Consider the following 55,903-nt stretch of genomic DNA (forward strand, 5'->3'; position numbering starts at 1 on the left):
GGCCGCCGCCGCGTCGAAGCCCGGGCTGCCCTGGAGTTGGGGCTACGCCTGGGCGACATGTTGCTACTGCCAGGCATGGCAGTGCTTTCCCATATCGTGTTGTATGGAGCAGCTGCGCCGGACTCCTCCCAGCGAATCGTGTTTGGCGCGGTGATTCTCAGCGCCATCGTGTGTTTCTCCGTGGCGCCGCTGTATCGGAACTGGCGCATCCGGGGGCTGCTCGCTGACCTCTGGCTGCTGTTGCTGGCGTGGTCTGCCACCTTTGCGCTGTTTTCGCTCTACGTCGTGCTGGTTGGGCTTGCCGACGTGGTGCCCTCGACATGGCTGATTGGCTGGTACGCCTTTGGTCTGGCATCGATGGCGGCGCTGCGCGTATTGCTGAGAGTGCAGTTGCATCGCCTGCGCTCGCGCGGAATGGACCACGAGCGCATCTTGCTGGTTGGGCTAAGGGCTCCCGCTTTGAGGTTGCATCGCCTGCTGCGCGGGAAGCCAGAGCTTGGCAAGGACGTCATCGGCTACTTTGCCAGTGCGGGCGATATCGCCACCCGCCGCGGAGGGGACGCGCCGTGCAGGCTGGGGCGACTGGAAGACGTCCCGCAGTACATGGATCAGCACCGCGGCGAATTCGATCAGGTATGGGTGTCTCTGCCGATGGGGCATGCTGGCGCCATCAAGGACATGCTTAAGCAGATCGAGCGTTTTCCGGTGCCTGTGCGTCTGATTCCTGATACCACGGGCCTTGGGGCGCTGAACCCTGGTGTGCACCAGGTGGGTGATGTGCCGATGATCGGTGTACGCCAAGGCTTGGTTGATCATCGATTCCGCTTGTTCAAGCGCGTCGAGGACATCATGGTTGCAGGCGTGGCAGTAATCCTGCTGGCGCCTTTGTTTGCCGTGTTGGCCATTGGTGTGAAGCTGAGTTCTCCGGGGCCGGTGCTGTTCCGCCAGAAGCGCCATGGACTGGGCGGAAAGGAATTCTGGATGCTCAAGTTCCGCTCCATGCGCGTACATGCAGAGGGCGCCGGGCAGATCACCCAGGCGACGCGCGGTGATCCGCGAGTGACCCGGTTCGGTGCGTTCCTGCGTCGCAGCAGCCTGGATGAGCTGCCACAGTTCTTCAATGTGCTGGGCGGTAACATGTCGGTGGTTGGGCCGCGACCGCACGCGATTCAGCATAACAATCACTACGAGCGTGTGATCGAGCGCTACATGCATCGCCACTATGTGAAGCCGGGGATTACCGGCTGGGCGCAGGTCCACGGATTGCGTGGTGAGACACCGGAGTTGCGCTCGATGAAGAAGCGGGTCCAGTACGACATTGATTACATCCGGCGCTGGAGTCCGACGCTGGACGTACGGATCATTTTGATGACGGCCTTCAAAGTGCTGGGCCAGAAATCGGCATACTAGGCGAGGCTGCTGCCGGCATGTGGCGGCACGCTCGGATGGAAGTGCCCGGTCTGTAGGGGCGGCCAGGTGTTGCGTGCCATGTATTGAAGAATTGATGGAAGCCGTTGTCCGTGTTCAAGAATATTCTGGTTGTGTGTGTCGGCAACATCTGCCGTAGTCCGTCGGCGGAAGTGATGCTGCGTGAGGCTGTGAGCGGCAGGGGCATCACGGTGTCCTCGGCCGGGCTGGGGGCCCTGGTCAATCATGGTGTGGATGCCACCGCGCAGGCGCTGTTGACCGAGCATGGCCTGGATGGCAGCAGCCATCGTGCGCGGCAGATCGACCGCGGCATCCTGGCAGCTTCGGATCTGGTGCTGGTGATGGAGCGCAAGCATGTCCATCGCATCATCGAAATCGCGCCGGAGGCGTCGGGCAAGACCTTCCTGCTGGGAAAGTGGCAGTCCGATCGCGAGATTCCCGATCCCTATCGCCAGCAGCGTGCTGCATTCGAGCACGTCTACACGCTGATGGATGAGGGGGTGAAGAGCTGGGTGCGTTACCTTTGATTGCACAAGCTCTTTGAAGTTGCGCTGCAGACGAATGGCCGGGAGCCGCCAGGCTCCCGGCTTTTGTCATTCCCCGACGTTACGCAGATTGTCGTAGAAGAAGCGCTCGTCGCGATCACCAGTCATGCCGTACAGGCCGTACTTGCGGCCGAGCATGGCGCCACCATCGCGGATCAGCGGGTTCCAATTGAAGGCCGCACGGCCACGCGTGGAGCGTGGCAGGAATCCATCGAGCGGAATGCTGAAGTAGATACCCTTGTCGAAGCTGCCCTCACCAAAGTCGCGCGCCGAGACATTGGTCTTGGTCGCATACGCGCCCATTGTCACGCCGTTGTCGAATACGCGGGCCAGGTCCAGAGTGGCGCCCTTGTCGCCGGCCAGATACTGGCCGACCGATAGCGAGCCGATGATGCGTTCACGGGCGTCGAAGGCGTAATAGAACGTGGCGTGGCCGGTGGTGACGCGGTAGTCACGAAGGCCCCAGTGCTGGTCATAGTCGCGCTGTTGCACCCGGTTGAGATTTGCGCCAACCGCCCAGCGCTCGCCGCTTGGGCGATACAGCAGTTCGCCGCCGACGCCAGCATACATCCACTCCAGGTAGCCTGCGTAGGCGATGCCATACAGGTCCGGTGCCAGCCGCCCGGCGATGTTGGCCTGCAGGTTGGGCAGCATGATGTCGGAGGTGGTCAGGTACTGGCGGATGTCGGTACGTACGCGCGGCAGGCGGCTTGGGGCGTTGTACTTGAACTTGTGGTAATTGTTGGTGACATCGGCACTGATGGTGCCGGTCAGCCAGATGTTGTCGCGCAGGAACAGGCTGCCCGTATAGTTGGCTGCGACCTGGTACAGAATGAAGCCATCGGGGCCGCCAAGGTTCTGCCGGTAGCCGATGTTGAAGCCGCCGCCGAACGGGTTGCGCTTGGGTGTGTAAAGCGTTTCGCGCGCGCGCGCGTCAGGCGCCTGCAGTTCCGTGCTCCGTCGCAGTACGTCTTCGCTGACCGTGCCATCCAGGTATCCCGCGAACGCTTCGCGGTTGATCGACTGATCGGCGATCGGCATGCCCACGCGGGTGGTACGCAGGGTGAACCAGTTGTAGTCATCGCCGGTCGCGTTGGCAAGAATGCGCGTGGCGCGTCCGAGGCCCTTGGCGGCATGCAGGTAGCGGGTCTGGTAACCGTCGACATACAGTTCGTCGCCGCGGCGCGAAATGCGTTCGACACGGAAGCCGGCATTGCGCTGCAGCTCGGTGCTGATCGCTGCCCAATCGGTGCTGGTGCCAGGTGCGGCACCAGAAGCGTCGCTGTTGGCAACTGATGCGCGCTGATCGACGGCGGCCGTCTCGGGCAGCAGTCGCTGCGGTGGCGGGTCGAACGGCTTCGGTGCAGCAGGCGCATTGCCCGGGTTGCCACGCAGGGTGAGCGAGAACATCGCCGCGTCGCCGCGCTCCCAGGCTGCAGTCAGCTCTACGTTGCGGTTTGGCACATAGACCAGGCCCACGTTGACGGGCGTGCGCTGGCGCAGGTTGTTGTTGCGGGGTTCGCGGCGGTAGTCGTTGCCGTCGTATTCGACTTTGAGCAGCAGCTCATCCATGGGCGTCTGGTAGGTGATGCCGCCAAAAACGCCAACTGGCCCCTTGAACATGTTGCTCAGGCCGAACTTGCCGGACTGGGTGATGTCACTGTTGGCAATGGAGCGGCGGTCCTTGAAGCGATCATCGATAGCGCCGAGTGGATTGGAGAAGTCGCCGCGGTTGCCAATGTAGCCGGTGGCAAGTCCGATCGACGCATCGATCGGACCGAAATTCTTGTTGGCAACCAGGTATTCGCTGGAAAAGAATCCAGTGCCACCCAGATCGCGCACACCAAAGGCCAGCTCCGGCAGCAGGCGTGATTCCTGCCATAGGCGCAGTTTGAAGTCGATCGACTTGTCCTTGTAATGCTGATCGCCTGCAACGCTGGGCCCGTACAGTAAGTTATTGACATTGATGTAGCGGAATGACGCCTCCAGCCATGGGAATGGCTGCATGGTCAGGTTATAGCGGGCGTACGGAGCGTTGTATGACGCCGTAAAGCTCAGGTCTCCGTCGCTTGCCATGCGCGCGGTAGGCGTCTGCAACAGGCCGATCCCGCCCCATTCGTTGGCGGTGGGTGGCGGCGCCTCCTGTGCATGCAGCGCGCAGGACAGCGACAAGGCGAGCGCGCTCAGTGCGAAACGGGCGGGGCGCACCGGGGGCGCGCGCAGGCAGGGCTGGGTCATCACGGATTGATGGGCTGGGTGGCGATGAACGTGGCGAAATCGCTGTTGAACAGCGGGTCGATATGCTTGATGAGGGACGCACGTACGGGCACGAAGACCGTACCTCCAGGCGCGACAGCCTGGGGATCTGCGCGGTTCCACAGGCCGATACCCAGCTGCTGGATTCGCCCGTCGGGTTGGATCACGTAAATATCGTTGCGGTCAGCAAGAGGACTGGGATGACAGTCACCCATATAGTCGCGCGCATCGCGCTGCGGGACGTGCGGCAGCTCGCATTCCTGCTCCACTGCGCCCATGACGGTGATCGTGCGTGGCTGCAGTGGGAACCGCAGCCTATCGCCTGTGACTAGTATCGGGTTGTTCGCGGGCTGGACCTGGATCAGTCGTGCGGGTCCGGCGATGGGCGTCCGGCCGGTGGCCGGATGTGTCTCCAGCCAGGTCTGCAATGCCTGCGCTAGCGTCACTACCTGTGCGTCGGCAGACTCTGCCAGCTGCCCGACGCCATACTGCAGCCCCGCGCGCAGCCGCACTTGGGCCTGCAGGGCATGTGGGCGTTCGAGGCTTGTCCCCAGTAGGTAGGCGTCGGTGTTTGGGCGGGCTAGCAGTAGCCCGTCGGCCAGACGGGCGCCAGCGCTCAGCTCGTACTCCCCGGCTGCTTCGACGGCACCTTCAATATGTATCTGCGCGGCCTGGACGCCAGTGGCAGCAAACAGCGCGGCAAGGATTGCCGGGTTGAGAAATCTGAACGTCATGGCTCAATCCTTGGCCGTGCGATAGGGTTTGAGCTGGGTCAGTTCTGCGACGCGGCCGGGTGCCAGATGTTGTCGGCTTTTCCAGATGAAGCCCGTGACCGGATCTGCCCAGTAGACATTGCGGCCACTCATTCCGCCGCCCTGTAGCCGCTCGTCGAACCGCTGCAGGGTTCGACGCGAACCCAGTATGTCTACCTGCTCCAGTGCACCCCTGCTCAGTGTGCCGGTCACGGCGACGTCGACCTGGTAGGCGGGAACCCAGTCATAGCGGCGTTGCACCGTAACGGGCGCGGTCACTGTACGCAGGTCCTCGAACGGCGAAGGGCCGTCGATACGCGCATGCCATTGCTGCCCCAGGCCGCTGCCACCCAGCAGCAGGCCGTGAGCGTCCATTTCGAACACCGCATGTGAGCCTGCGAACCACTGCTGGCGGCCTCCATCGATGTAGCCCAACACCGCCACTGCGGTGAGGTCAGGAGTTTCTACCTGCATCTGCGGGAAGCGGTTGTTGGCCACGCCTTCTGCGGTCGCCTGTGCCGGGCGATGGGTGATCAGCCGGAAGGTGTCCACTGTGGAACGGCTGCCGGTGGTGCACCCGGTGAGCAGCAGGGCGGCGACGATGACCAGCAACACCGCGCCACGGGCCCGATGTGCTGGGCAGTGGCAAGCCGCATCCATGCGAGCCATGTCAGTTGTCCTTGATTTCGGTTCCAGTACGCGCCGCGTTGTACAGGATATTGGTAAAGGGCAGCAGCTGATTTACGAAGCGATTCCAACGGCTGACGCCGGCTGCGCCGACAAATACCACGTCGCCCGGCTGTAGATGGAACTGGCTGCCGGCAGCAAATGCGGTCGGCGAGCGCGCCTCCAGCTGATAGACCATCGACGGCTCCTGCTGCAGGTCCGTGCTGCCGCGGATGACATACACGGCGTTGCCGTTTGCGGTCTGTTGAAGCAGGCCGCGAGCACGGCCCAGTGCCTGGTTCAACGAGACATCGCCCGTGCGGAAGCTGTAGGCGCCGGGCTGATTGACTTCGCCCACCACGAAGATCTCTTTGCGATCCAGATAAGGAACGAAGATGGAGTCGCCATCCTTGAGGAGCAATTGGCGGCCGCCGAACTCGCGGGCCAGGGTTTCCAGATTGATCGTGTAAGTGGTGCCTTCCCGGCTGAGCTGGATGCCGGACAAGTCGGCCTGCTGGTTGTCCAGTCCGGACTGGCTGATCGCATCCGCCAGCGTCAGCGGCGAGGTGCCCAGAGCAATCGGCGAGGATCGCTGGGCAGCGCCTGTCACCCAGACCCGCTGGCTGCCATAGGTGAGGACGGATACGTCCACTTGGGGCGATTCCACGTACTTGGCCAGGCGGGTGCTGATCTCCTCGCGGAGCTGCATCGGCGTCTTGCCTGAAGCTGTGACCTTGCCGATGTATGGGTAGAACATCGTGCCGTCACTCTGCACAAGGCGCCCTGCCAAAGCGCCTTGCTGCTGGGGACCGGCCGGCACGGTCAGTTCCGGGTGATCCCATACGGTGACATAGAGAATGTCGCCGGCGCCGACCGTGTACGGTGCAGGCTGGTAATCGAACAATGCAGCCGGCAGTGAATTCTGCGTACGCGCGGCGTTTTCCTGCGCGATCAGCTTCGGCGTGATGGTGACGATTTCCAGCTGACCATCGCCGCTCTTGCGGTCAACGGCGACGTCGCTGCGGCGCAGGTGCTGTCCCGGCGCAAGCGCGCAGCTGGACAGTGCCAGTGCGGTCAACGCAGCGGCAAGAAGGCGAGGGGTGATGTTGTTCATGGGAATGAGAGTCTGGCAGGCATAAAAAACCCCCGCCGGGCCGCGCCCGGCGAGGGCCTGAGTGGTGCGCGGTGCGCTGATCAGCCGCCGGTGCCGCCCGTACCGCCGGTGCCGCCCGTACCGCCGGTGCCACCCGTACCAGGGCCGCCCGGACCCGGGCCGCCCGGATCAGTGCCGCTGCCGCCGTCATTGCTGCCGCTCGTGCTGTCGCCGCCGATGCTGTAGGCAACGGCAGCGGCGGCCACGCCGATTACGGTGGTGCCCACGACTGCAGCGGTCGAGACGCCAGCAGCTTCTGCGCCGGCAACTTCAGCCGCAGTAGCCTCCGTGCCGGCCGTAGCCTGCGCTTCCTGCGCGAAACTCATCATCGGGGAGGCGGACAGGGCCGCCAGTGCCACAACTGCGATCGTCTTCTTGAACATGGGAGGCCTGCTCCGTCAGGGGAAATTCCTTTCACATATTCTGCGGATGAACCCTTGCTGTCAAGATTTGTGGAAACTTCGTGCCTAATGATGGCTTCTGCCTAGCGACGAATTGCCGCGTAGATTCTGGCGCTCGAATGCCTGCGTGCGGCCGGACAGTGTCTTCGCAGCGGCCTTCACGAGGTCATGAGTGTGTAAATCTGCGAGCAATATCGGCGTGGTCATGGCGGCGGCAATGGTCAGCAACGCGGCGCGGCCATGCACCGCCAGGATGTTGCCCAGCGTCTGCCCGTGACGCAGCACCCAAGCCGACGCAGCCAGGCCGAGGCTGAGTCCTATGATGATCTCGGAGGGGGAATGGGCCCGCAAAGGCAGTCGAGAGTATCCGATCGCGACTGCAAGCCCCGCGCCAGCGACGGCCCAGGCCCGCAAGTGTCGGCTGCGGCCGCTGGCCAGCAGCCATAAGGTCACGGGATAGAGCACGCTGGACATGGCGGCATGCCCGGAGATGCCGGTGAAATCCAGATGCTCCAACCCGAAACCCCAGCCCATGAAGGCGATCTTGCTGGCCAGAGTGGTCGCGGCGACCACAGTGATGGCCACGGCCCAGCGCCACAGCAGGTGGCGGTGAGAGGTTGGCAGGAACAAGGCGAGTACAGTGGCAAGCGGAAACAAGGCGCGGCTGTCGCCGAGCGCAGACAGGCTCTCCCAGAAGGTCATCATGCGGCGACGGTATAAGTGCAGGGGGTGGATGTGCGCAGAATACTGGTGCTGGACGTCCTGCAGAACGCCCCGCGCTTGGTCCATTCAGCCAGACGCGGTATCCTTCCCCGCTGCCAATGGCCCCGTAGCTCAGCTGGATAGAGCGTCCCCCTCCTAAGGGGAAGGTCGCCCGTTCGAATCGGGCCGGGGTCACCACCCGCCACACTGCGCGGCAACCGCTCGCCGGGCTTCTACAACAGCCCCAGCCCACCCAACACCACCGCCACTTCCTCGCGCTCGCCGTCCCGCAGCCCCTGCAGCGGCAGTGGCAGGCAGTCTTCGCCGCACAGCCCCAGCAGGGCCGCTGCGCAGGCCGTGACGCGAATCCCGCCAAACCGGTCATACAACGACCACAGCGGCGCCAGTCGTGCCGAGAGGGCCATGGCGCCCTCGGCATCGCTGTTTCCCACGGCCCGCACGATCTGCAGCGCAACCTCGGGGAACAGTCCGGCAGTTACCGAATACCAGCCATCGCACCCCGCCAGCAGTCCACGCACCGCCGAGGCGTCACCACTGACGCCCAGCGTCACATGCGCAGGAACGCACGCACGGAGTGCCGCAACGCGCGCGGCCGCCTCGGCCGGATCGTCAGCAAGGCGCGGAATCTTGATCGAGGCGATGTTGGGCAGCGCGGCGATGCGGCCATGCAACGCATCGGAGAAGCGGAAGTGCGTGGCGCCGGGATTGTCATAGACGCAGATCGGTGTGCGCACCGCAGCGCATACGGTTTCGAACAGCGCTTGCACCTCATGATCCTTCAGGGGCTGGTAGGACACCGGAGCTAGCAGCAGGCCAGCAGCACCCGCATCCTCCGCATCCAGCGCTAGTTCCAGCACATCCCGGGTACGCAGTGCACCGATGCCGGCGATCACCGGTACGCCCCCGGCATGCGCGAGTGCTTCGCGCAGCACCCGCTTGCGCTCGGGCTTTTCAAGATAGGCGTAGCTGCCCGTAGAGCCCAGGACGCCCATTGAATCAACACCGGAATCAGCCAGGCGCTCGATCAGGTGCGCAAATGCCCGAAAGTCGATGCCGGCTTCAGAGAGCAGGGTCAGGGGAAACGCGCTGAGGCCATTGAACATGGGATCTCCCGGAACTGGGATGGGTTGGGTGCCACCGCGCCTGGGGCGTGACGACTGGACGTCTGGAATTGTTTATTGTCCTATGACAAAACTCAAGTGCGGCCATGCAGCGTGTCTATCCGGTGCAAATGGCGCACCATGAATGTCATGGAACCCAACCTTCGCCCCGTCCAGCCTTCGAACTACGCCACCGTCGCCAGCTGGCCCGAATCCGCCGGGGCCACCCAGCGCTGGGCAGGCCCGGGTGTACCGTTTCCACTGCCGCCGGAGCGGTTCGCGCAGGTGCTTGAGCTCGAGGTGCGCCCGGGCTGGGCGCTGCTGGACGAGCAAGATCTTTGCGTAGGCTTTGGCCAGTACTGGATGACCGGCTCCGGCACCGCGCACCTGGGCCGCATCATTGTTTCCCCGTTGGCACGCGGGCGCGGCCTTGGCCGGCTGCTCATGCAGGCCTTGAGTGCACAGGCGCTGCGTGAAGACGGTATCCAACGCCTCACCCTGCGCGTCTATCGTGATAATACGGCCGCCGTGGCCCTGTACCGCGATCTCGGTTTCCTGCAGGTTGAAGCGTCCTCGACGCCGGAACTTCTGTTCATGCAGCGCACGTCGGGCTGAATCCTGTTCAAGCAGGTGTGGCGGCCTGCAGGGCACACCATTGCTCGCGGGTGATGCGGCTGATGTGCTCGGTACGGTAGTCGCCAAGGAAGCTGTTGAACTTGTTCACTTCGGTATGGTGATGCTGGAAACCGCATTTGCGCTGCGCGGTGAGCGATTGCAGGTTGTCAGCGAAGTAACCGCACCACAGCGCTTCCAGCTCCAGCTGCAGGAATGCATGCCGCATCACTTCGCGCACCGCTTCGGGGACCAGCCCGCGGCCCCAGTACGGTACGCCGATCCAGTAGGCGATCTCGCCTTCGCGGTCGCTGATCTCGAAGTTGCTGTCAGCGCCGATCAGGATGCCGACACAGCCGATGGCGCGGCCGTCTTCGCGGTTCTGCAGTGCGTAGACCTCTGGCTGGTTGAAGACGGTGCGGATGATTTCGGTACTTTCCTCGACACTGGTGTGCACCGGCCAACCGGCGATCGGACCCACGCGCGGGTCGCGGGCGTACTCGTACAGATCGGCGGCGTCGGTGTCTCGCCAGTGGCGAAGGATCAAGCGTTCGGTGTGCAGCTGCATGTCGATTCCAAGGAGACAAAGAGAGTGCACAGGCTAGGTCGCCAGGCGCGACCGGCCCAGAACGGGACCTTGATGGTTTCGGTACTTTTCACAACTGATGGTCGAGCCCGAGTATGCTGGGGCCCGGAATACAGCCGGATCGGCCCATGGACCGCGTACCCCAGCTTCTGGACCAGGACGAATCCATGCGGCTGGAGGTCAGTACGCTGGCCGAAGGACAGAGCGTCCCGTTGTCGTTCGGTCACGCCTATCTGGTGGTACTGGTATGCGTCTCGGGGTGCGCGCGCTTTGCACTGAATTTCCGCGAAGTAGCGGTGCAGCGTCATGATGTGCTGGTGCTGGCAGAGGACACGCTGGCGCTGCTGCGGCATCGCTCGCGCGGCTTCCTGGCGATGGTCTGCCTGATGCCCAAAGCGCTGGCATCGGAGGTGGCCTATGTGTTGCCCAATGCGCTGTTCCAGTTCCTGCACGAACAGCCGCACTGCCGGCCGTCACCGTTGGATGTGCCGTTGCTGCAGGGATGGTTGCAGCTGATGATGGACGCGCAACACAACGGTGGACGGCATCGCCACGTGATGCTGCGCAATCTACTGCAGAGTTTCTTCCTGAAGATGGCCACGTTGCTGCCGAAGCAGAAGCGGGCGCCCGCGCAGGTCAGCCGACGCGAGCGCCTGGCCTGGAGCTTCTGGGAGCTGGTCGGGCAGCGCAGCACGCGCCAACGTGACGTGCAGTCCTACGCCGAGGCGCTGTGCATCACCCCGTTCTATCTTTCGCAGCTGACCCGCGAGTGCTTCGACGAGACGCCGAAGGCATTGATCGACCGTCAGGTGGTGCTGGAGATCAAGGCACTGCTCACCTACAGCGAATTGCCGATCGGTCGCATCGCCGAGCGCCTGTGTTTCGAGGATGCGTCCTACCTGTGTCGCTACTTCCGGCGGCATACCGGTCAATCCCTGACCGGCTACCGCCGGTCGGGGCAGGGCGGCACTAATGTGATACGAACAGCGGCGTCGGTACTTCGGCGAGCAGATCCTCGGTGACTCCGCCGAGCACGCGCTCGATCACCCGGCTGCGGCTGTAAGGGCCCAGCACCAGCAGGTCGGCGTCGGCATCGAGTACGTGCTGGCGGATGGTTGCGGCAACGCCGCCCTGGCTCGAACTGATCGTCTGGATCTCCACTTCAACGCCATGCCGCGATAGATGCTGGGCCATCTCTGCGCCGGGTGTGGCCTCGGCCTTGGGCGTGTCGACCATCAGCAGGTGCACCGCTTGTGCACGCGCGAGCAGGGGCAGCGCATCGGCCACCGCGCGACGTGCCTGCTTGCTGGCATTCCAGGCCACCACAATGCGATGGCCGACCTGATCGCCTTGCCAATGCGGCGGCACCAGCAGCATCGGCACGCCGGTCTGGCGCAGGGTGCCCAGCGGGTGCCAGCCAGAAGGGGCGCCGGGAGTACGCGGATAGCCGGCGATGATCAGGTCGCAGTACAGCGACTGCAGGGCCAGGTCGGCGCCGCCCAGATAGTCCGAGACGATGCGCAGTTCGGTGCTGATCTGCAGCGGCTCGGACACGGCTCGCAGGTTCTGCATCAGCTGTGCGGTGCAGGCGGCATCCGCGCGCGCCTCATGGTCGAGCGCGGCGGCGATGCCGGCGCCGCGCGCGAAGCCGTTGGCGATGTCGGTGGGATGCTGGGCGGTGGAGACTGCGACCAGATGCGCCTGCTGCGCCTGCGCCAGATCGGCGGCGATGTTGAGAACGCGATTCCCGGTGTCGCTGGCGTCGAACAGCACAGCGATATCGCGTAGTGGATGCAGCATGGCGTTCTCTCCTTCGATGCCTGTGACGCGTTCCCTGTCGTGCACCCACCCGGGTGCACCGGACGCACACCCGTTTTAGCGCATTGGTGATTCGGATGAATCATCCGTGATTCAGTTTATTAATTGATGATTCATGCTAGCGTGAGGGCGAACCCATACCTCAGCGTTTTCATGCGACCTGCCGCAGCACGCACCCGCCGCGACCTCCACCACGCCCTGGCAGCCACCCTGGTCAGCCATCCCCGCTGCACGCTCAGCGAACTGGCGCAGGGGGCAGGCATCAGCCGGGCCACGCTGTATCGGTTTGCATCGACACGTGAAGCGATAGACGAAGCACTGTTCGCCGCAGGCTTCGAGCGTCTGGAAGCGGCGGCGGTCTGGTTCGACCAGGGCGGTGATGCACGCCACGTGCTGGAGCGGGTCACCGCCACGCTGCTGGCGGACTGGGAACTGGTGACGCTGCTGTTCGCGCGGATGATGGAAGAGCAGCAGCGCCAGGGCGACCTGCATCTGCTGCCGGAGCGCTGGGCGCCGATCGGCGAGCGCTTCGAGGCGTTTTTCCTGCGTGGTCAGGCGGCCGGAGAGTTCAACGTCGGTTTCACCGCAGTGTGGCTCGCGGACTTCTATTGGACCTGTTTCTACGGCATCACCTGGTCACTCGCACGTGGTCGGCTGGCGCCGGCCGCGGCCGCCTCCACGCTGCTGGCGTCGTTCCAGCGGGGGGCGATGAAGGGATGACCGCAGGGGCTTGCTGCCGGGGCGCCGTGGCTTACGCTTGCTTCAGCAGCTGCACCAGCTGGCGCAGCCGATACGGCTTGGGCAGGAACTCCACCTGTTCCGGCAGCGGCGGCAGCTGCGAACGGGCATAGCCGGACGACAGGATCATCCGCGCCTGCGGTTGTTCGCGCGCCACATGCTCGCTCAGCTCGATGCCGGACATGCCGTTGGGCATGCTGACGTCGCTGAACACCACGTCGAAACGTGCTTCGCTCTTCAGCAGGGCGGCGGCCTCATGCGCGTCAGCGGTCGTGGCCACATCGATGCCAAGGTCGCGCAGGGCCAGGCCGATCATTTCACGCAGATCGGTCTGGTCTTCCACCATCAATACGCGGATCGGGTCATCGGTCATCGGCAGGGTCCTCCATTGCGGGGAGCAGCAGGCTGACCGTGGTGCCGACACCGGGCGTGGTGGACACGTCGACGAAGCCGCCGCTCTGGGTAGTGAATCCGAACACCTGGCTCAGGCCCAGGCCGCTGCCCTTGCCGATGTCCTTGGTGGTGAAGAAGGGCTCGGTGGCCCGTTCGGCGATGTCGGCCGCCATTCCGTGGCCATCATCGCAGACGCTGAGCGTGACATAGCCCCGTTGCAGCGTGGAGTCCGCATCCGGGTCGAGCCGATGCTCCAATGCGGTGCCGATCAGGATGCGGCCGCCTTCGAGGGTGGCATCGGCGGCATTGGCCACCAGGTTGGCCAGCGCAGCCTGCAACTGCATCGCATCGGTGTTCACCAGGGGCAGGCCGGGTGTGAGCCGTAACTCCAGCAGCACCGCAGGCGGACAGGCGCGCTGCAGGTCCGGCAGCCATTGCAGTACCAGGGCATTGATGTCCAGTGGCTCGCGGATCAGGGTCTGGCCGGTGCTGAACGCCAGCAACTGGCGGGTCAACAGCGCGCCGCGGTCGGTGGCTGCCTGTGCAGCATCCAGCAGCTCGGCGGCACGCGCATCGTCACCGCTTACACGCAGTGAGAGCAGGTCCAGCGCGTTGCCGATGGTGGTCAGCAGGTTGTTGAATTCGTGCGAAAGGCCGCGGCTGAGGCGGCCGACGGTTTCGAACTGCTGGGTGTTGCGCAGCGCACGCTGGGCGTCGCGCAGCAGTCGTTGTGCCTGCCACTGCTCGGTGATGTCGCGGGTGATCTTGACGAAGCCGAGCAGCTCGCCTGCCTCGACGACCGGCTCGATGACCACGCTGGCACGGAACGAGGAGCCATCGCGACGTACCCGCCACCCTTCACTGGCAACGTGGCCATGTTGAGCTGCATGGCGGAGCAGGCGCTGCGGTTCCCCCGCCTCGCGATCGGCAGCCAGATAGAAACGGCCAAAGTGCGTGCCTACCACTTCATCGGCTGAATAGCCCTTGATGCGCTCCGCGCCCGGGTTCCAGCTGCAGACCATGCCATCAGGATCAAGCAGGTACAGCGCATGGTCGCGCACGCTGTCGATCAGCAGTCGCAGTTGGCGTGAAGGGTCCGTCAGCACGGACGTCGTAGAGGCGGCAGCGTCCACGTGGAAATGAGCATTACCCCTGGGAGGGACGTGAAGCTAGGCAGTGCAGTGTGAAGAGTGTGTAGAGGCATGGCACGTGCCATTCGTACTGTGCGGCTGAATACGACACGGGGTACCATCTCCCACCTTTGTTTGCTGGAACCGACCTGCATGCGTCCTGGTGCGACCACGCGTGACCGCTGGATCTGGATGACCTCCGCCGTGCTGCTGGGGGCGACCATCGCCCTGGAGCTGGTGGTTCCACTGGGCTATGCCGTCTGGCTCGCCTATTTCCTGGCGGTGGGCGTCATGGTGTTCCAGCGTAGTGCACGCGCGCCGTTCATCGTGGCTGTGCTCGCCTGCGTCCTGCTGGTCATCGGGTTCAACATCGCCCCGGCCAGCTCGAATTCGGCGTTCTCGCTGGTCAACCGAAGCATCGGCGGCTGTGCGTTCCTGATGATCGCGTTGATCGTCTCCCGCGCCATCCAGGCGCGGCGCGAAGCGATGCGGGCGCTGTGGCTGCAGGAAGCCGAGAACGCGGTGGCGATGAGCCTGCGCGGTGACCTGGGTCCCGAGCAGATCGCCGAGGCCGCGGCAACCAGCCTGGGGGCCCAGCTGCAGGCGGATGTCGCCGCCGTCTACCGCCTGGAAGGGGGGCGACTGCAGCTGACCGGTGGCCTGGCATTGCCGTCCGGCATGCCGGCGTCGCTGGCATTGCAGGAGGGCGTGGCCGGGCAGGTGGCGCGGGACGAACGCATCCGCCACCTGCACGGGGGTGACGATTCGGTGCTTGAGCTGCAGACCAGCCTGGGGCGCTTGCCGGTGCGCGAGCGCATCCTGGCGCCGATCAGCAGCGATGGTGCGGTCGTGGGCATCGTTGAACTGGGACGCACCCGCGCCGGCGAACAGGATCGACTCGATGTCGAGCTGCTGGAGCGCTGTGCAGAGACCATCGGCATGGCGCTGCGCGCATCACTGCTGCGTGCACAGTTGGTGGTGCTGCTGGAGGAATCCCAGCGCCAGGGCGAGGAGCTGCAGGCTCAGCAGGAAGAGCTGCGCGTGGCCAATGAGGAACTGGAAGAGCAGAGCCGCAGCCTGCTGCAGTCGCAGAGCCATCTGGAAGAACAGCAGGCCGAGCTGGAACAGAGCAACGTCCAGCTGGAAGAGCGCACCCACGAGCTGGAGGCGCAGAAGCAGGCGCTGCTGGTCGCGCAGAGCCAGCTGGTGCGCAACAGCAACGAACTGGCCGCCACCTCGCGCTACAAGTCCGAGTTCCTGGCCAACATGTCGCATGAACTGCGTACGCCGCTGAACAGCTCGCTGATCCTGGCCAAGCTGCTGGCCGACAACAAGGACGGCACGCTCACCGAAGAACAGGTGAAGTATGCGCGCGCGATCCTGTCGTCCAACAACGACCTGCTGTCGCTGATCAATGACATCCTGGACCTGTCGCGCATCGAGGCCGGCCACGTCGAGCTGGCCGATGAAGTGGTGGTGACGGACAGCGTGCTGCAGCGCCTGCGCGAGACCTTCGAGCCGATGGCGCGGCAGAAGGGCCTGGCCCTGCAGATCGAGGCCGATGCGCTGGCGCCGAGCCAGCTGGTGGTCGACAGCCAGCGCCTGCAGCAGATCCTGAAGAACCTGCTGGCCAATGCGGTGAAGTTCACCGAGCATGGAAAGGTCAGCCTGCACGTGCGTGCGGGCGGCCAGGGCCGCATCCGGTTCGAGGTCTGCGACAGCGGTATCGGCATTGCTCGCGAGCAGTTGCAGGTCATCTTCGAGGCGTTCCGCCAGGCCGATGGCAGCACCCGCCGCCGCTACGGTGGCACCGGCCTGGGGCTGTCGATCTCGCGCGATCTGGCCGAGCGCATGGGCGGCAGCATCCAGGTCGACAGTGAACCGGGCCGCGGCAGCTGCTTCATCCTGGAACTGCCGTTGCAGGGTGCGCCCGCATCGAACGCCACTGACATCTCTGCGGCGCCCGTGGCGGCGCCCGCCACGGCGACTGTGCCGGCGATGCCGGTACCTGCAGCGGCCGCGGTGGCGCCGACCACGACGGTGCCCAGCGTGGCCGATGACCGCGGTCGTCGCCAACGCGCTGGCCGCTTGATCCTGGCCGTTGAGGACGACGCCACGTTCGCCGAGGCACTGGTGGCCCTGGCCCATGACCTGGACTTTGACTGCGTGGTGGCCGGGACCGCCGAAGAGGCGCTGACCCTGGCCAGCGAACTGCGCCCGAACGGCATCCTGCTCGATATCGGCCTGCCGGACGTGTCCGGCCTGAGCGTACTGGAGCGCCTGAAGCGCAACCCCGATACCCGGCATATCCCGGTGCACGTGGTCTCGGCGATGGACCGCAGCCAGGTGGCGCGCGAGCTGGGCGCGATTGGTTTCGCGATCAAGCCAACCACGCGCGAGCGTCTGGTGTCGGCCATCGAGCAGCTGGAGCAGACCAGCCAGCGCGACGTGCGGCGTCTGCTGATCGTCGAGGACGACAGTGAGCTGCGCCACAACCTGGAACTGCTGCTGGGCCGTGATCAGCTGCAGATTGTCGCGGTGGGCACTCTGGCCGGTGCGCTGGAGCAGCTGAGCACGGTCACGTTCGACTGCATGGTGATGGATCTGTCGCTGCCCGACGGCAGTGGTTACGACCTGCTCGAGCACATGGCCGGCAACGATGATGTCGGCTTCCCGCCAGTGATCGTCTACACCGGCCGTGCGCTCAACCGCGAGGAAGAGCAGCGCCTGCGCCGCTACTCCAAGAGCATCATCATCAAGGGCGCGCGCTCGCCCGAGCGCCTGCTGGATGAAGTGACCCTGTTCCTGCACAGCGTGGAGGCCAGCCTGCCGACCGACCAGCAGCGCCTGCTGCGCGAGGCACGCCGCCGTGACACCGTGCTCGATGGACGCACCGTGCTGCTGGCCGAGGATGACGTGCGCAACATCTTCGCGCTGTCCAGCGTGCTCGAGCCGCTGGGCGTGACGCTGGAGATCGCGCGCAACGGCCAGGAAGCGGTGGATCGCCTGGCCGAGCGCGACGTCGACCTGGTGCTGATGGACATCATGATGCCGGAGAAGGATGGCCTGGCCGCGATGCGCGAGATCCGCGCGCAGCGTCACCTGCAGGACCTGCCGATCATCGCGTTGACTGCCAAGGCGATGCCCGATGATCGTGAGCGCTGCCTGCAGGCCGGTGCCAACGACTACATCGCCAAGCCCATCGACGTCGACAAGCTGGTCTCGCTGTGCCGGGTCTGGTGCTCGCGGCAATGAACGAACAGGCCCTGTTCGACCTGGAACTGAAGGTCCTGCTGGAGGCGCTGTACCAGCGTTACCACTACGATTTCCGCAGCTATGCGGTGTCATCGCTGCGCCGGCGCATGCGCCAGGCGATGCAGCGCTACGAGTGCGAACGGCTGGTCGACCTGCAGTACCGGCTGCTGCACGAGCCGGAACTGTTCGCCCAGGCCATGCAGTTCTTCACCGTGCAGGTCTCGGAGATGTTCCGTGACCCCGCGTACTTCCGTGAGCTGCGTGAGCAGGTGGTGCCGGTACTGCGTACCTATCCCTCGGTGAAGTTGTGGGTGGCCGGTTGCAGCACCGGTGAGGAAGTGTGGTCGCTGGCGATCCTGCTGCACGAAGAGGGCCTGCTTGATCGCAGCATCGTCTATGCCACCGACATCAATCCGGCCGCGCTGGCCACCGCCGAGGCGGGTGCCTATGGCATCGACCGGATGGCCCAGTTCAGCCGCAACTACCTGGCCGCCGGCGGCAGGGCGTCGCTGTCCGACTACTACGCCACCGCCTACGATGGTGCGGTGTTCGACCGCCAGCTGCGTCGCAACGTGGTGTTCGCCGACCACAGCCTGGCTACCGATACCGTGTTCTCCGAGGTGCACCTGGTCTCGTGCCGCAACGTGCTGATCTATTTCAACCGCGATCTGCAGGACCGCGCCGTCGGCCTGTTCCGCGAAGCGCTGGTGCACCGTGGCTTCCTTGGCCTGGGCAGCAAGGAGTCGCTGCAGTTCGGGTGCCACCATGACGCCTTCGATGTCTGTTCGCGCGAGCATCGCCTGTACCGGAAGGTGGCCTGATGGCGTCGCCGGCGCGTCCAGCCGTGCTGGTGATCGGCGCGTCCGCCGGTGGCGTAGCCGCCCTGCAGGCGGTACTTGGTGCACTGCCGGGTACGCTGCCGGTACCGGTACTGGCCGTGCTGCACCTGCCGCGTGACCGTACCAGCCGCATCGCCGAGGTGCTGGCGCCGTACTGCGCGTTGCCGGTGCGCGAAGCCGAAGACAAGCAGCCGTTGCAGCCGGGTACGGTGACGTTCGCGCCGCCGGATTACCACCTGCTGGTGGAGGACGAGGGATCGGTGGCGTTGTCGGTGGATGCGCCGGTGCTGTTTCCCCGTCCGGCCATCGATCCACTGTTCGACTCCGCTGCTGCAGTGTTCGGCGGGCAGGTATTGGCCCTGCTGCTGACCGGTGCCAGCAGCGACGGCAGTGAAGGCGTGGCTGCGGTGCGCGCCGCCGGTGGCCGTGCCTGGCTGCAATGTCCCGAGGAGGCCGAGGCGTCGATGATGCCGGCTTCCGCCCTGCAGCATGCCGGCGCCGATGCCGTGCTGCCCCTTGAACTGATGTGTCGCCGCCTGAAGGAGTTGTTTGCATGAACCTGTTGCCACCGGATCCTGCGCAGCCGCAGACCCCGGTCAACCTGCTGATCGTCGATGACGTGCCGCAGAACCTGGTAGCCATGCAGGCCCTGCTGCAGCGAGAAGGGGTCAACCTGCTGCTGGCCGGCTCGGGTGCGCAGGCGCTGGAGTTGCTGCTCGAGCACGAGGTGGCATTGGCCCTGCTTGACGTGCACATGCCGGAGATCGATGGCTTCACCCTGGCCGAACTGATGCGCGGTTCGCATCGCAGCCGCGACGTGCCGATCATCTTCCTGACCGCCTCCCCGGATGATCCCCTGCGCGTGTTCAAGGGCTACGAGAGCGGCGCGGTCGATTTCCTGCACAAGCCGGTGGCGCCGCAGGTGATCCTGAGCAAGGTCAATGTCTTCATCGAGCTGTACCAGCAGCGGCAGCTGCTGAAGGCGCGCAACGAGGCGCTGGAACGCGCGCTCAAGCTCAACGAAACGATGGCCGCGGTACTGACCCACGACCTGCGCACGCCGCTGTCGGCCATCCTGCTGTGTGCCGACAAGCTGGCGCTGGATCTTCCCGAAGACAACACTGGCGCGCAGCAGACGCTGCAGTACCTGGAGGCCAGCACCCTGCGCATGGCACGCATGGTCGAGCAGTTGCTGGACTTCTCGCGGATCCGCAGCGGCGGCCTGCGCCTGCAGGCCAGTGCCTGCGACCTGGCCGACGTGACCCGCGCAGTGGTGGCTGAGGCGGGCAGTGCGCATGGGGCAGGCCGGATCCATCTGGACATGCACGGTGATACGCGGCTGCAGGGCGATCTGGACCGTCTCGGCCAGGTTGCCGCCAACCTGGTCGGTAATGCGCTGACCCATGGCAGCGAGGCGAGGGTGGAGGTGGACGGGCGCGACCCCCGCAGCGTGCTGTTGCGTGTGAGCAACGCCGGCCAGATCGACGACGCGCTGCTGCCGCGGTTGTTCGAGCCGTTCAAGGCCAGCTTCCACCAGAGCAAGGGCCTGGGGCTGGGTCTGTACATCGTCGATCAGTTCGTGCGCGCGCATGGGGGGCGTATCGCCGCGCGCAACGAGGCCGGGCAGGTGGTCTTCGAAGCCCTGCTGCCGAGGCGCGTCGAGGGGCTGCCTGCAGCAGCAACCTGAATTCTTCAGGAAACGCCCGCGGGTGTTGAGACGGACTCCTCCGCAACTGCTACCGTGGGTGTACATCTTGTCAAGGAAGCACCATGCCACTGCGTGCCATCGCCTATGTCAGCCAAGCGCTGCCGGATCTTTCCGCTGAACGGTTGCGGGCGCTGGTCGACGATGCAGCCCGCTTCAACAAGATGGCGGGCGTGACCGGTGTGCTGCTGCATGACGGCGGGCGATTCCTGCAGTACATCGAGGGGCCGCCGGACGGTATCGATTCGGTCTATGAGCGCATCCTGCAGGCCGGCAGCCATGTCGACATCATCGAACTGGCGCGCGGCCGCCTCGGCCAGCGCCAGTTTCCGTACTGGTCGATGCGCGCGTTGCCGGTGGAAGAGGCGCTGCTGCGCCAGCTGTCATCCAGCGACTGGTCGGGTTTTACCCGTGCCCTCCAGGGCGATCGTTCCGCGCCGACGCCGGTGGATCTGCTCGACAACGTCGTGCAGCCAGTCCTGCACGCCGGCTGAGCGTCAACGCGAGGTGCCGCCGCAGTAGGCGGCATGCAGCGCCTGCAGCACGCCCAGTGCGGGCCCTTCAATCACGCGGTAGTGGATCGCCTGCGCTTCGCGCCGGGTCGCGACGATGTCCAGTCCGCGCAGCACCGCCAGATGTTGTGACAGCGCTGATGCGCTGAGTCCGGTCAGTGCCTGCAGTTCCGGCACCGGCGCCTCACCTTCGACCAAGCGGCATAACACACGCAGCCGCGCAGGATGGGCCAGGCTCTTGAGCAGGGCTGCAGCCTGCGAGGCGTGCTCGGCCATGGCGGCGCTGTCGAGCGGGGTGCTGGCCATGGTTGACCTGTTGATTTAGAAAAAGCTAATTTAGAAAAATATAAATCAAAAGGCAAGCGAATGTACGGAATGGGCGGAGGCAGGTCATGACCCTGCCGTGGGCCGCGGTGGCGGGGGGCGCGTTGATCGGTGCGGCGGCGGTGGTGCTGCTGGCAACCACGGGCCGGGTGGCCGGCATCAGTGGCATCGCTGCTGGCAGTGTGCGTGCCGCGCCAGGTGAGCGAGGTTGGCGCTGGGCGTTCCTGCTCGGCCTGCTTGCCGCTGCAGGGCTGGTGCTGTGGTGGCAGGCCGCGCCAGGGCAAGCGCCCCGCGTCCTGCTGCGTGACGCTTTGTCTGCGTGGCAGTTGGTCGGCGCCGGCCTGCTGGTCGGCTTCGGTTCGCGGTTGGGTAATGGTTGCACCAGCGGACACGGCGTCTGCGGCCTGGCCCGCGGCTCAAAGCGGTCGCTGCTGGCGGTGCTGGTGTTCATGGCCTGCGCGATGCTGACCACGTTCCTGATCCGTCACGGCGGAGGCTTGGCATGAGCCGCGCGATGGTGGCCGCCGGTGCGGCAGGCGCGCTTTTCGGCGCAGGCCTGGCGTTGGCCGGCATGACCGATCCTCGCCGCATCCTTGGTTTCCTCGACATCGCCGGCGATTTTGACCCCACTTTGGCCTGGGTGCTGGCCGCTGCGCTGCTGGTCAGCGCGGTTGGCCAGCGCTGGGTGCTGCGGCGCGCGCGTCCGTTGTGCGCAACGCGCTTCCAGTTGCCCGCTGCGCGCGGTATCGATCTGCGCCTGGTGCTGGGCGCGGCGTTGTTCGGCATCGGCTGGGGATGGGCAGGCTATTGCCCGGGCCCTGCCATTGCCGGGCTGGCGGTGGGATCGCGCGAGGCGCTGTGGTTCGTGCCGGCGATGCTTGCGGGTTTCTGGCTGCACGATCGCGTGCTTCGCTGAGGCTTCACCGCTGTGTCACCCTGCATGGGGTCATATCCATGGATCACGGGGAAAGGAGCGCAACGACATGGCACGGATGAAGTGGAAGGAAAAGGCACTGCTTGCGGTCGCATTGGCCGCCGCAGCAGCACCAGCGCTGGCCTGCACGCGTGCGGTGTACCTGGGCGACAACGGCGATGTGATCACCGCGCGCTCGATGGACTGGAAGGTCGATGTGGCGACCAACCTCTACATACTGCCGCGCGGCATTGCCCGCACCGGTCAGGCCGGCCCGAAGTCGTTGGCCTGGACCGCGCGCTACGGTTCGGTGGTGGCCACCGGCTACGACGTGTCGACCACCGATGGCATGAACGAAAAGGGCCTGGTGGCCAACCTGCTGTGGCTGGTCGAATCGGAGTATCCACAGCAGCGTGGCAACAAACCGGGCCTGGCGATTTCGTTGTGGGCACAGTACGTGCTGGACAACTTCGCTACGGTGGAGGAGGCAGTGGCAGCGCTGAAGCGTGAGCCGTACTCCATCGTCACCGACAAGGTGCCCGGCGAGGATCGGCAGGCAACACTGCATCTTTCACTGTCCGATGCCAGCGGCGACAGCGCCATCGTCGAGTACATCGGCGGTCGCCAGGTGATACACCATGACCGGCGCTACCAGGTGATGACCAACTCGCCGATCTTCGAGCAGCAGCTGGCCCTCAACAGTTACTGGCAGCAGATCGGCGGCACGGTGATGCTGCCGGGTACCAACCGCTCCGCTGACCGCTTCGCGCGCGCCTCGTTCTACATCAACGCCATTCCCAAGGCCGAGGATCCGGTGGTGGCGCTGGCCAGTGTGTTCAGCGTGATCCGCAACACCTCGGTGCCGTACGGCATCACCACGCCGGGCGAGCCGAACATCTCATCCACACGCTGGCGCACCGTGGCTGACCACAAGCGGCGGCTGTACTTCTTCGAATCGGCGCTGACCCCGAACACCTTCTGGGTCGATCTGAACAAGGTCGATTTCGGCGGCAAGGTGCTCAAGCTCGATCTCGGCCCGGACCAGCGCAACACCTTCGCTGGCGATGCACTGGGTCACTTCGTGCCCAGCGCACCGTTCACCTTCCTCGGCGTCGACGGTTAGTTCGACGCCTGGCTGGAGGCCGGGTAGACCGCCTGGATCGCGCAGCTACCGCGGGTGTACTGCGGCAGCGGGGCGATGCTCTCACTGCGCAGATCGTCTGTCTCGAACTCGGCAGCCATGATCCGATCGCCAGGATTGCCGCAGATCAAGCCATTCTGCAGGCCCGAGTGGAAGCTCAGCTGCGGCGCGCGGTCGAGCTGGCGGCAGTGGCTGCCGAGTTCGACCCGGTAGTAGCGATGGCCACCATTTCGGTGCGGATTGGTCTCCACCAGCATGCCCTGCGGGTCGGAGGACTAGGCGCGCACGTTGCGCGTGGCAAAGCAGTAGGACGGTGAGCCGCCGAAGCAGCGGCGTACCTCCTTGCGTTCGCGGATGGTCACGGCGGGCAGGGTGGCCGTGCGCAGGCGGTCGCTGTCGCGGGCGACGCTGGCGTAGTCACGATCCTGCAGCGGGGTGACCGCGCTGATGGCGCATCGGCGGCCGTCGACCACGACGCGTTCGCTGGGGCGGCCGCAGGCCCAGCCGGCGGGGGCTTCCAGCTTCAACGAGGTGGCACCGCGGACACCGGGGCAATCTTCGTTGAAGTCGATCCGATAGGCCTGGCCGGAGGCGGCGCGCAGTGCGATCGAGCGCGGTGAAGCCTGCTCCACTTCCTGTACGCCGACAGCGTCCATGCAGTGCGGAGCCGGTGGCGTACGCTCCTGTGCGGAGGCCGGAGCTGCGAGCATCAGGCCGAGGCTGGTGGTGAGCACCAGGGACACCTGCTGATGGGTCATGTCCTGCACTCCCTGCGTTGGATGACGGATCGACTATAGCAGCGGTTTGCACGGCCGTTGTTACACGCGCACACTGCGCGGATGGGCGCGATCTTCCATCTGCGGCACTACGGGCAGGCCACTGGCCTGGATCGGCATGACTACGCGCAGTGGGTGCTCCCGCTGCAGGGTGAGCTGCAGTTCGAGATGGAAGGGCGCGGTGGTCGGCTGGACCTGCTGCAGGGGGCTTTTGTTGCCGCCGGCGAAGCGCATGACCAGATGGCTGACGGTCCCAATGGATTCGTGATCGTTGACTGTCCTCCGGGCGTGCTCGATGACGGCACGCAGGAGCATCTGTGCCGGCAGCGCTGGCTGCATCTGCCGCTGGCATTGCGTCGGCGCCTGGCCGAGGTGCAGGCAGGGCAGCCGATGCCGGCGCTGCTGCCGCAGTTGCTGCAGGTATTTGCACCTGCTGGCAGTGGCGCGCGCATGCAGGGCCTGTGTGCGGCGGTGCAGGCCGACCCCGGGCGTGCGTGGCCGGTGGCGCGCATGGCCGCGTTCGTCGGGGTCAGCGAGAGCCGGTTGCACGCGCTGTTCCAGCAGGAGTTCGGGCTCAGCCCGCAAGCCTGGCTCAGTGCGTGCCGGTTGCGCTGGGCCAAGCATCGGTTGCGCACCAGCACGGCGCCGATCAGCGATATCGCGCTGGCCGCAGGCTATTCCGAGCAGAGCGCACTGACCCGTGCGCTGCGCCGCGAGTGTGGCCAGACCCCGGCCGCGTGGCGCAGGAGCGCCGGCTGATCTGTAGAGCCGAGCCCACGCTCGGCTGCCCTTATCTGCACAAGGGCGAATCGCAGCCGAGCATGGGCTCGGCTCTACAGAGGTGACAATGCAGTAGCCTCGGTCAAGAGCGCCCAGCGGCCAGCGCTTACACTGCGCGGCCCGTTCTCTCCCCCGAAGAACCCGAATGCGCAACAACCCGATGGCCCTGGGCATCGCCAATGGCGTTGCCGCCGGCGCACTGTGGGGCGTGGTTTTCCTCGCGCCCGCCGTGCTGCAGTCGTTCAACGCCCTGCAACTGTCGGCCGGTCGCTATCTGGTCTACGGCCTGATCGCCGTAGCTCTGCTGCTGCCGCGATGGAAGCGGCTGGCGCCGCGGCTGGGCCGCGCCGAATGGATCGGCCTGCTGTGGCTGAGCCTGGCCGGGAACCTCGTGTATTTCCTGCTGCTGGCCACGGCGGTGCAGTGGGCCGGTGGCGCGGCGGCGTCCTTGATTGTCGGCCTGATTCCGGTGGTGGTCACCCTGGTTGGCGTGCGCGAGCAGGGGGCGGTACCGCTGAGGCAGCTGCTGCCGGCGCTGGGCCTGTGCGTGCTCGGCGTGGGACTGGTTGGCTGGGAAGCGCTGATGTCCGAGCATCTGGCAACCCCGTGGCGGCAGCGCCTGATCGGCCTGCTGTGCGCGTTCGGCGCGCTGTTCTCGTGGGCGTTGTACTCGATCGGCAACAGCCGCTGGCTGGCGCGCCGACCGGACCTGTCCAGCCATGACTGGTCGCTGCTGACCGGCGTGACGACTGGCGGCCTGGCCCTGCTGCTGGTGCCGATGGCCTTCATCGGTCACACCGGCGGGCACACAGCGGCACAGTGGAGTGGTTTCTGGGCGATCAGCGCCGGTGTGGCAGTGGTGGCCTCGATCCTCGGCAACGCATTCTGGAACCGCGCCAGCCGCCTGCTGCCACTGACCCTGACCGGCCAGATGATCGTGTTCGAGACTTTGTTCGCGCTGCTGTATGCCTTCGCCTGGCAGCAGCGCTGGCCGACGCTGCTGGAAGCGCTGGCCATCGTGTTGCTGCTGTCCGGCGTGATGCGGTGCGCGCATGCCCACCGCACGCCGCGGGCGATCGCCGAACATGCCGGCTGAATGCGCTCGTCAAGCGTGCTGATGCCCGCTTGGTCTCAGATGCAACCAAATGCCCGCACGTTGGCCGATGATCGCCGCAATGGTTTTTTGCATCGCAGCACTTGACAGCCGCCCGGCGCGCAGTGTTTTCTGTACGCCATGGTTCTTGATGCCGCCCACGCCAGCCTGATCGCCCCCGCCGCCGCGGGCCGTTCGACTGCGCCGGTCGCCACCACCACCATTACCACCACCACCGTCACCACTGCCCTGGTGCGGCCCGTCGTCTTCGTGTAACTCCCGAAAACCACGGCCCCGCACCATACAGGTGGCGGGGAAACTCGACACCTGCATGCGACGGGGCCTCCTGCCGAGGTCTGCATGTCTTCCCACGCCCCCGCTCATCCCGTTGCCCCGGCCGAACTGGCTGCACCGTCCACTGTCGTGCACAAGTTCGGCGGCACCTCGGTGGCCGATGCCGAACGCTATCGCCATGTTGCCGGCCTGCTGCTGGCCCGCCCCGAATCGCTCCAGGTCACTGTCGTCTCGGCGATGAAGGGCGTCACCGACGCGCTGATCGAACTGGCCCAGCTCGCGGCCAAGGGTGATGAAAGCTGGCGTGAAGCGTGGCATGCGCTGCGCGCGCGCCATCGCGGCGCCGCCGTGGCGCTGTTGGGCGAGCAGGTGGGCGAGACGGTCGAATGGATCGACGCCCGCTTTGATCAGCTGGCCGAAGTGCTGGCCGCGCTGGCGGTGATCGGTGAACTGCCGCGCGAGGTCCTGGACCGCGTGCAGGGCCTGGGCGAAGTGTTCTCCGCGCAGCTGCTTGGCACCCACCTGCGGGCGTTGGGCGAAGAGTGTGCGGTGCTCGATGCGCGTGATGTGCTGGTGGTTGGGCACGGTGAACTGGGCGTGGATGTCGACTGGGAAGCCAGTGCCGACCGCCTGGCCAAGTGGCGTCTGCAGCACCCGCAATCGCGCCTGGTTGCCACCGGATTCGTCGCGCGTGATCGCGATGACCGTATCACCACCCTCGGCCGCAACGGCAGCGATTACTCCGGCGCGATCTTCGCCGCGCTGTTCAACGCCGATGAACTGCACATCTGGACCGATGTCGACGGCGTGCTGTCGGCCGACCCGCGGCTGGTGCCTGAAGCCGTGCAGCTGGAATCGCTGAGCTACGACGAAGCCTGCGAACTGGCTTACTTCGGTGCCAAGGTGGTGCATCCGCAGACGATGTCGCCGGCAATCCGCCTGGGCCTGCCGATCTTCATCCGCAACACGTTCCAGCCGGCACATCCGGGTACGCGCATCAGTGCCGAGCGCTCGCCGCGCGGGCCAGTGAAGGGCCTGACCCTGAGCCCCGGGCTGGCCCTGCTGAACCTGGAAGGCACCGGCCTGATCGGTGTACCCGGTACGGCCGAGCGCGTGTTCGCGGCCCTGCGCCAGGCACAGGTGTCGGTGGTGATGATCTCGCAGGGTTCGTCGGAGCATTCGATCTGCTGCGTGGTGCGTGCTGCTGAAGCGGCGCGTGGCCGCGAGGCGCTGCTGCACGCGTTCGCGCACGAATTGTCGGTCGGTCAGGTGCAGCGCGTGCAGGTCAGTGAGGGCGTCAGCGTACTGGCGGCGGTCGGTGACGGCATGGCCGGCCAGCCCGGTGTGGCCGCACGCCTGTTCGAGGCACTGGGGCGTGCGCAGGTGAACATCCTGGCGATCGCACAGGGCTCGTCCGAACGCAACATCTCGGTCGCGGTGGACAGCGCCGATGCCACCCGCGCGCTGCGCGCGGCGCATGCCGGTTTCTGGCTGTCGCCGCAGACCTTCGCGGTCGGTGTGATCGGGCCGGGCAATGTCGGTGCCGCACTGCTGGACCAGCTGCTGGCGGCCCGCCCGCAGCTGCTGGCCAAGGCCAATGTCGACCTGCGCCTGCGTGCACTGGCCTCACGCTCGCGCATGCGGTTGGAAGTGGACGGCCTGCACGCCGACTGGCGGGAGGCTCTGCAGGGCGCCGGCGAGTGCAGCGATCTGGATCGCTTCACCGAACACCTGCTGGCCGCGCACCTGCCGCATGCGGTGGTGATCGACTGCAGCGGCAGCGCCGAGGTGGCCGAGCGCTACGAGGGCTGGCTGGCGGCCGGCATCCATGTGGTCACCCCGAACAAGCAGGCCGGGGCCGGGCCGCTGCCGCGCTACCAGCGCATCCGCGCCGCGGCGGCGGCAAGTGGCGCACGCTTCCGCTACGAGGCTACGGTGGGTGCAGGCCTGCCGGTGATCACCACGCTGCGTGACCTGGTTGATACCGGTGATGAAGTGCTGGCGATCGAGGGCATCTTCTCCGGCACGCTGGCCTGGCTGTTCAACCGCTTCGATGGCAGCCAGCCGTTCTCGCAGCTGGTCGCGCAGGCGCGGTCGATGGGCTACACCGAGCCGGACCCGCGCGATGACCTGTCCGGCGTGGACGTGGCGCGCAAGCTGGTGATCCTGGCGCGCGAGGCCGGCCACGCACTCAGCCTGGAACAGGTACAGGTGGAAAGCCTGGTGCCGGCGCTGCTGCGCGAGGGCAGCGTGGATGACTTCATGGCGCGGCTGGGCGAGTCCGATGCCAGCCTGCTTCAGCGCCTGCAGGACGCGCGGGCGCGTGGCGCGGTGCTGCGCTACGTGGCGCAGCTGGGTGCCGGCGGCGCCTCGGTGGGCCTGCAGGAACTGCCCGCCGATCACGCCTTCGCCAACCTGCGGCTGACCGACAACGTGGTGCAGTTCCGTACCCGCCGTTACTGCGACAATCCGTTGGTGGTGCAGGGGCCGGGCGCTGGCCCGGAAGTGACCGCGGCCGGTGTGTTCGCCGACCTGCTGCGGGTGGCCGCCGGCGAAGGAGCGCGCCTGTGATCGCACGTGCGTTCGCGCCTGCGTCGGTGGCCAACGTGGCGGTGGGCTTCGACATTCTTGGTCATGCCATTGCCGGTGTTGGCGATACCGTGAGCGTGCGCCGCATCGATGAACCGGTGGTGCGCATCGATGCGATACGTGGCAGTGCGGTTGAGCTGCCACTGGATGCGGCTGGAAACACCGCAGGTGCTGCGCTGATGTCGCTTCGCGCAGGGCTGGCCCTGGACTTCGGATTCGCGGTGGAGATTGACAAGGGCATTCCGTTCGGCTCCGGCATGGGCGGTTCGGCAGCGTCGTGCGTCGCTGCGCTGGTCGCCGCCAATGCACTGCTGGATGCGCCGCTGACGCGCGAGGCGCTGTATCCGTTTGCGCTGGATGGCGAGGCGGTGGCCAGTGGTGGCCGTCACGGTGACAACGTGGGGCCATTGCTGCTGGGCGGGCTTGCACTGTGCACGGCCGACCGCCTGCTGCCGATTCCGGTACCGGCTACCTGGCACAGCCTGCTGGTGCATCCGCACGCGGTACTGGAAACACGCCGCGCACGCCAGGCGCTGCACGGCAGCTATGCGCTGGGCGAATTCGTGGCACAGAGTGCGAACCTTGCGCTGGTACTCAGTGGCTGCCATCGCAGCGACGCCGCGCTGGTCCGCGCAGGCCTGCGTGATGTGCTGGTGGAGCCTCGCCGCGCCGGCCTGATTGCGGGCTTCGAGGCCGCACGCGATGCGGCGCTGTCTGCGCATGCGATGGGCGCGGGCATTTCGGGCGCTGGCCCCAGCGTGTTCGCCTGGTTCGAGGACGCCGACCACGCCCGCGCCGCTGCCGCACCGGTGCAGGCGGCATTCGCCGCCGCCGGTTTCGACAGCGATGCCTGGGTGTCGCCGCTGGATGCACCGGGAGCCCGCTTGTGCTGAATCCTTCCCCTTTACTGGATACCCAACCCATGCAATTTGTTTCGACCCGCGGCCAGTCCCCGTCCGTCGGCCTCAGTGCGGCGATCGCTGCAGGATTGGCGCCCGATGGTGGGCTGTATGTTCCGCAGGTGCTGCCGGCGCCACGTGAGCTGCAGGCCGGCGCAACGCTGGCCGATACCGCCGCCGATCTGCTGGCACCGTTCTTCGCAGGTGATGCTCTGGAGGCAGCGCTGCCATCGATCTGCCGCGAGGCGTTTGACTTTCCGGTGCCGCTGCGTCCACTGGGCGGCGGTGACCATGTGCTGGAGCTGTTCCATGGGCCGACGGCGGCGTTCAAGGATATCGGTGCGCGCTTCCTGGCGGGAACGCTGTCGCGGCTGCAGGCCGGTAAGGACCGCGATCTGACCATTGTTGTCGCCACGTCCGGCGATACCGGTGCTGCAGTGGCGGCGGCGTTCCATCGCCAGCCGGGCGTGCGCGTGGTGGTGCTGTATCCGGATGGCCGCGTGTCACCGCGGCAGGCGCACCAGCTCGGTTGTTTCGGCGACAACATCCAGGCGCTGCGCGTGGCCGGTGCCTTCGACGACTGCCAGGCCATGGTCAAGCAGGCGCTGGCTGACCGCGAACTACAGGCACAGGTGCCGCTGAGCTCGGCCAACAGCATCAGCCTGGGCCGCCTGCTGCCGCAAATGAGCTACTACGCGCATGCGGCACTGACCCATCATGCTGAAACCCGTCGCCGGCTCAACCTGGTGGTGCCGACCGGCAACCTTGGCAACGCAATGGCTGCGGTGCTGGCGCGTGCGCTGGGTGTGCCGATCGGACAGATCGTGCTGGCCACCAATGCCAATGTGATACTGCCAGCGTACTTCAGCGGCGGCGACTACCAGCCGCAGGCCAGTGTGGCCACCGTGGCCAATGCAATGGACGTAGGGGCGCCAAGCAACTTCGAACGCCTGCGCTGGCTTTACCACGGAGATGATGCCGAGCTGCGCGCTGCGTTCCGTGCGTTCGCGGTGGACGACGTGACCATCCGCGCCACGATTGCCGCAGCGTATGCCAGCAGTGGCGAACTGTTCTGCCCGCACACGGCGACGGCGGTGAAGGTGCTGCAGGACCTGCGCGCGCGTGGTGCCAAGGGTGACTGGGCGGTGGTGGCTACCGCCCATCCGGCCAAGTTCGAGGCTGTGGTCGAACCGTTGATCGGCGAACCCGTGGCCGTGCCGCCTGCATTGGATGCGTTGTTGCAGCGGCCGGCGCACGCCGAACCGTTGGCCGCCGATTACGCGGCGTTGCGTGAGGTGTTGGCTCCCATGTAGAGCCGAGCCATGCTCGGCTGTTGTTCGCGCACGGCGCGATGAGTCGAGCATGGCTCGACTCTACAATGCCCTTCGCGCAACACGGGTAGTGCCGGCCGCTGGCCGGCAACCCCACCAACCGCGATGCGGTCAGATCAACCCTTCACCGGCCAGCGTGCGCAGCCCATCCTCGTCGAGGATCTCCACCACGTTCAGGTGGGGCAGGGCAATCAGCCCCTGCTGGCGCAGCTTGGTGAAGGTGCGGCTGACCGTTTCCATGGTCAGGCCCAGATGGTCGGCGATATCGCCACGGCCCATCGGCAGCGACACGCGCAGGCCGTCGCCGCCCAGCTTGGCCTCGCGCGCGGCCAGGCGCAGCAGGAAATCGGCCAGCTTCTCGGCCGGCTGCAGGCGTGCCAGCGCCAGCGCGGCGTCCTGCGCGGCATCCAGTTCCTGACAGGCGCGCTGCAGCAGCTTGCGCTCCAAGTGCGGGAAACGGCTGCGCAGGGCTTTCATCTGTGGCAGCGCGACGCGGCATACCCGGCTGTCGGCGATGGCCTCGATGTCGTAGCGGTGGTGGTCGCTGCCGCTCAGGCCCAGGTAGTCGCCGGGCAGCACGAAGCCGTTGATCTGGCGGCGGCCGTCGGCCAGGGTGCGCACCAGGCGCAGTGCGCCGGCAGTCAATGTATAGACATGGTCGCGCTCTTCACCGGTGCGGGCCAGCGTGCTGCCCATGCTGACCTGCTGCGAGACGGTGACCTGTTCCAGCGCCTGCACTTCATCGGGCGACAGCGCCGAGCACACCGCAAGGTGGCGAACCGAGCAGTGCAGGCAGTCCAGCGTGGTGCAGGACGGCGAGGCGGGATCGTTGGTGGCGGGCGGAGCGCCGGATGGCCGTGACATGTTGCGGGGGGGCGTATCGCGGGCGGGGAGGGCCTTATGATACTTCAAGCGGCCGTTCGACCCTGCCCGAGGCGGGGGCGCTAGAATGTCGCCCCCTCCCACGTCCCGTTCCAGCAGGAGTTCCGCCCGTGATCAAGCCCCGTACCCCGCCCGGCACCCTTGAACTGCTGCCGCGCGAGCAGATTGCGTTCCAGCGCATGCTGGACGTCATCCGCCGCAACTACGAGCGCTTCGGGTTCCTGCCGGTGGAGACGCCGGTGTTCGAGCTGTCCGATGTGCTGCTAACCAAATCCGGCGGCGAGACCGAGCGCCAGGTGTACTTCGTGCAGTCCACCGGTGCGCTGGCCAATGCGGCCGAATCGGGCGACCGTTCGCTGCCGGAGATGGCGCTGCGCTTCGACCTGACCGTGCCGCTGGCACGCTACGTGGCCGAGCACGAGCACGAACTGACCTTCCCGTTCCGCCGCTACCAGATGCAGCGCGTCTACCGTGGCGAGCGTGCCCAGCGCGGCCGTTTCCGCGAGTTCTACCAGTGCGATATCGACGTGATCGGCAAGGACAGCCTGAGCGTGCGGTACGACGCCGAAGTGCTGGCGGTCATCCACGCGGTGTTCTCGGAACTGCGCATCGGTGACTTCAGCATCCAGTTGAACAACCGCAAGCTGATGCGCGGCTTCTTCGAGAGCCTGGGCGTGGCCGAAGGCGAGCGCCAGCTGGCGGTTCTGCGCGAAGTGGACAAGCTGGACAAGCGCGGCGCCGATTACGTACGCGAGACGCTGGTGGGCGAGGGCTTCAACATCCCGGCCGAACAGGTCGAGAAGATCCTGGCATTCGTGGCCGTGCGTTCGCAGGGCCATGCCGATGCGCTGGCGCAGCTGGCAACGCTTGAAGCCGACGCCGGTTCTTCGGAGATCCTGCGTACCGGCGTGGCCGAACTGCGCGAAGTGCTGCAGCTGGTGCAGGCGCTGGGCGTGCCGGAAACCGCGTACTGCCTGAACTTCTCCATTGCGCGCGGCCTGGACTACTACACCGGCACCGTCTACGAGACCACGCTGACCGACCACCCGCAGATCGGCTCGATCTGCTCGGGCGGCCGCTACGAAGACCTGGCCAGCCACTACAGCAAGTCCAAGTTGCCGGGCGTGGGCATCTCCATCGGCCTGTCGCGCCTGTTCTGGCAGCTGCGCGAGGCCGGCCTCATTGACGGGATCGAAGCCAGCAGCGTGCAGGCGCTGGTGGCGCTGATGGACGAGCAGGGCATGCCGCAGTCGTTGGACATCGCGCGTCGCCTGCGTGCCGGTGGCATCAACACCGAAGTGCAGATGGAGCCGAAGAAGATCGGCAAGCAGTTCCAGTACGCCGCCAAGGCCGGCATCCGCTTCGTGGTGCTGGCCGGTGAGGACGAACTGACGCGCGGCGTGGTGGCGGTGAAGGACCTGGTGCGCGAGCAGCAGTTCGAAGTCTCCCGCGACGAGCTGGCCAGCACCCTGCAGGTCGAGCTGGAGCAGTCGAAGGTGATGTAACGGCCGGTTGGCCGCGCGCCAACACGCCACGAGAACGCCCACCACCCGGTGGGCGTTCTCGTTTCCGGGCCTCGGCCGTCCCGACAGCTCGCGGCCAACTGTCGAAGGCGGGGTGGGTCCGGTTGAGGGGGCGTGAGCCGCATGGGCCCGGGGATGCCTCGGGCGGGTTGGGCGGGATGCCCAGCCCCGGTCTTGCCGTGTGCGCAGAACAGCGCACACGAGCAAGCGGCGACCGAGCTACATGGGTGAGGGCGCTTTGCTTGCGAAGCACTGCTTCGCAAGCGCCCGAACGCACAGCCGCCAGCGGCTGGGCCGGGCCCCGGAGGGGTAGTTGCAGCGTCCCCCTCGACCGGACCTGCCCCGCCAACCCTTGGGATGCCTTTCTTTTGACGTAGACGTTGCCTCTGCGGGTGCAGGGCGCAGCCCTGCCGTACCCCAACCCAATCCACGATTTGACGCACTGCGCAAGAATGCGCTAATGTACTAACGCGCTATTACATTGATGCATGGAAACGACCCCGTGAAAGCCCGCCCCGAGATTGCCGCCAAAGACCCGAAGGCCGACCTGGAAACCCTGGCCCGGGCCTTTGCCGCCTTGCGCGAGCCGGAGCAGGTGGAGGCCTTCCTGCGCGACCTGTGCACCCCGGCCGAGCTGGAGGCCATGGCCGACCGCTGGAAAGTGGTGCCGCTGCTGCAGCAGGGCGTGCCTTACCGCGAGATCCACGAGCGCACCGGCGTCAGCGTGACCACCACCGGACGGGTGGCGCGAACGCTTGAGCATGGCCATCGAGGCTATGCCGCCGCCATCGACCGCCTTGCTTCGCGCTGATCCGCGCCCCGTTCCGAACTTCGAGACCTCCCCCATGAGTGCAACCCAGGCAGCGCCGGCACGAGACCGGTTGCGTATCGCCATCCAGAAGAGTGGCCGGCTGGCCGAACCCGCCCGCAACCTGCTCAGTGCCTGCGGCCTGAGCTGGCGCGAGAGCCGCGACAAGCTGTTCTGCTACGGCGAATCGCTGCCGGTGGACCTGCTGCTGGTGCGCGACGACGACATCCCCGGCCTGATCGCCGACGGCGTCTGCGACCTCGGCATCGTCGGCCGCAATGAGCTGGACGAACAGGCCGCGGCCCGCCGTCAGATCGGCCTGCCTGATGCCTACCAGGCGCTGCGCGGGCTGGGCTTCGGCCAGTGCCGGCTGATGCTGGCGGTGCCCGAGGAATGGCAGTGGCAGGGTCCGGCGCAGCTGGCCGGCACCCGCATCGCCACCAGCTACCCGGCCATCCTCAAGCAGTGGTTGGCCGAGCAGAGCGTGGATGCACAGGTGGTCGAGCTGTCCGGTTCGGTGGAGATCGCGCCACGCCTCGGTACCGCAGACCTGATCTGCGACCTGGTCTCCAGCGGCGCCACGCTGCGCGCCAACCAGTTGACCCCGGTGCACAACCTGCTCGACAGCGAGGCGGTGCTGGCGGGCGCGGTGCGGGTGCCGGATGACGCACGCGCGTCGCTGCGGGCGATGCTGCTGCGCCGTCTCGACGGCGTGGTGCAGCGCCAGGACCGCAAGCTGCTGATGTTCCGCGCCAGCGAAGACCGCGTGGATGCGCTGGCACAGCTGCTGGCCGATGCCGAGCCGCTGGTGCGGCTGCCGGCCGATGGCGGTGCGCTGCGCCTGCAGACCATGTGCCCCGGCCCGTTGAGCTGGCAGCGCATGGAAGAACTGGAGCGCGCTGGCGCGCAGGGCCTGATGGTGTTGAGCGTGGAGCGATCGCTGGCATGAACCGTCTGATCTGGTCCCGACTTGATGAGGCCGCGCGTAGCGCGGCATTGACCCGCCCGGTGCAGACCGTGGCGCAGCAGACCCGTGACGCGGTGGCCACGCTGATTGCAGAAGTACGCGAACAGGGTGACGACGCGCTGCGTGCGATCACCGCACGTTTCGACGGTGTCGAGCTGGTCTCCTTTGAAGTATCCGAAAACGATTTCGCGGCCGCCGAAGCGGCGGTGCCGGCCGAACTGCGCCAGGCGATGGTCGAAGCTGCCGAGCGCATCACGCGCTTCCATGAGGCTGGCATGGGCAAGGGCTATGCCGTGGAGACCGCACCGGGCGTGGTCTGCGAACGCATGCTGCGGCCGATCGGCCGGGTCGGCCTGTACGTACCGGCAGGCAGTGCGCCGTTGCCGTCCACCGCGTTGATGCTGGGCGTGCCGGCGCAACTAGCTGGTTGCCCGCAGGTGGTGCTGTGCACGCCGCCGCGCGCCGACGGGACTGCCGATCCGGCGGTGCTGGTGGCCGCGCGCCTGACCGGCGTGCAGCGCGTGTTCAAGCTGGGCGGCGCGCAGGCGATTGCCGCGATGGCCTATGGCACCGCCACCATCCCGGCCTGCGACAAGCTGTTCGGGCCCGGCAACAGCTTCGTCACCGAAGCCAAGCAGCAGGTCGCACAGGACGGCGCCGCCGCCATCGACATGCCGGCCGGCCCGTCGGAAGTGCTGGTGATCGCCGATGCGGGTGCCAATCCGGCGTTCGTGGCTGCCGATCTGCTGTCGCAGGCCGAGCATGGCCCGGATTCGCAGGTCCTTCTGCTGACCGACGATGCCGCGATGCTGGCGGCGGTCGAGGCCGAAGTGGAGCGCCAGGTGGCCCTGCTGCCGCGCCAGCAGATCGCGCGCCAGGCATTGTCGGCTTCGCGGTTGATCCAGGTCGATTTGCTGGATGAAGCCTTTGCGATCAGTAACCGCTATGCGCCCGAGCACCTGATCCTGGCGCTGCGCCAGCCGCGCGACTGGCTGGACCAGGTGCAGGCGGCCGGCTCGGTGTTCCTGGGGGACTTCACCCCCGAAGCACTGGGCGACTACTGCAGCGGCACCAACCACGTGCTGCCCACCGCGGGTGCCGCACGTGCCTACAGCGGCGTGAGCGTGGCCAGCTTCCAGAACCTGATCAGCGTGCAGAGCGCCAGCGCCGCCGGCCTGGCCGCAATCGGCGGCTGCGCACGCATCATCGCCAGCGCTGAAGGCCTGGACGCGCACGAACGTGCGGTTGCCCTGCGCATGGAGGCCGCCGCATGAGCGCCGCCATTGATGACGTGCTGGCACTGGTGCGCCCGGATCTGCAGGCGTTCGCTGGCTACAGCTCGGCGCGCAGCGCGGCGATGCAGGGCGAGGTCTGGTTGAACGCCAATGAGTCGGCCTGGGCCAATCCGGCCGATGCTGATGGCAGCAGCCGGCGCTATCCCGAACCGCAACCGCTGGCGCTGCGTGAAGGCCTGGCCGCACTGTATGGCGTGCAGCCGCAGCAGCTGCTGGTCGGGCGGGGCAGTGACGAGGCGATCGATCTGCTGGTGCGCGCGCTGTGCGTGCCCGGTCGTGATGACGTGCTGGTCACGCCGCCGGTGTTCGGCATGTACGCCGTGTGTGCGCGGTTGCAGGGCGCCCCGCTGATCGAAGTGCCGCTGGTGGACGGCGAGGATGGACTGCGCACCGATCTGGATGCGGTGATCGACGCGGCCAAGGCGCAGGGTGCCAAGCTGGTGTTCCTGTGTGCGCCGTCGAACCCGGCCGGCAGTGACATCGCCCTGGATGAGGTCGAGCGCGTGGCGGTTGCGCTGCGCGGGCAGGCGCTGGTCGTGGTGGACGAGGCCTATGTCGAGTATGCACAACGGCCGTCGGCGACCACGTTGCTGGTCGCGCACGCCAATCTGGCGGTGCTGCGCACGCTGTCGAAGGCGCACGCGCTCGCGGCCGCCCGCATTGGCACGCTGATCGCTGCCCCGGAGCTGATTGCCCTGCTGCGTCGCTGCCAGGCGCCGTACCCGGTGCCGACGCCGTGCGCGGAACTGGCCGTGCAGGCACTGCAGCCGGCCGCGCTGGCACGCACCGCCGAGCGCGTGACCACGGTGATCGCCGAGCGCGAGCGCCTGCGTGCAGCCCTGGCCGGCCTGCCCGGCGTGTGCCGGGTGTATGCCTCGGCCGGCAACTACCTGCTGGTCCGCTTCTCCGATGCCCAGGCCGCGTTCGATACGCTGCTGGCTGCGGGCGTGGTGGTGCGGGACCAGCGCGCCGCGCCGCAGTTGGGTGATGCGCTGCGCATCAGCATCGGCAGCCCAGAAGAGAATGACCGCGTGCTTGCGGCCCTGTCGGCGCGGAGGGCCGCAGCATGACCCCGATCCTGTTCATCGACCGCGACGGCACCCTCATCGAGGAGCCGTCCGATTTCCAGATCGACGCCTACGAGAAACTGCGCTTCGTGCCGCAGGTGATCCCGGCGCTGCTGAAGCTGCAGGATGCCGGTTACCAGTTCGTGATCGTCACCAACCAGGATGGCCTGGGCAGCGACAGCTACCCACGTGCCAGCTTCGACGGTCCCAACGAGCTGATGCTGCAGATTTTCGAGAGCCAGGGCATTACCTTCCGTGACGTGCTGATCGATTGCAGCTGGCCGCAGGACAATGCGCCGACCCGCAAGCCGGGCATCGGCCTGATGACCGCCTACCTGCAGGACCGCAGCATCGACTGGGCGCGTTCGGGCATGGTGGGTGACCGCATCACCGACCTGCAGTTCGCCGACAACCTCAATATCCGTGGTTTCCAGCTGCGCACCGAACAGTTTGGTGGCGAGTGGGACTGGGCGGGCATTGCCCACGCGCTGGCCGACGCGCCGCGTACCGCCGTGGTCCAGCGCAATACGAAAGAAACGAAGATCCGCGTAGAACTCGATCTGGATCGTGTGGGCGATGCGCGCATCTCCACCGGACTGCCGTTCTTCGACCACATGCTGGAGCAGATCGGCAAGCATGGTGGCTTCGCGCTGGACATCCAGACCGAGGGTGACCTGCACATCGACGAGCACCACACCATCGAGGACACCGGGCTCGCATTGGGCCAGGCGCTGCGCGAGGCGCTGGGCGACAAGCGCGGCATTGGCCGCTACGGCTTCACCCTGCCGATGGACGAGACGCTGGCCAGCGCCGCACTGGATTTCAGCGGCCGGCCGTACTTCGTGTTCGAAGGTGAGTTCAAGCGTGAGCGCGTGGGCGATATGCCGACCGAGCTGGTGCCGCACTTCTTCCGCTCGCTGTGCGACGCCAGTGGCCTGAACCTCAACCTGCAGGTGCGCGGCGACAACGATCACCACAAGGTCGAGGCCTGCTTCAAGGCGCTGGCGCGTGCGCTGCGTCCGGCGTTGGCCCGGCAGGGCACCGCGCTGCCTTCCACCAAGGGGGCGTTGTGAGCGACGTCGCGCTGATCGATGCCGGCGGTGCCAACCTGGGCTCGGTGCGCTATGCATTGGAGCGTCTGGGTGCGACGGTGCGGCTGGTGCGCGATGCGGACGGCCTGATCGGCGCGCAGCGGGTGATCCTGCCCGGTGTCGGCGCCGCCGGTCCCGGCATGCAGCGCCTGCACGCGCAGGGCCTGGTGGAATCGCTGCAGCGACTGGAGGTGCCGCTGATGGGTATCTGCCTCGGCATGCAGCTGCTGTTCGAACGCTCCGAGGAAGCGGGTGTGGAGACACTGGGGCTGATTCCCGGCGTGGTGCGCAAGCTGGTGCCGGCCTGCGGCATCCGCGTGCCGCACATGGGCTGGAACCGGCTGCTGCCGCTGCGCGAATCGCTGCTGCTGCGCGGTGTGCCGGAGCGCGCCAGCGCCTACTTCGTGCACAGCTATGCGGCACCACTCAATACCCACACTGTCGCTGCCTGCGACCACGGTGGCCTGTTCACTGCCGTGGTGGAGCAGGGGCGTTACTACGGCGCACAGTTCCACCCCGAGCGCTCCGGCGAGACCGGCTCGCTGATGCTGCGCAACTTCCTCGAGGGCACGGCTGCATGAGTTTCATCGTTTACCCCGCGCTGGATATCCGGGATGGCCGCGTGGTGCGGCTGCGCCAGGGCGACTACGCGCAGGAAACCTCGTATGGCGACGACGCCCTGCCGCGCGCGCAGGCCTTTGCTGCGCAGGGCGCGCAGTGGATGCATCTGGTCGACCTGGACGCTGCGCGTGCCGGTGGCTACACCCTTGCGCCGCTGCTCGCGTCGATCCGTGCGCAGACGCCGCTGCAGGTGCAGACCGGCGGTGGCGTGCGCGGTCGCGACGACGTGGCGCGCATCCTCGATGCCGGCGCCGGTCGCGTAGTGGTCGGCTCGCTGGCCGTGCGCCGTCCCGATGAGGTGGTGGGCTGGCTGGAGGAGTTCGGCGCCGAACGCATCACCATTGCGCTTGACGCCCGCCAGGATGCACAGGGCCAGTGGCAGCTGCCGGTGCACGGCTGGACCGAGAACGCCGGGGTGACCCTGGACGTTCTGGCTCAGCGCTACGCACGCGCCGGCATGCGCCACCTGCTGTGCACCGACATCGCCCGCGACGGCATGCTGGCCGGGCCCAACATCAGCCTCTACCAGCACCTGTCGGCGCTGCTGCCGGGCGTGGCGGTGCAGGCTTCCGGCGGCATCCGTGACGTGGCCGACGTTGCCGAAGCGCGACGTGCAGGCTGCGGTGGCGCGATCCTTGGCAAGGCGCTGCTGGAGCAGCGCATGGACCTGGCGGAGGCACTGGCATGTTGAGCCGGCGCATCATTCCGTGCCTGGACGTGCGCGATGGCCGCGTGGTCAAGGGCGTGCGTTTCCGCGACCACGTCGACATGGGCGATATTGCCGAGCTGGCGCAGCGCTACCGTGACCAGGGCGCCGACGAGCTGGTGTTCTATGACATCGGCGCCAGCCCCGAGGCGCGTTCAGTGGACGTGGCCTGGATCGAGCGCATCGCGCGGCTGATCGACATTCCGTTCTGCGTGGCCGGTGGCATCGACAGCGTGGAAACCGCGCGTCGCGTGCTGTTCGCCGGTGCCGACAAGGTGTCGATCAACTCGCCGGCGTTGGGCCGTCCGGAACTGATCACTGAACTGGCCGACGAGTTCGGCGTGCAATGCGTGGTGGTCGGTGTCGACTCGGTACGCGAGACCGATGGACAGTGGCGGGTGCGCCGCTTCAGCGGGGACCCGGACAAGACCCAGGCGGTGCCACTGCGCACCCTGGACTGGATTGTCGAGGCGCAACGGCGGGGCGCCGGTGAGATTGTGCTGAACTGCATGGACAGCGATGGCGTGCGCCGTGGCTACGATGTCGTGCAACTGCAACAGGCGCGGGCACTGTGCCAGGTACCGTTGATCGCCTCTGGCGGTGCCGGCGCGATGGAGCACTTTGCCGAAGCCTTCGACCAGGCCGACGTCGACGGCGCGCTGGCGGCCAGTGTGTTCCACAGCGGTGCCATTGCCATTCCAGAATTGAAGCGCTACCTGCGCGGACAGCAGATCGAGGTGCGGGATGTCTATTGAAATCAGGCCGTCATTGGACGCATTGCAGGCGCTGGACTGGGGCAAGGGCGACGGCCTGCTGCCGGCGGTGGTGCAGGATGCCGATACCCTGCAGGTACTGATGCTCGGTTATGTCAGCGCCGAATCGCTGGCGGCCACGCTGGCCATCGGCCACATGACCTTCTTCAGCCGCAGCAAGCAGCGGCTGTGGACCAAGGGCGAGCAGTCCGGCAACGTGCTGGTGGTGCAGTCGATCAGCGTGGACTGCGATGCCGATACGCTGCTGGTGATGGCACGCCCGGCCGGGCCGACCTGTCACACCGGTGCGGAGAGCTGCTTCGATGGCGCGCCGAAGGACTTCCTGGGCGGGCTGGGCCAGCTGGTGGCGATGCGCGAGGCGCAGCGGCCACCGGGCAGCTACACCACCAGCCTGTTCGAGGGCGGCATCCGCCGCATCGCGCAGAAGGTGGGCGAGGAGGGCGTGGAGACCGCCTTGGCGGCGGTGGCGCAGGATGACGAGGCGCTGCTGGGCGAGGCTTCGGACCTGCTGTACCACCTGCTGGTGCTGCTGCGCGCGCGCGGGCTGTCGCTGGAGGATGCGCGGGCGGTGCTGGAAATGCGCCATCGTTGAGGTGCGGTAGTGCCGGCCGTTGGCCGGCAACTCATGCTCGCCTGGCATCTGAGGGTTGCCGGCCAGCGGCCGGCACTACCGTCCTGCAATGCAGCCGAGCATGGCTCGGCTCTACAATACCGCGTCTCTTTCTGCTGGATCTCTCCCATGAAACTGCCTGCCGCGTGGCTGTGCTGCCTGTTGCTGACCTCGCCGGCCTGGGCCGCGGACACCGTGGTCACCGGCAAGGTCTATCTGGAGCGCGACGGCCGGCCGGGGCGCGGCGCGACCGATCCGGGCCTGGCCGGGGTGCAGGTCTCCAATGGCGAGGCCATCGTCAAGACCGCCGCCGACGGCAGCTACAGCCTGCCGGTGCGCGATGGCCAGACCGTGTTCGTGATCAAGCCCGATGCGTATTCGTTCCCGAAGGCGGCCGATGGCCTGCCCTCGTTCTGGCGCCACTACCGCCCGAACGGCTCGCCGGCGCTGAAGTACGGCGGTATCGCCGCCACCAGCGACGTCACCCGCAACTGGGATTTCGCCCTGCAGTCGGATCGCCATGACAGCCGCCGTGGTTTCCAGATGCTGGTGTTCACCGATTCGCAGACCGCCAGCCTGAAGGACATCGGCTACTACCAGCAGTCGATCGTGGCGCCGCTGGTCGGTCAGACCAGGGCGCGCATGGGCACCACCCTGGGTGACATCGTCAATGATGACCTGACCCTGTATCCGGCGATCAACAAGGTCACCACCGGACTTGGCGTGCCGTGGTTCCATGTGCCGGGCAACCACGACCTCGACTTCGATGCCGCCAGCGATGAGCACTCGCTGGACAGTTGGCGCAACATCTATGGCCCGGACACCTACGCGGTGGAAGAGGGGGGCGCCAGTTTCGTGTTCCTCGATGACGTGGTGTACGACCCCAAGGCCAAGCCGAAGTATGTCGGTGGACTGCGCGAAGACCAGTTCGCCTTCCTCGCCAGCTACCTGAAGGGCCTGCACAAGGACCGCCTGCTGGTGCTGGGCATGCACATCCCGCTGTTCGACGCCGCGCCGGGACGCGAGACCTTCCGCCATGCTGACCGTCAGCGCCTGTTCGACCTGTTGAAGGACTTCCGCAACGTGCTGGTGCTCAGCGGCCACAGCCACACCCAGCAGCACGTCTACCACGGCAAGGCCGACGGCTGGAACGGCGGCAAGCCGCTGCACGAATACAACGTGGGTGCCAACTGCGGTGCGTTCTGGTCGGGTGTGAAGAATGCCGCCGGCGTGCCGGACAGCACCATGAGCGATGGCACGCCGAAGGGCTATGCATTGCTCGACGTGGCCGGCAATGGCAGCTACAAACTGCAGTACCGCGTGGCGGGCAAGTCGGCCAGCGAGCAGATCGGCCTGCATGCGCCGAAGGTGCTGCGCCAGGGGGCCTACCCGGCGTGGGGCATCTATGCCAACGTCTACATGGGTGAGGATGCCAGCGTGGTCGAGTACCGCGTCGATGGCGGCGCCTGGCAGCCGATGAAGCAGGTCAGCCAGCCCGATCCGCGCCTGATGATGGAGAACGTGGCCGACGATCTGGCTGACAGCCTGCGTGGCTACGACCGCTCGCCGGAGGCCACCGCATCGCCGCACCTGTGGCGTGGCGCGCTGCCGACCGATCTGGCGGTGGGCAGCCACAAGGTCGAAGTACGCTCCACCCAGCCTGACGGTGCGGTGTTCACCGCCACCACCCGCTACAGCCTGCAGACTGCCCAGCCCTGACCTCCGCATCACGGCCCCAGCGAAAGGACCCCGCATGGATATCCGCTTCATGGCCGGCACCACGCCGGTGACCCTCAGCCGCCACTGGTTCACCGGCGCGATGCTGCTGCAGAGCGCCACCGAGAAGGTCTGGGTGCAGCATCCGCTGCATCCGGGCACGCACTTCTCCTTCTCGCTGGTACAGTCGTGGCTGCGCCACATTGCTGGCCATGAAGTGCTGGTAGAACGCACCCGGCCGCTGCTGTTCGCCGGCTTCCGCCCGCAGCGCCTGCGCGTGCTGGTGGATGGCGTGCAGGTGGCCGAACAGGAAGGCATGTAGGCCAACCTGAATCATCGGCGTGCTAGGCAAAGCCGCCCCGATGCCTGAGAATCGGGGCGATTCAATCGATCCAAGCAGGCCAGCGTGACCATCGCAGCAGCGTCCCCGGTTTCCTCCGACTCCGCCCGCGGCGGTCCTCCGCGCAGTCTGGTGGTCGCCGATGTCGGCGGCACCTTCGCCCGCATTGCGCTGGCTGAAACCCAACCTGGCCAGGCGCCGCTGCTGGGCAGCCATCGCACCTACGCCTGCGCCGAGCACCCCAGCCTGGCAGCGATCCTGGCCGATTTCACCGCAGGCGTTGGCCAGCCGGTGCAGACTGCGGTTGTGGCCATCGCCGGCCTGCTCGATGGCGATGTACTGATCAATTCCAACCTGCCGTGGACGGTCTCGCTGTCGGCCACCCGCGCGCAGTCCGGGCTGCACGAACTGCAGCTGATCAATGATTTCGAAGCGGTGGCGCTGGCCATCCCGTACCTGCAGCCGGAAACCCTGATGCCACTGAACGGCGACGCCGATCCGGCACAGGCGTTCCCGGCGCTGGTGCTGGGCGCGGGCACCGGCCTGGGCGCCGCACTGCGCTTTGCCGATGGCGAGCGCCCGGTGCTGGCCAGCGAGATCGGCCACGCCGCGCTTGGCGCCGGCAACGCGCTGGAACTGCAGGTGCTGGGCAAGTTGCTGCAGCGCTGGGCGCACGTGGACAACGAGCGCGTGCTGTCCGGTAGTGGCCTGATGAACCTGTATCCGTGCCTGTGCGAGCTGCGCGGCGTCACCCCGGTGTGGACCAGTACCGAAGCACTGATCGGTGCCGCCCGCAGCGGTGAAGACGCGCTGGCGGTGGAGACGCTGCAGGTGTTCTGCGCCTGGCTGGGCAGCCTGGCCGGCGACGCAGCGATCGCCGTCGGTGCACGCTCGGTGTACCTGGCCGGAGGCATTGCCGCGCACGTGCAGGATTTCCTGGCCGATGGCCGCTTCCGTGAGCGCTTCCTCAACAAGGGCGTGCTGACCGAGGTGCTGCGCCAGGTGCCGGTATGGCGCGTGGAGCACGGCCAGCTGGGCGTACTCGGTGCAGCGGTCTGGCACGCCGCACGACAGCCCACGCACGACTGATCGGCACGACCGGCATCGGGCCGGCCGTGCATTGCAGACTGGGAGGGGAAGATGGTGGATCGCAGGCAGTTCCTGCAGGCCGGTGCACTGGCCGCAGGCATGGCGGCTTTGCCGGGCGTGCAGGCACGCACGCAGGGTGGGGCCAAGGTGGTTTCGACCTGGGACTTCGGCGTGCCGGCCAACCAGGCCGCATGGAAGGTGCTGGCGCAGGGCGGCAGCGCGCTGGATGCGGTGGAAGCGGGCACACGCTGGGCCGAGAGCGAGCTGTGCAACCCCACCGTCGGTCATTGCGGCAACCCGGATCGCGATGGCGTGCTGAGCCTGGATGCCAGCATCATGGATGGCGATGGCCGTTGTGGTGCGGTGGCCGCGCTGGTCGACATCCTGCATCCGGTGTCGGTGGCCCGCAAAGTGATGGAAAACAGCCCGCACGTTTTGCTGGTGGGCGAGGGCGCGCAGCAGTTCGCGGTGCAGCAGGGTTTCGAGCGCAAGCACCTGCTGACGCCGCAGGCCGAGGCGGCCTGGCGCGAGTGGCTGAAGACCGAGAAGTACCAGCCGCAGATCAATGCCGAGCGCCGGGGTATTCCCGGCAACAGCGACAACCACGACACCATCGGCATGCTGGCACTGGACGCCAAGGGCCATCTGGCCGGTGCCTGCACCACCAGTGGGATGGCCTGGAAACTGCACGGACGCGTGGGCGACAGCCCGATCATCGGTGCCGGCCTGTATGTCGACAACGAAGTGGGTGCGGCCACCGCCTCGGGCGTGGGTGAGGAGATGATCCGCAACGCCGCCTCGTTCCTGGTGGTCGAGCTGATGCGCCAGGGGCGCTCGCCGGCACAGGCCTGCCGCGAGGCAATCGACCGTGTGGTGCGCAAGCGGCCGGAGGCGAGCAAGACCCTGCAGGTGTGCTTCCTGGCCATGAACAAGCAGGGCGAGGTGGGCGCCTACGCGTTGCATCGCGGCTTCGTCTACGCCGTGTGCGATGCGCAGCGCCAGGATGACCTGCGCGATTCGCCGTCGATCTATGCGAGCACCCAGGCGTGAGCACGCGGCTGACCCTGGAGATCGCCAGCAACTCGCTGGCCTCGGCGTTGGCGGCGCAGGCCGGCGGGGCCGACCGCATCGAGCTGTTCGACAATCTGGCCGAGGGTGGCACCACGCCGTCGTTTGCCACCATCGCGATTGCCCGCGAACGCCTGTCGATTCCGCTGTTCGTACTGGTGCGCCCGCGCCCGGGTGATTTCCACTACAACGCGTTGGAAACCGAACTGATGCTGCGTGACATCGCGCAGTGCCGCGCGCTGGGCTGCGATGGCGTGGTGATTGGTGCATTGGACGTGCAGGGCGGCGTTGACGTGGCGTTGTGCCGTGAACTGATGCAGGCGGCCGGGCCGTTGCAGGTGACCTTCCACCGCGCCTTTGATGCTGCCCGCGACCTGCCGGTGGCGCTGGAGCAGGTGATCGGGCTGGGCTGCCAGCGCGTGCTGACCTCCGGCGGCCAGGTCAGCGCCGAGGCCGGTGCCGATGTGCTGGCGGCGCTGGTCACCCAGGCGGCCGGGCGTATCACGGTGATGGCAGGTGCCGGATTGGCCCCGGGCAACATCGCAACCGTCGCGCGGCAGACGGGCTGTACCGAACTGCACGCGTCCGCAAAAGGCCTGCGCCGCTCGGCCATGCAGTTCCAGAACCCGGCCCTGCGCGGCCTGGACCCGGACTGGAGCCAGACCGCCACCGCGACCGTGGCCGCGCTGCGGCAGGCGCTGGACGGCGCAAGGTAGCCCGCCTCTTCTGTAGAGCCGAGCCCACGCTCGGCTGCTTTTCGCGGCGAACAACAGCAGCCGAGCGCGGGCCCGGATCTACAACGCCCCGCTGTCGGCCGTACACGGCATCACGGACAAAACCGTTCCGCGCGCGATTGTCGCGATCGTGTCATTGACGTGTGTGCCGTTCTCTCAGCGATGTTTCGCAACCCTTTGATTGTTCGGGATGACGGCAGCCGGTAGCGGCATTCCGCGGGCTGTTGCTGCGTCGCCGCATGCCGGGTGTGATTCAGCTGTGCTTTAGTTTGGATCGATCCACAGGGGAGGGTGCTGCGACGGTCCTGAACCGATCCAGGCGCCCGGATCACCGGTAGTGCCGCACCACCACCCGTCCATGCGTCCACACTTTCGAAGAGCAACCACCCATGGCTCAGATCGTCCGCAAGCGCCGTCACCTGCTGTCCCAGGCCCTGGTCCTGGCCCTGCTTCCCCTGGCTGCCAATGCGCAGGAAGCCTCAAGCTCGTCCACCAAGGATCTCGATGCGGTCACCGTCACCGGCTCGCGCATCAAGCGCGCCAGTGTCGAAGGCCCGGCACCGGTCAATGTGATCACCGCCGCGCAGATCCAGAAGGAAGGCTTCGTCAGCGTGTACGACGCGCTGAAGACCCTCACCGAAGCGACCGGCACTGTTGAAGCCGCCTCGCAGTGGGGCTCGCATACGCCCAATGCCAGCGGCCTGAACCTGCGCGGGATGGGCCCGAACCGCTCGCTGTTGCTGGTCAACGGCCGTCGTGTGGCGGACTACCCGCTGCCGTATGGCGGTGAAACCAACTTCTCCAATTACGGCAACATTCCGGCCGCGGCGGTGGAGCGCATCGAAGTGCTGACCGGTGGCGCGTCGGCCATCTATGGCTCCGATGCGATCGCCGGCGTGGTCAACGTCATCCTCAAGACCAACTACGACGGCGACGAAGTGCGCGTGCGCGGCGGTACCTCCACCGAAGGCGGCCGCGATACGTGGGATCTGTCCTGGGCCGGCGGCAGGACCGGCGACAACTGGAGCGTGACCTACGCGCTGCAGTACACCAAGCGCGACCCGCTGTTTGGCCGTGACCGCCCGCAGATGGACGACGCCGATGATGCACCGTATCCGTCCTGGAACATGGAACAACGCAAAGTCGGCTTCCGTCCCACCGCCGGCCTGGCGCTGATCGATCCGACCACCGGTCAGCGCCTGGCGCCGCCCACCGGCACCTGCGAGAAGTTCGATGGCGAGTACTACACCGCGGATCGATTGGTCTACAACTACGCCGCCAACACCATCACCAACACCGGCCGCCTGTGCGGCATGCGTGCGGACTATGCGAACTGGCTGCTTACGGGCGGTGCCGAGAACGTGTCCGGCAACCTGTATGCCACCCTCGACTTCAGCAATGACCTGCAGGCCTGGACCAACCTGGCCGTCTACCGCTCCGAAGCGATCTGGGGCACCAATCCGCCGAGCGTGTCGCTGATCGACGACGACAACGGCTACTACTGGGATGCCAACCGCAACCGCCCGATCCTGGGCGTGCGCCAGTTCACGCCAAATGAAGTCGGTGGCCTGGATACGCTGCGCAACACCAACCGCGAACTGTCCTGGGACTGGAGCGCCGGCCTGCGTGGCCGCCTCGCTGACCGCTTCGACTGGAGCGCCACAGTGGGGCGTTCCTACTACCGCGTTGAAGAACGGCAGAACGTGGTCGACAAGCAGAAGTCGTATGACTACTTCCTGGGTCCGAAGCTGGGCACCACCGCCGATGGCGAGGCGATCTACGCACTGAACGAATCGCGCTGGTGGAATCCGCTGACGCCGGACCAGTACTGGCAGATGGGCACGGTGGCGAGGAACCGCGCGTCATCGTGGGTCAACCAGGCTTCGGCGGACATCACCGGCGAGCTGTTCCAAGGGTGGGCGGGTCCGATTTCGTTCGCGGCAGTGGCCGAAGTCGCGCAGCAGGGCTATCACCTCAGCCCCGATCCGCGTGCAGGTATCGACTTCGACCTGCAGAACGTTGATCGCGGCGGCGGCGAGCGCACCCGCTATTCGGCCGGCGTCGAGTTCAAGATCCCCCTGCTGGAGAGCGTGACCGCCACTGCGGCCGCGCGCTATGACCGCTATGGCAACTACAAGGCTGACAACAGCGGCGAAGCGCTGGACATCGGCAGCCAGAAGGAAACCACCTGGAACGTCGGCCTGGAATGGCGCCCGGTGGAGTCGCTGCTGGTGCGTGGCTCCTACGCCACCAGTTTCCATGCGCCGGACATGCACTACCTGCTGGGCCAGCCGAGCAGCTCCGAAGTGCAGACCTATGACCGCCTGCGCTGCATCCAGAGCGGCGCTTACCTGGTCAACAACTGCGGCGTGGGCAACACCGACGTCTGGTACACCTTCGACGTGAACCGCCGCGGCACGCCACTGCTGCGTTCGGAAACCGGCGATTCGTGGACGGTCGGTTTCGTCTGGGATGTGATGCCCAATCTGTCGGTCAGTGCCGACTACTGGGCGATCAAGCTGGAAGACATGATCGTCGACGTCGGCGCCGACGAGGTGCTGGCCAGCGAAGCCGGCTGCCTGACCGGCAAGAACATCGACGGTACACCGTGGGCCAATCCGGCCGGTGGCGAATACTGCGCCGGCATCCTGGCCCGCGTGAACCGCGACAGCAACGGCCGTCTGGTATCGATCGAGCGCGGGCCGTTCAACCTGGCCAGCCGCGAAGTGCGCGGTATCGACCTGACCGCGCGCTATCGCCTGGAAACCGCGCAGTGGGGCAGCTTCCAGCTGGGCCTGAACTACACCAACCAGATCTCGACCAAGGAACAGCGCTACGCCAACGACCCGAACCCGGAGCGTCGTGACCGCGACCTGCGCAACAAGCTGCGCGCGAGCCTGGCCTGGCAGCGCGGCAACTGGAACGCCAATGTCTATGCCGACCGCATCGGTTCGGTGCCGGGCGTGCGCTACCACTGGGGCACCGATCGCCTGAACAACCCGGGTGGCTGTCTGCCGTTCGCTGATGGCTATGTGCCCAGCGACAGCCCGTCGCTGAACTGCCTGGAACCGGCAACACGTCCGGATGGCTCGCCCAACCCGAACCCGAACGCCGGCCAGCAGACCACGCGCTACTACGGGCGGGTCGGGCCGTTCATCACCTGGAACTTCAACATGGGCTACCAGGTGACCGAACGCGCCAAGGTCAACGTCTACGTCAACAACGTGTTCAATTCGGCCAGCTGGAACCACAAGGATCCGTACAAGCTGGACTATGACTTCGCCCCGACCCGCCTGCTCGGCGCAGTGGGCCGCGAGTTCGCGCTGGAGTACGTGTTCACCTTCTGAGGCGGATTGCGGGCGGTACGCCGGGCCTGGCCCGGCGATACCGGCTGGACGTGGCGGCTGGATTTGACCTTCCCACGATGGCAAGGTTTAGCCTGTCCGCATCCAGAAGGAACCCCGGGAATCCGATCATGAGCACGCCCCGCGCCATTGCAGCCCCCGCAAGCCCCGCCACCATCAGCCTGCCCATCGAGGGCATGACCTGCGCCAGCTGTGTCGGCCGGGTCGAGGCCGCGCTGTCCAAGGTCGAAGGTGTGGGCAGTGTTTCGGTCAATCTGGCCACCGAGCGCGCGGATATCCGCCCGTCGGGCCCGGTCGATCGGGCCGCGCTGATCCAGGCGGTGGAGCGGGTGGGCTACGACGTACCTGCCGCCACCGTTGAACTGGCCGTGGAAGGCATGACGTGCGCCTCCTGCGTGGGCCGCGTGGAGCGCGCGCTGCTGGCGGTGTCAGGCGTGAGCCAGGCCAGCGTCAACCTGGCCACCGAGCGCGCCACGGTGCGTGGCGTGTCGGATGCTGCGACGCTGGTCGCCGCCATCGACAAGGCCGGCTATGACGCACGCGTAATCGAGGCGGGTGTGGAGTCCGATGACGAGGCCGTAGAAAAGAAGGATGCCGAGCGTGCCGAACTGAAGCGCGACCTGATCGTGGCAACTGCGCTGGCATTGCCGGTGTTCGTGCTGGAGATGGGCTCGCACCTGATTCCCGGCATGCACGAATGGGTGATGGCCACGATTGGCATGCAGGCCAGCTGGTACCTGCAGTTCGCACTGACGCTCCTGGTGCTGGCCATCCCCGGTCGCCGTTTCTACCAGAAGGGCTTCCCGGCGCTGCTGCGTCTTGCACCGGACATGAATTCGCTTGTGGCGGTGGGCACCGCTGCGGCGTTCGGCTATTCAGTGGTCGCGACCTTTGCACCGCGGCTGCTGCCGCCGGGCACGGTGAACGTCTACTACGAAGCGGCGGCGGTAATCGTCGCACTGATCCTGCTCGGCCGCTTCCTCGAAGCGCGCGCCAAGGGCCGCACCTCGGAGGCGATCAAGCGTCTGGTCAACCTGCAGGCCAAGGTCGCCCACGTGATCCGTGACGGCCGCACCGTCGATATCCCGGTCAATGAAGTGCAGAGCGGCGACGTGGTGGAAGTGCGGCCAGGCGAGCGTGTGCCGGTCGATGGCGAGGTGGTTGAAGGCCGCAGCTACATCGACGAATCGATGATCAGCGGCGAGCCGATTCCGGTTGAGAAGCAGCCGGGCAGCAGCGTGGTGGGCGGTACGGTCAACCAGAAGGGCGCACTGACGGTACGAGCCACGGCGGTGGGCGCGCAGACCCTGCTGGCGCAGATCATCCGCATGGTCGAACAGGCGCAGGGCTCAAAGCTGCCGATCCAGGCGTTGGTTGACAAGGTCACGCTGTGGTTCGTGCCGGCGGTGATGCTGGCCGCGCTGGCGACCTTCGCAGTCTGGCTGATCTTCGGCCCGTCGCCGGCGCTGAGCTTCGCGCTGGTCAATGCGGTGGCGGTGCTGATCATTGCCTGCCCCTGCGCGATGGGGCTGGCCACGCCGACCTCGATCATGGTGGGGACCGGTCGTGGCGCCGAAATGGGCGTGCTGTTCCGCAAGGGCGAAGCGCTGCAGCTGCTGAAGGATGCGCAGGTGGTGGCGGTGGACAAGACCGGCACGCTGACCGAGGGTCGCCCGCGCCTGACCGACCTGGAGATCGCCGACGGTTTTGATCACGGCACGGTGCTGGCAGCGGTGGCGGCAGTGGAGTCGCGCTCGGAGCATCCGATTGCCCGCGCCATCGTGGATGCGGCTACCGAGCAGGGCGTCGCGTTGCCGGCGATGGCCGATTTCGAATCGGTTACCGGCATGGGCGTGCGTGCCAGCGTTGATGGCGCGCGCGTGGAGGTGGGGGCGGATCGTTTCATGCGCGACCTGAGGGTGGATATCACGCCGTTCGCGGCGCTGGCCACCCAGCTTGGAACGCAGGGCAAGTCGCCGCTGTATGCCGCCATCGACGGCCGCCTGGCCGCGATCATCGCGGTATCCGATCCGATCAAGCCGAGCACGCCGGCCGCGATCGCGGCACTGCACCAGCTTGGCCTGAAGGTGGCGATGATCACCGGTGACAACGCTGGTACCGCGCAGGCGATCGCGCGCGAGCTGGGCATCGATGAGGTGGTGGCCGAGGTGCTGCCGGAAGGCAAGGTCGAGGCCGTGCGCCGCCTGAAGGCCACGCATGGCCACGTCGCCTTCGTCGGCGATGGCATTAATGATGCGCCGGCACTGGCCGAAGCCGATGTCGGCCTGGCGATCGGAACCGGTACCGATATCGCGGTGGAATCGGCCGACGTGGTGCTGATGTCGGGCAACCTGCAGGGCGTGCCCAATGCCATCGCGCTGTCCAAGGCGACGCTGGGCAACATCCGGCAGAACCTGTTCTGGGCGTTCGCCTACAACACCGCGTTGATTCCGGTAGCGGCCGGCGTGCTGTACCCGGTGTGGGGCGTGCTGCTGTCGCCGGTGTTCGCGGCCGGTGCGATGGCATTGTCCAGCGTGTTCGTGCTGGGCAACGCGCTGCGACTGCGCCGCTTCCAGCCGCCGATGGCGGATGTCGCCGCTGCCACCCACTGAAGGAGATCCGCATGAACATCGGTGAAGCTGCCAAGGCCTCCAGCGTGTCGGCGAAAATGATCCGCTACTACGAACAGATCGGCCTGATTCCCGCCGCTGATAGAACCGAGTCGGGCTACCGGGCGTATTCGCAGGCGGACATCCACCGCCTGCGTTTCATCCGCCGTGCGCGCGATCTCGGCTTCCAGGTGGCCGAGATCACCGATCTTCTGGGCCTCTGGAATGACACCTCGCGGCACAGTGCCGACGTGAAGCATCTGGCCGAACAGCACATCGCCGATCTGGAACAGCGCATCGAGCACATGCGGCAGATGGCCGACACGCTGAAGTCGCTGATCAGCTGTTGTGCGGGAGACGAGCGCCCTGAGTGCCCGATCCTGCAGCGGCTGGGTGAGGACGATGAGACGCCGGTGCCGGTTGATACCGCGAAGACTGGTGCGGTGCGGCGGCGTACGCACAAGCATTGACTCGATATCGCATGCATGAAAAAGCCCGCCGGGTGCTGTAGTACCCGGCGGGCTTTTCAGTATGGGACAGGACAGGGGATCAGGCAGTACGCGGCGGGAAGCCGGCATCGGTCAGTGCCGCCACGATCTGCGCTTCGCTGGCCGAGGTCTGCACCTGCACTCGGCGGCTGGCCGGATCTGCCTGCACGCTGGCCTGCGGATCGACCAGTTCGATCGCCTTGGTCACGCTGCGCGCGCAACCGCCGCAGGTCATGCCTTCAACATGGAATTCCATCCGTAGCTCCTTGGATGCTCTTGGGGTCGAGTCAGTGTGCACCTTCCAACGATGGCAGGGTCAAGTGCCGGGCTGAACGACAGGCAAGGCGGCAAAAAAAACGGCAGCCGCCTGTACCAGCGCGGCTGCCGTGGAGGAACGTCCCCGCCAGGGCGGGGCGTGGGTTGCACCGGGGCGCGCCCGGGCAACCCGGTGTTGCCTTAGAACTTCCAGGTAGCGCCGAAGTACAGCTGGCGGCCTGCATAGGTATTGGAGATCAGGCGTGCCTTGGTGTCGCTTCCCAGGTGCACGCGCTGCTCGGACTTGGTGGCGTTGATCACCGAGGCGGTCAGGGTCCAGTCCGGGGTCAGGTTGTAGGCAACATTCAGATCCAGCTGGTCATACGGTTCGGTGTAGACGGTGAGGCCATTGTTGAGCCCGCCGACCACTTGGCCGCGACGGTTGAACGAAGCGCGCGCGAGGAACTTCTCGTTCTCGTAGAAGACCGTCACGTTGGCCTGGTTCTTGGCGCTGCCGACCAGCGGCGAGGAGCCGATTTCCTGCCCGTCCAGAACAATGGAAGCCAGGTTGGTGTCGTTGTAGGTGTAGTTGGCCTGCACGCCGAAGCCGAAATCGAAGGTGTACTGGCCATACAGCTCGACGCCCTGCGACACACCATCGCGGCCATTGGCCTGGGTCTCGTAGCGCTGCACGTTCACCGCTTCACCGTTGATGACCATCGGCGTGTCGCGCACCACCGGCAAAGTGAAGTTGTCCACGTTCTTGCGGAACAGGCCGACGCCGGCGACTGCGCCCGGCTGGAAGTACCACTCCAGGCCCAGGTCGAACTGGGTGGCCTTGAACGGTTCCAGCTGCTTGTTGCTGCCTTGGCCCACCCAGCCTGCGGTCGAAGCGCCACCGGCAACGCGGCGATCATTGACGTACTCTTCGCTGTAATAGCTCAGTGCGCCCGGTGCTGCGATGTCGGTGTAGCCGGGGCGGGCGATCACCTTCGATGCGGCGCCACGCAGCACCAGCGTGTCGGTGATGTCCCAGGCGATATTGAAACTCGGCAGCACGTCGGTGTACGTGCGATCCACGCCGATCAGGCTGTAGGTCTTGCTCTGCGCCAGGTCGTGCGGCAGGCGCACGAAGCCGCTCTCGCAGCTGTAGGTCGGGTAGGCTGCAGCGGCCGGATCGGTACACGCCATCGGCGCGCCGGACGCGTTGTCCAGGAAGTAGTCGTTGAACTTCTCGATCGAGTCGGAGGACTGCGCGAACTGCTTGGTGCGCACCACGCGCACGCCAACGTTGCCGCGCAGACGCTCGGTGCGGAAGTTGGCCTGGAAGTAGCCCGAATAGATCTTCTCGTTGACGTTGTAGACGAAGTCTTCCTCGGTACGGTTGTGCGAACCGCCGTAGGTCTTGTTCAGGTAGTCGATGTAGGCCGGGTAGTTGATGCCCGGGAACACGTTGGCATTGAAGCCACCCGCGATGTTGCTGATCGGGTTGGACAGGAAGAAGCCAGGCTGCGCATCGCCGGCAGTCGGATCGCAGCCGCTCTGGTAGCGGCTGTTGTCATAGTCGGCCGGGTCACGGCCCGGGCACACCCAGTAGGTGTTGCCGGTGTTGCGGTGGACCTTGCCATCACGGTACTTGGCACCGAACTGGATGGAGTCCAGCCAGCCGGATTCAAACAGCTTGGTGACGTCGGCCTGGAAGTAGTTCTGCTTGACCTCGGTGCGCTTCCACGACGAATCGGTCGAGCCGGTGTCGACTTCGGCGATGCCGTTCATCAGCTGCTGCTGCAGGTCGGGCGAGAAGGTGGCCGAAGGCGTGCCGGTCAGATCCCAGGCGCTGTACAGATTGCCCGACAGGTAATCGTTGCCGACCTTGCGGCGCGGCTTGGCCGACATCCGGAAGTTCATCGACGGACCACCTTCGGACCAGGTGCGGCCGCCGGTGAACGAGGCCTTCCACAGCGGGCTGATGTCCCAGTCGATGGTCAGGTCAGCGGTCTGCGACAGCGCCTTTTCCTTGCTGTAGCCACCGGTCAGCTGCGGCGTCGGAACCGTGCAGTCGTCCGGGCCCCAGCCACCGGGCTTGAGGCCGGCAGCCTTGGCCTGGTCTTCATTGCAGTAGTAGGTTTTCCCCGCCAGCTTTTCGAACTGGGCGCCGGTAACGGTGTTGCCGCTGGGATCGAAGTCCAGGCCGTTGAGCAGGCGTCCACCGGCCCAGTTTCCATCGCCATTGAAGCGGGCCATGCTCCATTCCGGAATCTTCAGCATGTTCTGGGTGTAATCACCCTGCAGTTCGAAGCGGAAGTAGTTGGCCGTCATCGTGACGTTGTCGACCGGCTTGAACTGGAAGGTCAGCTGGCCGCCTTTGCGCTCGCGCTTTTCTTCCTTCACCGCGAAGTTGACCGACGTCGGCATGAAGAAATCGCTGTAGTTGCCGCCGGTCTGGTTGTTGAAACCGGACTTGCCCCACCAGTAGTGGATGCCATCCTGCGCCTGCACGTTGCCATAGGCATCGCGCGCCTTGCCGGCGCCATACCACTGGTAGTCCTCGGTGCTGGCTTCCATGGTACGGGTGGTGCGCTTCTGCTGCGTCACGCCGATCAGCACGCCGAAACGCTCATCCTTGCTGTGCCACGAATACAGGGCCGAGGCTTGCGGGTCGATATCGTGGTGGGTATCGGAGGAGGTGCCCTCAAGCGTGACGAAGCCCGAGTTGGACTCCATGTCGAGCGGACGACGGGTGTGCAGAATCACCGTGCCGCCGATGCCGCCTTCGTCGATGCGTGCTTCCGGCGACTTGAACAGCTCCGCGCTGGACAGCATGTTCGACGGCAGCAGGGTGTAGTTGAACGAACGGGTCGCTTCGTCGTTGGTTTCCGACGTGGCGACGTAGTTGCCGTTCAACTGGGTCAGGGTCAGGTCTGGTGCCAGGCCACGCACGCTGACGGTCTTGCCTTCGCCGCCACTGCGGGTGATGACCACGCCGGGCACGCGCTGCAGTGCGTCGGCCACGTTCTTGTCGGGGAACTTGCCGACGTCTTCGGCGGTGATCACTTCGACCACGGCGTTGGCGTCGCGCTTCTGCTCAAGGCTCTTTTCAATGGCGTAGCGGTAGCCGGTGACCTGGACGCTGTCCAGGTTGGT

Annotated in this window: 52 protein-coding genes, 1 tRNA gene and 1 pseudogene (1 of these 54 only partly in view); 37 read left to right on the plus strand and 17 right to left on the minus strand. The window is 66.4% G+C overall.

Annotated features, from left to right (window positions below; translation table 11 throughout):
• Positions 1-57 precede the first annotated feature (57 nt).
• Together N5D45_RS10755 and N5D45_RS10760 are read left to right on the plus strand one after the other, a co-directional pair.
• Positions 58-1,410 carry an undecaprenyl-phosphate glucose phosphotransferase gene (locus tag N5D45_RS10755; protein WP_228355267.1) on the plus strand — a complete coding sequence of 451 codons (1,353 nt, stop codon included), beginning with the start codon at positions 58-60 and terminating at the stop codon, positions 1,408-1,410.
• Between the two features lie 110 nt (positions 1,411-1,520).
• Complete coding sequence (locus tag N5D45_RS10760) at positions 1,521-1,955, plus strand: low molecular weight protein-tyrosine-phosphatase (protein WP_029550852.1); 435 nt, start codon at positions 1,521-1,523, stop codon at positions 1,953-1,955.
• A gap of 66 nt (positions 1,956-2,021) precedes the next feature.
• Here the strand turns inward: N5D45_RS10760 and N5D45_RS10765 are convergent, their stop codons facing one another.
• The 6 genes from N5D45_RS10765 to N5D45_RS10790 all read right to left on the minus strand — a co-directional run bounded on the left by N5D45_RS10765 (position 2,022) and on the right by N5D45_RS10790 (position 7,906).
• Positions 2,022-4,211 (minus strand): YjbH domain-containing protein, encoded by a 2,190-nt coding sequence (locus N5D45_RS10765; protein ID WP_057503541.1) that lies wholly within the window; start codon positions 4,209-4,211, stop codon positions 2,022-2,024.
• Positions 4,211-4,963, minus strand: coding sequence for a capsule biosynthesis GfcC family protein (locus N5D45_RS10770; RefSeq protein WP_057503542.1), 753 nt, complete (start codon positions 4,961-4,963; stop codon positions 4,211-4,213). Before N5D45_RS10770 ends, N5D45_RS10765 begins: the two co-directional genes overlap by 1 nt.
• A 3-nt stretch (positions 4,964-4,966) precedes the next feature.
• Positions 4,967-5,650, minus strand: a complete 684-nt coding sequence (locus N5D45_RS10775; protein WP_057503543.1) for a YjbF family lipoprotein — start codon at positions 5,648-5,650, stop codon at positions 4,967-4,969.
• A gap of 1 nt (position 5,651) precedes the next feature.
• Positions 5,652-6,761 carry a polysaccharide biosynthesis/export family protein gene (locus N5D45_RS10780; protein WP_049436285.1) on the minus strand — a complete coding sequence of 370 codons (1,110 nt, stop codon included), beginning with the start codon at positions 6,759-6,761 and terminating at the stop codon, positions 5,652-5,654.
• Between the two features lie 80 nt (positions 6,762-6,841).
• A complete protein-coding gene (locus N5D45_RS10785; protein ID WP_057503544.1) occupies positions 6,842-7,183 on the minus strand; it encodes a hypothetical protein in 342 nt (113 codons plus the stop codon).
• Positions 7,184-7,267: 84 nt separating this feature from the next.
• Positions 7,268-7,906 (minus strand): phosphatase PAP2 family protein, encoded by a 639-nt coding sequence (locus N5D45_RS10790; protein ID WP_057503563.1) that lies wholly within the window; start codon positions 7,904-7,906, stop codon positions 7,268-7,270.
• A 118-nt stretch (positions 7,907-8,024) separates the two neighbouring features.
• Here N5D45_RS10790 and N5D45_RS10795 point away from each other — a divergent pair.
• Positions 8,025-8,101 (plus strand) — tRNA-Arg (locus N5D45_RS10795).
• Positions 8,102-8,136: 35 nt separating this feature from the next.
• On the opposite strand, the gene N5D45_RS10800 is transcribed toward N5D45_RS10795, so the two are convergent.
• Positions 8,137-9,027: a dihydrodipicolinate synthase family protein gene (locus N5D45_RS10800; protein ID WP_164193103.1), complete on the minus strand. Its 891-nt coding sequence runs from the start codon at positions 9,025-9,027 to the stop codon at positions 8,137-8,139.
• Positions 9,028-9,174: 147 nt separating this feature from the next.
• On the opposite strand from N5D45_RS10800, the gene N5D45_RS10805 reads away from it, so the two are divergent.
• Positions 9,175-9,639, plus strand: coding sequence for a GNAT family N-acetyltransferase (locus tag N5D45_RS10805; protein ID WP_057503546.1), 465 nt, complete (start codon positions 9,175-9,177; stop codon positions 9,637-9,639).
• A 7-nt stretch (positions 9,640-9,646) separates the two neighbouring features.
• On the opposite strand, the gene N5D45_RS10810 is transcribed toward N5D45_RS10805, so the two are convergent.
• Complete coding sequence (locus N5D45_RS10810) at positions 9,647-10,204, minus strand: GNAT family N-acetyltransferase (protein ID WP_057503547.1); 558 nt, start codon at positions 10,202-10,204, stop codon at positions 9,647-9,649.
• A gap of 146 nt (positions 10,205-10,350) precedes the next feature.
• Here N5D45_RS10810 and N5D45_RS10815 point away from each other — a divergent pair, with 146 nt between their 5' ends.
• On the plus strand, positions 10,351-11,244 hold the full coding sequence (locus N5D45_RS10815) for a helix-turn-helix domain-containing protein (RefSeq protein ID WP_164193100.1): 894 nt from the start codon (positions 10,351-10,353) through the stop codon (positions 11,242-11,244).
• Here N5D45_RS10815 and N5D45_RS10820 read toward each other — a convergent pair.
• Positions 11,192-12,022, minus strand: coding sequence for a universal stress protein (locus N5D45_RS10820; protein ID WP_279938891.1), 831 nt, complete (start codon positions 12,020-12,022; stop codon positions 11,192-11,194). The two genes, N5D45_RS10815 and N5D45_RS10820, sit on opposite strands and share 53 nt — an antisense overlap.
• Positions 12,023-12,193: 171 nt before the next feature.
• Between N5D45_RS10820 and N5D45_RS10825 the strand changes: the two genes are divergently transcribed.
• Positions 12,194-12,760: a TetR/AcrR family transcriptional regulator gene (locus N5D45_RS10825; RefSeq protein ID WP_164193095.1), complete on the plus strand. Its 567-nt coding sequence runs from the start codon at positions 12,194-12,196 to the stop codon at positions 12,758-12,760.
• A 31-nt stretch (positions 12,761-12,791) separates the two neighbouring features.
• Here N5D45_RS10825 and N5D45_RS10830 read toward each other — a convergent pair whose 3' ends face one another.
• Entirely contained in the window at positions 12,792-13,151 is a 360-nt protein-coding gene (locus tag N5D45_RS10830; protein ID WP_164193092.1) for a response regulator, read from the minus strand.
• Entirely contained in the window at positions 13,141-14,277 is a 1,137-nt protein-coding gene (locus tag N5D45_RS10835) for a PAS domain-containing sensor histidine kinase (RefSeq protein ID WP_019338487.1), read from the minus strand. Before N5D45_RS10835 ends, N5D45_RS10830 begins: the two co-directional genes overlap by 11 nt.
• A 177-nt stretch (positions 14,278-14,454) precedes the next feature.
• On the opposite strand from N5D45_RS10835, the gene N5D45_RS10840 reads away from it, so the two are divergent.
• The 5 genes from N5D45_RS10840 to N5D45_RS10860 all read left to right on the plus strand — a co-directional run bounded on the left by N5D45_RS10840 (position 14,455) and on the right by N5D45_RS10860 (position 20,594).
• The gene (locus N5D45_RS10840) at positions 14,455-17,556 is read left to right on the plus strand and encodes a response regulator (protein WP_164193089.1); all 3,102 of its coding nucleotides are present in this window, start codon (positions 14,455-14,457) and stop codon (positions 17,554-17,556) included.
• The gene (locus N5D45_RS10845) at positions 17,553-18,377 is read left to right on the plus strand and encodes a CheR family methyltransferase (protein ID WP_057503552.1); all 825 of its coding nucleotides are present in this window, start codon (positions 17,553-17,555) and stop codon (positions 18,375-18,377) included. The genes N5D45_RS10840 and N5D45_RS10845 overlap by 4 nt, the downstream gene beginning before the upstream one ends.
• A complete protein-coding gene (locus tag N5D45_RS10850) occupies positions 18,377-18,952 on the plus strand; it encodes a chemotaxis protein CheB (RefSeq protein ID WP_279938893.1) in 576 nt (191 codons plus the stop codon). Before N5D45_RS10845 ends, N5D45_RS10850 begins: the two co-directional genes overlap by 1 nt.
• Positions 18,949-20,082: a hybrid sensor histidine kinase/response regulator gene (locus tag N5D45_RS10855; protein ID WP_164193083.1), complete on the plus strand. Its 1,134-nt coding sequence runs from the start codon at positions 18,949-18,951 to the stop codon at positions 20,080-20,082. The genes N5D45_RS10850 and N5D45_RS10855 overlap by 4 nt, the downstream gene beginning before the upstream one ends.
• Before the next feature lie 83 nt (positions 20,083-20,165).
• Complete coding sequence (locus N5D45_RS10860; RefSeq protein WP_010482608.1) at positions 20,166-20,594, plus strand: BLUF domain-containing protein; 429 nt, start codon at positions 20,166-20,168, stop codon at positions 20,592-20,594.
• A 3-nt stretch (positions 20,595-20,597) separates the two neighbouring features.
• On the opposite strand, the gene N5D45_RS10865 is transcribed toward N5D45_RS10860, so the two are convergent.
• A complete protein-coding gene (locus N5D45_RS10865; protein ID WP_164193081.1) occupies positions 20,598-20,918 on the minus strand; it encodes a metalloregulator ArsR/SmtB family transcription factor in 321 nt (106 codons plus the stop codon).
• Between the two features lie 86 nt (positions 20,919-21,004).
• Here N5D45_RS10865 and N5D45_RS10870 point away from each other — a divergent pair, with 86 nt between their 5' ends.
• From N5D45_RS10870 to N5D45_RS10880, 3 genes are all read left to right on the plus strand, one after another.
• Entirely contained in the window at positions 21,005-21,442 is a 438-nt protein-coding gene (locus tag N5D45_RS10870) for a YeeE/YedE thiosulfate transporter family protein (RefSeq protein WP_164193078.1), read from the plus strand.
• A complete protein-coding gene (locus N5D45_RS10875) occupies positions 21,439-21,852 on the plus strand; it encodes a DUF6691 family protein (protein ID WP_164193075.1) in 414 nt (137 codons plus the stop codon). The genes N5D45_RS10870 and N5D45_RS10875 overlap by 4 nt, the downstream gene beginning before the upstream one ends.
• A 67-nt stretch (positions 21,853-21,919) precedes the next feature.
• Positions 21,920-22,972: a linear amide C-N hydrolase gene (locus N5D45_RS10880; RefSeq protein ID WP_019338492.1), complete on the plus strand. Its 1,053-nt coding sequence runs from the start codon at positions 21,920-21,922 to the stop codon at positions 22,970-22,972.
• Here N5D45_RS10880 and N5D45_RS22565 read toward each other — a convergent pair.
• Positions 22,969-23,748, minus strand: a pseudogene (locus tag N5D45_RS22565) (DUF6491 family protein). The gene N5D45_RS10880 and the pseudogene N5D45_RS22565 sit on opposite strands and share 4 nt — an antisense overlap.
• Before the next feature lie 81 nt (positions 23,749-23,829).
• Between N5D45_RS22565 and N5D45_RS10895 the strand changes: the two are divergent.
• Together N5D45_RS10895 and N5D45_RS10900 are read left to right on the plus strand one after the other, a co-directional pair.
• Complete coding sequence (locus N5D45_RS10895; protein ID WP_010482600.1) at positions 23,830-24,525, plus strand: AraC family transcriptional regulator; 696 nt, start codon at positions 23,830-23,832, stop codon at positions 24,523-24,525.
• A 166-nt stretch (positions 24,526-24,691) separates the two neighbouring features.
• Complete coding sequence (locus tag N5D45_RS10900) at positions 24,692-25,642, plus strand: DMT family transporter (protein WP_057503557.1); 951 nt, start codon at positions 24,692-24,694, stop codon at positions 25,640-25,642.
• A gap of 9 nt (positions 25,643-25,651) precedes the next feature.
• Here the strand turns inward: N5D45_RS10900 and N5D45_RS10905 are convergent, their stop codons facing one another.
• Positions 25,652-25,972, minus strand: a complete 321-nt coding sequence (locus tag N5D45_RS10905; protein WP_279938900.1) for a hypothetical protein — start codon at positions 25,970-25,972, stop codon at positions 25,652-25,654.
• 27 nt (positions 25,973-25,999) lie between these two features.
• Between N5D45_RS10905 and thrA the strand changes: the two genes are divergently transcribed.
• The 3 genes from thrA to thrC are packed head-to-tail and all read left to right on the plus strand — an operon-like array spanning position 26,000 to position 30,734.
• On the plus strand, positions 26,000-28,504 hold the full coding sequence (gene thrA, locus N5D45_RS10910) for a bifunctional aspartate kinase/homoserine dehydrogenase I (protein WP_279938901.1): 2,505 nt from the start codon (positions 26,000-26,002) through the stop codon (positions 28,502-28,504).
• Positions 28,501-29,415 (plus strand): homoserine kinase, encoded by a 915-nt coding sequence (locus tag N5D45_RS10915; RefSeq protein WP_057503559.1) that lies wholly within the window; start codon positions 28,501-28,503, stop codon positions 29,413-29,415. Before thrA ends, N5D45_RS10915 begins: the two co-directional genes overlap by 4 nt.
• A gap of 29 nt (positions 29,416-29,444) precedes the next feature.
• The gene (gene thrC / locus N5D45_RS10920) at positions 29,445-30,734 is read left to right on the plus strand and encodes a threonine synthase (RefSeq protein ID WP_279938903.1); all 1,290 of its coding nucleotides are present in this window, start codon (positions 29,445-29,447) and stop codon (positions 30,732-30,734) included.
• 129 nt (positions 30,735-30,863) lie between these two features.
• On the opposite strand, the gene N5D45_RS10925 is transcribed toward thrC, so the two are convergent.
• Positions 30,864-31,616, minus strand: a complete 753-nt coding sequence (locus N5D45_RS10925) for a helix-turn-helix domain-containing protein (protein WP_010482595.1) — start codon at positions 31,614-31,616, stop codon at positions 30,864-30,866.
• Positions 31,617-31,744: 128 nt separating this feature from the next.
• Here N5D45_RS10925 and hisS point away from each other — a divergent pair, with 128 nt between their 5' ends.
• The 18 genes from hisS (at position 31,745) to cueR (ending at position 52,486) form a co-directional block, all read left to right on the plus strand.
• Positions 31,745-33,139: a histidine--tRNA ligase gene (hisS, locus tag N5D45_RS10930; protein ID WP_279938905.1), complete on the plus strand. Its 1,395-nt coding sequence runs from the start codon at positions 31,745-31,747 to the stop codon at positions 33,137-33,139.
• Positions 33,140-33,659: 520 nt separating this feature from the next.
• Positions 33,660-33,968, plus strand: coding sequence for a YerC/YecD family TrpR-related protein (locus tag N5D45_RS10935; RefSeq protein WP_150359777.1), 309 nt, complete (start codon positions 33,660-33,662; stop codon positions 33,966-33,968).
• Between the two features lie 34 nt (positions 33,969-34,002).
• Positions 34,003-34,914, plus strand: a complete 912-nt coding sequence (hisG, locus tag N5D45_RS10940) for an ATP phosphoribosyltransferase (protein ID WP_107232405.1) — start codon at positions 34,003-34,005, stop codon at positions 34,912-34,914.
• Positions 34,911-36,206: a histidinol dehydrogenase gene (hisD, locus tag N5D45_RS10945; protein ID WP_279938909.1), complete on the plus strand. Its 1,296-nt coding sequence runs from the start codon at positions 34,911-34,913 to the stop codon at positions 36,204-36,206. The genes hisG and hisD overlap by 4 nt, the downstream gene beginning before the upstream one ends.
• Complete coding sequence (gene hisC, locus N5D45_RS10950) at positions 36,203-37,297, plus strand: histidinol-phosphate transaminase (protein WP_279938911.1); 1,095 nt, start codon at positions 36,203-36,205, stop codon at positions 37,295-37,297. The genes hisD and hisC overlap by 4 nt, the downstream gene beginning before the upstream one ends.
• On the plus strand, positions 37,294-38,367 hold the full coding sequence (gene hisB, locus N5D45_RS10955) for a bifunctional histidinol-phosphatase/imidazoleglycerol-phosphate dehydratase HisB (RefSeq protein ID WP_279938912.1): 1,074 nt from the start codon (positions 37,294-37,296) through the stop codon (positions 38,365-38,367). Before hisC ends, hisB begins: the two co-directional genes overlap by 4 nt.
• Positions 38,364-38,966, plus strand: a complete 603-nt coding sequence (hisH, locus tag N5D45_RS10960; protein WP_012480034.1) for an imidazole glycerol phosphate synthase subunit HisH — start codon at positions 38,364-38,366, stop codon at positions 38,964-38,966. The genes hisB and hisH overlap by 4 nt, the downstream gene beginning before the upstream one ends.
• Positions 38,963-39,697: a 1-(5-phosphoribosyl)-5-[(5-phosphoribosylamino)methylideneamino]imidazole-4-carboxamide isomerase gene (hisA, locus tag N5D45_RS10965; protein ID WP_099560671.1), complete on the plus strand. Its 735-nt coding sequence runs from the start codon at positions 38,963-38,965 to the stop codon at positions 39,695-39,697. Before hisH ends, hisA begins: the two co-directional genes overlap by 4 nt.
• On the plus strand, positions 39,691-40,467 hold the full coding sequence (gene hisF / locus N5D45_RS10970) for an imidazole glycerol phosphate synthase subunit HisF (RefSeq protein WP_012480036.1): 777 nt from the start codon (positions 39,691-39,693) through the stop codon (positions 40,465-40,467). Before hisA ends, hisF begins: the two co-directional genes overlap by 7 nt.
• The gene (hisIE, locus tag N5D45_RS10975; protein WP_279938915.1) at positions 40,457-41,077 is read left to right on the plus strand and encodes a bifunctional phosphoribosyl-AMP cyclohydrolase/phosphoribosyl-ATP diphosphatase HisIE; all 621 of its coding nucleotides are present in this window, start codon (positions 40,457-40,459) and stop codon (positions 41,075-41,077) included. Before hisF ends, hisIE begins: the two co-directional genes overlap by 11 nt.
• 147 nt (positions 41,078-41,224) lie before the next feature.
• Positions 41,225-42,814, plus strand: a complete 1,590-nt coding sequence (locus N5D45_RS10980) for a calcineurin-like phosphoesterase family protein (protein WP_057504281.1) — start codon at positions 41,225-41,227, stop codon at positions 42,812-42,814.
• 34 nt (positions 42,815-42,848) lie between these two features.
• Positions 42,849-43,133: a hypothetical protein gene (locus N5D45_RS10985; RefSeq protein WP_005409434.1), complete on the plus strand. Its 285-nt coding sequence runs from the start codon at positions 42,849-42,851 to the stop codon at positions 43,131-43,133.
• An 84-nt stretch (positions 43,134-43,217) separates the two neighbouring features.
• Positions 43,218-44,240 carry a glucokinase gene (locus N5D45_RS10990; protein WP_057504282.1) on the plus strand — a complete coding sequence of 341 codons (1,023 nt, stop codon included), beginning with the start codon at positions 43,218-43,220 and terminating at the stop codon, positions 44,238-44,240.
• A gap of 51 nt (positions 44,241-44,291) precedes the next feature.
• Positions 44,292-45,290, plus strand: coding sequence for a N(4)-(beta-N-acetylglucosaminyl)-L-asparaginase (locus tag N5D45_RS10995; RefSeq protein WP_057504283.1), 999 nt, complete (start codon positions 44,292-44,294; stop codon positions 45,288-45,290).
• Entirely contained in the window at positions 45,287-46,024 is a 738-nt protein-coding gene (locus N5D45_RS11000; RefSeq protein WP_057504284.1) for a copper homeostasis protein CutC, read from the plus strand. Before N5D45_RS10995 ends, N5D45_RS11000 begins: the two co-directional genes overlap by 4 nt.
• A gap of 407 nt (positions 46,025-46,431) precedes the next feature.
• Positions 46,432-49,389 (plus strand): TonB-dependent receptor, encoded by a 2,958-nt coding sequence (locus tag N5D45_RS11005; protein WP_279938917.1) that lies wholly within the window; start codon positions 46,432-46,434, stop codon positions 49,387-49,389.
• 128 nt (positions 49,390-49,517) lie between these two features.
• Positions 49,518-52,019: a heavy metal translocating P-type ATPase gene (locus tag N5D45_RS11010; RefSeq protein ID WP_279938918.1), complete on the plus strand. Its 2,502-nt coding sequence runs from the start codon at positions 49,518-49,520 to the stop codon at positions 52,017-52,019.
• 11 nt (positions 52,020-52,030) lie between these two features.
• Positions 52,031-52,486, plus strand: coding sequence for a Cu(I)-responsive transcriptional regulator (cueR, locus tag N5D45_RS11015; RefSeq protein WP_279938919.1), 456 nt, complete (start codon positions 52,031-52,033; stop codon positions 52,484-52,486).
• Between the two features lie 79 nt (positions 52,487-52,565).
• Here cueR and N5D45_RS11020 read toward each other — a convergent pair whose 3' ends face one another.
• Positions 52,566-52,760, minus strand: a complete 195-nt coding sequence (locus N5D45_RS11020) for a heavy-metal-associated domain-containing protein (protein WP_021204511.1) — start codon at positions 52,758-52,760, stop codon at positions 52,566-52,568.
• A 200-nt stretch (positions 52,761-52,960) separates the two neighbouring features.
• Positions 52,961-55,903, minus strand: partial view of a TonB-dependent receptor gene (locus N5D45_RS11025; RefSeq protein ID WP_279938920.1) — the 3' portion only. The gene runs 135 nt beyond the window's last position; only the last 2,943 of its 3,078 coding nucleotides appear in the window; its start codon lies off the right edge, out of view; it ends in the stop codon at positions 52,961-52,963.

The organism is Stenotrophomonas sp. GD03819, from assembly GCF_029841665.1.
Classification (GTDB): Bacteria; Pseudomonadota; Gammaproteobacteria; order Xanthomonadales; family Xanthomonadaceae; genus Stenotrophomonas; species Stenotrophomonas geniculata.

Excerpts from the sequence above, each read along its gene's own strand:
- N5D45_RS10810 (WP_057503547.1), bottom strand. The coding sequence starts at position 10,204 with ATGCAGCTGCACACCGAACGCTTGATCCTTCGCCACTGGCGAGACACC.
- N5D45_RS10780 (WP_049436285.1), bottom strand. The coding sequence starts at position 6,761 with ATGAACAACATCACCCCTCGCCTTCTTGCCGCTGCGTTGACCGCACTG.
- N5D45_RS10860 (WP_010482608.1), top strand. The coding sequence starts at position 20,166 with ATGCCACTGCGTGCCATCGCCTATGTCAGCCAAGCGCTGCCGGATCTT.
- N5D45_RS10895 (WP_010482600.1), top strand. The coding sequence starts at position 23,830 with ATGGGCGCGATCTTCCATCTGCGGCACTACGGGCAGGCCACTGGCCTG.
- hisB (WP_279938912.1), top strand. The coding sequence starts at position 37,294 with ATGACCCCGATCCTGTTCATCGACCGCGACGGCACCCTCATCGAGGAG.
- N5D45_RS10880 (WP_019338492.1), top strand. The coding sequence starts at position 21,920 with ATGGCACGGATGAAGTGGAAGGAAAAGGCACTGCTTGCGGTCGCATTG.
- N5D45_RS10790 (WP_057503563.1), bottom strand. The coding sequence starts at position 7,906 with ATGATGACCTTCTGGGAGAGCCTGTCTGCGCTCGGCGACAGCCGCGCC.
- N5D45_RS10900 (WP_057503557.1), top strand. The coding sequence starts at position 24,692 with ATGCGCAACAACCCGATGGCCCTGGGCATCGCCAATGGCGTTGCCGCC.
- N5D45_RS10800 (WP_164193103.1), bottom strand. The coding sequence starts at position 9,027 with ATGTTCAATGGCCTCAGCGCGTTTCCCCTGACCCTGCTCTCTGAAGCC.
- thrC (WP_279938903.1), top strand. The coding sequence starts at position 29,445 with ATGCAATTTGTTTCGACCCGCGGCCAGTCCCCGTCCGTCGGCCTCAGT.
- N5D45_RS10805 (WP_057503546.1), top strand. The coding sequence starts at position 9,175 with ATGGAACCCAACCTTCGCCCCGTCCAGCCTTCGAACTACGCCACCGTC.
- N5D45_RS10905 (WP_279938900.1), bottom strand. The coding sequence starts at position 25,972 with ATGCAGGTGTCGAGTTTCCCCGCCACCTGTATGGTGCGGGGCCGTGGT.
- N5D45_RS10770 (WP_057503542.1), bottom strand. The coding sequence starts at position 4,963 with ATGACGTTCAGATTTCTCAACCCGGCAATCCTTGCCGCGCTGTTTGCT.
- N5D45_RS10925 (WP_010482595.1), bottom strand. The coding sequence starts at position 31,616 with ATGTCACGGCCATCCGGCGCTCCGCCCGCCACCAACGATCCCGCCTCG.
- thrA (WP_279938901.1), top strand. The coding sequence starts at position 26,000 with ATGTCTTCCCACGCCCCCGCTCATCCCGTTGCCCCGGCCGAACTGGCT.
- N5D45_RS10865 (WP_164193081.1), bottom strand. The coding sequence starts at position 20,918 with ATGGCCAGCACCCCGCTCGACAGCGCCGCCATGGCCGAGCACGCCTCG.
- hisG (WP_107232405.1), top strand. The coding sequence starts at position 34,003 with ATGAGTGCAACCCAGGCAGCGCCGGCACGAGACCGGTTGCGTATCGCC.
- N5D45_RS10815 (WP_164193100.1), top strand. The coding sequence starts at position 10,351 with ATGGACCGCGTACCCCAGCTTCTGGACCAGGACGAATCCATGCGGCTG.
- N5D45_RS10980 (WP_057504281.1), top strand. The coding sequence starts at position 41,225 with ATGAAACTGCCTGCCGCGTGGCTGTGCTGCCTGTTGCTGACCTCGCCG.
- hisF (WP_012480036.1), top strand. The coding sequence starts at position 39,691 with ATGTTGAGCCGGCGCATCATTCCGTGCCTGGACGTGCGCGATGGCCGC.
- N5D45_RS10870 (WP_164193078.1), top strand. The coding sequence starts at position 21,005 with ATGACCCTGCCGTGGGCCGCGGTGGCGGGGGGCGCGTTGATCGGTGCG.
- hisD (WP_279938909.1), top strand. The coding sequence starts at position 34,911 with ATGAACCGTCTGATCTGGTCCCGACTTGATGAGGCCGCGCGTAGCGCG.
- N5D45_RS10785 (WP_057503544.1), bottom strand. The coding sequence starts at position 7,183 with ATGTTCAAGAAGACGATCGCAGTTGTGGCACTGGCGGCCCTGTCCGCC.
- N5D45_RS10875 (WP_164193075.1), top strand. The coding sequence starts at position 21,439 with ATGAGCCGCGCGATGGTGGCCGCCGGTGCGGCAGGCGCGCTTTTCGGC.
- N5D45_RS10845 (WP_057503552.1), top strand. The coding sequence starts at position 17,553 with ATGAACGAACAGGCCCTGTTCGACCTGGAACTGAAGGTCCTGCTGGAG.
- cueR (WP_279938919.1), top strand. The coding sequence starts at position 52,031 with ATGAACATCGGTGAAGCTGCCAAGGCCTCCAGCGTGTCGGCGAAAATG.
- N5D45_RS10765 (WP_057503541.1), bottom strand. The coding sequence starts at position 4,211 with ATGACCCAGCCCTGCCTGCGCGCGCCCCCGGTGCGCCCCGCCCGTTTC.
- N5D45_RS10755 (WP_228355267.1), top strand. The coding sequence starts at position 58 with ATGTTGCTACTGCCAGGCATGGCAGTGCTTTCCCATATCGTGTTGTAT.
- N5D45_RS10820 (WP_279938891.1), bottom strand. The coding sequence starts at position 12,022 with ATGCTGCATCCACTACGCGATATCGCTGTGCTGTTCGACGCCAGCGAC.
- N5D45_RS10995 (WP_057504283.1), top strand. The coding sequence starts at position 44,292 with ATGGTGGATCGCAGGCAGTTCCTGCAGGCCGGTGCACTGGCCGCAGGC.
- N5D45_RS10985 (WP_005409434.1), top strand. The coding sequence starts at position 42,849 with ATGGATATCCGCTTCATGGCCGGCACCACGCCGGTGACCCTCAGCCGC.
- N5D45_RS11020 (WP_021204511.1), bottom strand. The coding sequence starts at position 52,760 with ATGGAATTCCATGTTGAAGGCATGACCTGCGGCGGTTGCGCGCGCAGC.
- N5D45_RS10775 (WP_057503543.1), bottom strand. The coding sequence starts at position 5,650 with ATGGCTCGCATGGATGCGGCTTGCCACTGCCCAGCACATCGGGCCCGT.
- N5D45_RS10850 (WP_279938893.1), top strand. The coding sequence starts at position 18,377 with ATGGCGTCGCCGGCGCGTCCAGCCGTGCTGGTGATCGGCGCGTCCGCC.
- N5D45_RS10825 (WP_164193095.1), top strand. The coding sequence starts at position 12,194 with ATGCGACCTGCCGCAGCACGCACCCGCCGCGACCTCCACCACGCCCTG.
- hisIE (WP_279938915.1), top strand. The coding sequence starts at position 40,457 with ATGTCTATTGAAATCAGGCCGTCATTGGACGCATTGCAGGCGCTGGAC.
- N5D45_RS10840 (WP_164193089.1), top strand. The coding sequence starts at position 14,455 with ATGCGTCCTGGTGCGACCACGCGTGACCGCTGGATCTGGATGACCTCC.
- hisC (WP_279938911.1), top strand. The coding sequence starts at position 36,203 with ATGAGCGCCGCCATTGATGACGTGCTGGCACTGGTGCGCCCGGATCTG.
- N5D45_RS10830 (WP_164193092.1), bottom strand. The coding sequence starts at position 13,151 with ATGACCGATGACCCGATCCGCGTATTGATGGTGGAAGACCAGACCGAT.
- hisA (WP_099560671.1), top strand. The coding sequence starts at position 38,963 with ATGAGTTTCATCGTTTACCCCGCGCTGGATATCCGGGATGGCCGCGTG.
- N5D45_RS11010 (WP_279938918.1), top strand. The coding sequence starts at position 49,518 with ATGAGCACGCCCCGCGCCATTGCAGCCCCCGCAAGCCCCGCCACCATC.
- N5D45_RS11005 (WP_279938917.1), top strand. The coding sequence starts at position 46,432 with ATGGCTCAGATCGTCCGCAAGCGCCGTCACCTGCTGTCCCAGGCCCTG.
- N5D45_RS10855 (WP_164193083.1), top strand. The coding sequence starts at position 18,949 with ATGAACCTGTTGCCACCGGATCCTGCGCAGCCGCAGACCCCGGTCAAC.